Annotated in this window: 51 protein-coding genes (1 of these 51 running past the window's edge); 18 read left to right on the top strand and 33 right to left on the bottom strand. The window is 68.9% G+C overall.

What is annotated here, in order from left to right; translation table 11 throughout:
• The 9 genes from HUA75_RS07370 to HUA75_RS07330 form a co-directional block, all read right to left on the bottom strand.
• Positions 1 to 256 carry the 5' end (the start) of a TadE/TadG family type IV pilus assembly protein gene (locus tag HUA75_RS07370; protein ID WP_141647173.1) on the bottom strand. The gene continues 731 nt to the left of window position 1, outside the view, so the window shows 256 of its 987 coding nt (coding positions 1-256); the start codon lies at positions 254 to 256; its stop codon lies off the left edge, out of view.
• A 95-nt stretch (positions 257 to 351) separates the two neighbouring features.
• A complete protein-coding gene (locus HUA75_RS07365; protein WP_174485949.1) occupies positions 352 to 1827 on the bottom strand; it encodes a zf-HC2 domain-containing protein in 1476 nt (491 codons plus the stop codon).
• Positions 1824 to 2456: an RNA polymerase sigma factor gene (locus HUA75_RS07360; RefSeq protein ID WP_141647175.1), complete on the bottom strand. Its 633-nt coding sequence runs from the start codon at positions 2454 to 2456 to the stop codon at positions 1824 to 1826. Before HUA75_RS07360 ends, HUA75_RS07365 begins: the two co-directional genes overlap by 4 nt.
• An 81-nt stretch (positions 2457 to 2537) precedes the next feature.
• Positions 2538 to 2945 (bottom strand): DUF2085 domain-containing protein, encoded by a 408-nt coding sequence (locus HUA75_RS07355; protein WP_174455851.1) that lies wholly within the window; start codon positions 2943 to 2945, stop codon positions 2538 to 2540.
• The gene (locus tag HUA75_RS07350; RefSeq protein WP_174463440.1) at positions 2914 to 3966 is read right to left on the bottom strand and encodes an ABC transporter ATP-binding protein; all 1053 of its coding nucleotides are present in this window, start codon (positions 3964 to 3966) and stop codon (positions 2914 to 2916) included. Before HUA75_RS07350 ends, HUA75_RS07355 begins: the two co-directional genes overlap by 32 nt.
• Positions 3963 to 4988: an ABC transporter ATP-binding protein gene (locus HUA75_RS07345; RefSeq protein ID WP_174485948.1), complete on the bottom strand. Its 1026-nt coding sequence runs from the start codon at positions 4986 to 4988 to the stop codon at positions 3963 to 3965. The genes HUA75_RS07350 and HUA75_RS07345 overlap by 4 nt, the downstream gene beginning before the upstream one ends.
• On the bottom strand, positions 4985 to 5980 hold the full coding sequence (locus HUA75_RS07340) for a general secretion pathway protein GspE (RefSeq protein ID WP_141643265.1): 996 nt from the start codon (positions 5978 to 5980) through the stop codon (positions 4985 to 4987). Before HUA75_RS07340 ends, HUA75_RS07345 begins: the two co-directional genes overlap by 4 nt.
• Positions 5981 to 5989: 9 nt before the next feature.
• A complete protein-coding gene (locus HUA75_RS07335; protein ID WP_141643264.1) occupies positions 5990 to 6748 on the bottom strand; it encodes a general secretion pathway protein GspE in 759 nt (252 codons plus the stop codon).
• Between the two features lie 60 nt (positions 6749 to 6808).
• Positions 6809 to 7639, bottom strand: coding sequence for a DUF4292 domain-containing protein (locus tag HUA75_RS07330; RefSeq protein ID WP_174455855.1), 831 nt, complete (start codon positions 7637 to 7639; stop codon positions 6809 to 6811).
• Between the two features lie 43 nt (positions 7640 to 7682).
• Between HUA75_RS07330 and HUA75_RS07325 the strand changes: the two genes are divergently transcribed.
• Positions 7683 to 8411, top strand: coding sequence for a MotA/TolQ/ExbB proton channel family protein (locus HUA75_RS07325; protein WP_141643262.1), 729 nt, complete (start codon positions 7683 to 7685; stop codon positions 8409 to 8411).
• A gap of 19 nt (positions 8412 to 8430) precedes the next feature.
• Positions 8431 to 8883 carry a biopolymer transporter ExbD gene (locus HUA75_RS07320; RefSeq protein WP_141643261.1) on the top strand — a complete coding sequence of 151 codons (453 nt, stop codon included), beginning with the start codon at positions 8431 to 8433 and terminating at the stop codon, positions 8881 to 8883.
• 125 nt (positions 8884 to 9008) lie between these two features.
• On the opposite strand, the gene HUA75_RS07315 is transcribed toward HUA75_RS07320, so the two are convergent.
• The 4 genes from HUA75_RS07315 to HUA75_RS07300 form a co-directional block, all read right to left on the bottom strand.
• The gene (locus tag HUA75_RS07315) at positions 9009 to 10853 is read right to left on the bottom strand and encodes an acyl-CoA dehydrogenase (RefSeq protein ID WP_141643260.1); all 1845 of its coding nucleotides are present in this window, start codon (positions 10851 to 10853) and stop codon (positions 9009 to 9011) included.
• Between the two features lie 171 nt (positions 10854 to 11024).
• Positions 11025 to 11699, bottom strand: coding sequence for a MaoC family dehydratase (locus tag HUA75_RS07310; RefSeq protein ID WP_141643259.1), 675 nt, complete (start codon positions 11697 to 11699; stop codon positions 11025 to 11027).
• Positions 11699 to 12148: a MaoC family dehydratase N-terminal domain-containing protein gene (locus HUA75_RS07305; RefSeq protein ID WP_141643258.1), complete on the bottom strand. Its 450-nt coding sequence runs from the start codon at positions 12146 to 12148 to the stop codon at positions 11699 to 11701. The genes HUA75_RS07310 and HUA75_RS07305 overlap by 1 nt, the downstream gene beginning before the upstream one ends.
• A 16-nt stretch (positions 12149 to 12164) precedes the next feature.
• Entirely contained in the window at positions 12165 to 13166 is a 1002-nt protein-coding gene (locus tag HUA75_RS07300; RefSeq protein ID WP_141643257.1) for a dihydrodipicolinate reductase, read from the bottom strand.
• A gap of 238 nt (positions 13167 to 13404) precedes the next feature.
• On the opposite strand from HUA75_RS07300, the gene HUA75_RS07295 reads away from it, so the two are divergent.
• On the top strand, positions 13405 to 14520 hold the full coding sequence (locus HUA75_RS07295) for an HD domain-containing phosphohydrolase (protein WP_141643256.1): 1116 nt from the start codon (positions 13405 to 13407) through the stop codon (positions 14518 to 14520).
• 7 nt (positions 14521 to 14527) lie between these two features.
• On the opposite strand, the gene HUA75_RS07290 is transcribed toward HUA75_RS07295, so the two are convergent.
• Positions 14528 to 16597, bottom strand: a complete 2070-nt coding sequence (locus HUA75_RS07290; RefSeq protein WP_371746071.1) for a peptidylprolyl isomerase — start codon at positions 16595 to 16597, stop codon at positions 14528 to 14530.
• A gap of 440 nt (positions 16598 to 17037) precedes the next feature.
• On the opposite strand from HUA75_RS07290, the gene HUA75_RS07285 reads away from it, so the two are divergent.
• The 4 genes from HUA75_RS07285 to HUA75_RS07270 all read left to right on the top strand — a co-directional run bounded on the left by HUA75_RS07285 (position 17038) and on the right by HUA75_RS07270 (position 22990).
• Positions 17038 to 17679 (top strand): hypothetical protein, encoded by a 642-nt coding sequence (locus HUA75_RS07285; RefSeq protein WP_246137221.1) that lies wholly within the window; start codon positions 17038 to 17040, stop codon positions 17677 to 17679.
• A 68-nt stretch (positions 17680 to 17747) separates the two neighbouring features.
• Positions 17748 to 18683: a MoxR family ATPase gene (locus HUA75_RS07280; RefSeq protein ID WP_141643253.1), complete on the top strand. Its 936-nt coding sequence runs from the start codon at positions 17748 to 17750 to the stop codon at positions 18681 to 18683.
• Positions 18680 to 20026 (top strand): DUF58 domain-containing protein, encoded by a 1347-nt coding sequence (locus HUA75_RS07275; RefSeq protein WP_174485945.1) that lies wholly within the window; start codon positions 18680 to 18682, stop codon positions 20024 to 20026. Before HUA75_RS07280 ends, HUA75_RS07275 begins: the two co-directional genes overlap by 4 nt.
• Positions 20027 to 20227: 201 nt before the next feature.
• Positions 20228 to 22990, top strand: coding sequence for an SNF2-related protein (locus tag HUA75_RS07270; protein ID WP_141643251.1), 2763 nt, complete (start codon positions 20228 to 20230; stop codon positions 22988 to 22990).
• Here the strand turns inward: HUA75_RS07270 and HUA75_RS07265 are convergent.
• The 5 genes from HUA75_RS07265 to HUA75_RS07245 all read right to left on the bottom strand — a co-directional run bounded on the left by HUA75_RS07265 (position 22972) and on the right by HUA75_RS07245 (position 26604).
• Positions 22972 to 23343 carry a Smr/MutS family protein gene (locus HUA75_RS07265; RefSeq protein WP_174485944.1) on the bottom strand — a complete coding sequence of 124 codons (372 nt, stop codon included), beginning with the start codon at positions 23341 to 23343 and terminating at the stop codon, positions 22972 to 22974. The two genes, HUA75_RS07270 and HUA75_RS07265, sit on opposite strands and share 19 nt — an antisense overlap.
• Positions 23264 to 23575, bottom strand: coding sequence for a hypothetical protein (locus HUA75_RS07260; RefSeq protein ID WP_174485943.1), 312 nt, complete (start codon positions 23573 to 23575; stop codon positions 23264 to 23266). The genes HUA75_RS07265 and HUA75_RS07260 overlap by 80 nt, the downstream gene beginning before the upstream one ends.
• A 44-nt stretch (positions 23576 to 23619) precedes the next feature.
• Positions 23620 to 24675: a DUF72 domain-containing protein gene (locus tag HUA75_RS07255; RefSeq protein WP_174485942.1), complete on the bottom strand. Its 1056-nt coding sequence runs from the start codon at positions 24673 to 24675 to the stop codon at positions 23620 to 23622.
• Between the two features lie 127 nt (positions 24676 to 24802).
• The gene (locus HUA75_RS07250; RefSeq protein ID WP_141643247.1) at positions 24803 to 25444 is read right to left on the bottom strand and encodes a response regulator transcription factor; all 642 of its coding nucleotides are present in this window, start codon (positions 25442 to 25444) and stop codon (positions 24803 to 24805) included.
• Positions 25441 to 26604, bottom strand: coding sequence for a sensor histidine kinase (locus HUA75_RS07245; RefSeq protein ID WP_174485941.1), 1164 nt, complete (start codon positions 26602 to 26604; stop codon positions 25441 to 25443). Before HUA75_RS07245 ends, HUA75_RS07250 begins: the two co-directional genes overlap by 4 nt.
• 138 nt (positions 26605 to 26742) lie before the next feature.
• Between HUA75_RS07245 and HUA75_RS07240 the strand changes: the two genes are divergently transcribed.
• Positions 26743 to 27483, top strand: coding sequence for a DUF2306 domain-containing protein (locus tag HUA75_RS07240; protein ID WP_174485940.1), 741 nt, complete (start codon positions 26743 to 26745; stop codon positions 27481 to 27483).
• A gap of 92 nt (positions 27484 to 27575) precedes the next feature.
• Here HUA75_RS07240 and HUA75_RS07235 read toward each other — a convergent pair whose 3' ends face one another.
• The 3 genes from HUA75_RS07235 to HUA75_RS07225 form a co-directional block, all read right to left on the bottom strand.
• A complete protein-coding gene (locus HUA75_RS07235; RefSeq protein WP_254627451.1) occupies positions 27576 to 28724 on the bottom strand; it encodes a right-handed parallel beta-helix repeat-containing protein in 1149 nt (382 codons plus the stop codon).
• Between the two features lie 181 nt (positions 28725 to 28905).
• Positions 28906 to 29829: a diacylglycerol kinase family protein gene (locus HUA75_RS07230; protein ID WP_141643244.1), complete on the bottom strand. Its 924-nt coding sequence runs from the start codon at positions 29827 to 29829 to the stop codon at positions 28906 to 28908.
• A gap of 185 nt (positions 29830 to 30014) precedes the next feature.
• On the bottom strand, positions 30015 to 30902 hold the full coding sequence (locus tag HUA75_RS07225; protein ID WP_174463428.1) for a PhzF family phenazine biosynthesis protein: 888 nt from the start codon (positions 30900 to 30902) through the stop codon (positions 30015 to 30017).
• 134 nt (positions 30903 to 31036) lie between these two features.
• Here HUA75_RS07225 and HUA75_RS07220 point away from each other — a divergent pair, with 134 nt between their 5' ends.
• Positions 31037 to 32440 (top strand): PLP-dependent aminotransferase family protein, encoded by a 1404-nt coding sequence (locus HUA75_RS07220; protein WP_174485939.1) that lies wholly within the window; start codon positions 31037 to 31039, stop codon positions 32438 to 32440.
• Here the strand turns inward: HUA75_RS07220 and aspS are convergent, their stop codons facing one another.
• A complete protein-coding gene (gene aspS, locus HUA75_RS07215; protein ID WP_141643241.1) occupies positions 32441 to 34258 on the bottom strand; it encodes an aspartate--tRNA ligase in 1818 nt (605 codons plus the stop codon).
• Positions 34259 to 34436: 178 nt separating this feature from the next.
• On the opposite strand from aspS, the gene HUA75_RS07210 reads away from it, so the two are divergent.
• From HUA75_RS07210 to HUA75_RS07195, 4 genes are all read left to right on the top strand, one after another.
• The gene (locus tag HUA75_RS07210; RefSeq protein WP_174485938.1) at positions 34437 to 35555 is read left to right on the top strand and encodes a hypothetical protein; all 1119 of its coding nucleotides are present in this window, start codon (positions 34437 to 34439) and stop codon (positions 35553 to 35555) included.
• Between the two features lie 24 nt (positions 35556 to 35579).
• The gene (locus HUA75_RS07205; protein ID WP_174463425.1) at positions 35580 to 36869 is read left to right on the top strand and encodes a hypothetical protein; all 1290 of its coding nucleotides are present in this window, start codon (positions 35580 to 35582) and stop codon (positions 36867 to 36869) included.
• Entirely contained in the window at positions 36869 to 37651 is a 783-nt protein-coding gene (locus HUA75_RS07200) for a hypothetical protein (protein ID WP_141643238.1), read from the top strand. Before HUA75_RS07205 ends, HUA75_RS07200 begins: the two co-directional genes overlap by 1 nt.
• Positions 37652 to 37831: 180 nt before the next feature.
• Positions 37832 to 38077, top strand: a complete 246-nt coding sequence (locus HUA75_RS07195) for a YHS domain-containing protein (RefSeq protein ID WP_141643237.1) — start codon at positions 37832 to 37834, stop codon at positions 38075 to 38077.
• Positions 38078 to 38132: 55 nt separating this feature from the next.
• Here the strand turns inward: HUA75_RS07195 and recJ are convergent, their stop codons facing one another.
• Entirely contained in the window at positions 38133 to 39845 is a 1713-nt protein-coding gene (gene recJ / locus HUA75_RS07190; protein ID WP_141643236.1) for a single-stranded-DNA-specific exonuclease RecJ, read from the bottom strand.
• A 226-nt stretch (positions 39846 to 40071) separates the two neighbouring features.
• On the opposite strand from recJ, the gene HUA75_RS07185 reads away from it, so the two are divergent.
• Positions 40072 to 40671, top strand: coding sequence for an outer membrane beta-barrel protein (locus HUA75_RS07185; protein ID WP_141643235.1), 600 nt, complete (start codon positions 40072 to 40074; stop codon positions 40669 to 40671).
• A gap of 102 nt (positions 40672 to 40773) precedes the next feature.
• On the opposite strand, the gene secF is transcribed toward HUA75_RS07185, so the two are convergent.
• The 6 genes from secF to HUA75_RS07155 all read right to left on the bottom strand — a co-directional run bounded on the left by secF (position 40774) and on the right by HUA75_RS07155 (position 47714).
• Positions 40774 to 41943, bottom strand: coding sequence for a protein translocase subunit SecF (gene secF, locus HUA75_RS07180; RefSeq protein WP_141643234.1), 1170 nt, complete (start codon positions 41941 to 41943; stop codon positions 40774 to 40776).
• Positions 41944 to 41969: 26 nt separating this feature from the next.
• Positions 41970 to 43742 (bottom strand): protein translocase subunit SecD, encoded by a 1773-nt coding sequence (gene secD / locus HUA75_RS07175; protein ID WP_174455870.1) that lies wholly within the window; start codon positions 43740 to 43742, stop codon positions 41970 to 41972.
• Complete coding sequence (yajC, locus tag HUA75_RS07170) at positions 43743 to 44099, bottom strand: preprotein translocase subunit YajC (RefSeq protein ID WP_141643232.1); 357 nt, start codon at positions 44097 to 44099, stop codon at positions 43743 to 43745. It lies immediately after the preceding gene.
• A 142-nt stretch (positions 44100 to 44241) separates the two neighbouring features.
• Complete coding sequence (gene tgt, locus HUA75_RS07165) at positions 44242 to 45450, bottom strand: tRNA guanosine(34) transglycosylase Tgt (RefSeq protein ID WP_141643231.1); 1209 nt, start codon at positions 45448 to 45450, stop codon at positions 44242 to 44244.
• Positions 45451 to 45455: 5 nt separating this feature from the next.
• On the bottom strand, positions 45456 to 46541 hold the full coding sequence (gene queA, locus HUA75_RS07160; protein ID WP_174485937.1) for a tRNA preQ1(34) S-adenosylmethionine ribosyltransferase-isomerase QueA: 1086 nt from the start codon (positions 46539 to 46541) through the stop codon (positions 45456 to 45458).
• Between the two features lie 60 nt (positions 46542 to 46601).
• Positions 46602 to 47714, bottom strand: a complete 1113-nt coding sequence (locus HUA75_RS07155) for a SpoIID/LytB domain-containing protein (protein ID WP_141643229.1) — start codon at positions 47712 to 47714, stop codon at positions 46602 to 46604.
• 72 nt (positions 47715 to 47786) lie between these two features.
• Between HUA75_RS07155 and HUA75_RS07150 the strand changes: the two genes are divergently transcribed.
• The 3 genes from HUA75_RS07150 to HUA75_RS07140 all read left to right on the top strand — a co-directional run bounded on the left by HUA75_RS07150 (position 47787) and on the right by HUA75_RS07140 (position 49809).
• Positions 47787 to 48344, top strand: a complete 558-nt coding sequence (locus HUA75_RS07150; protein ID WP_371746070.1) for a hypothetical protein — start codon at positions 47787 to 47789, stop codon at positions 48342 to 48344.
• A gap of 273 nt (positions 48345 to 48617) precedes the next feature.
• Positions 48618 to 48953, top strand: a complete 336-nt coding sequence (locus tag HUA75_RS07145) for a hypothetical protein (RefSeq protein WP_174465797.1) — start codon at positions 48618 to 48620, stop codon at positions 48951 to 48953.
• A 142-nt stretch (positions 48954 to 49095) separates the two neighbouring features.
• Positions 49096 to 49809 (top strand): hypothetical protein, encoded by a 714-nt coding sequence (locus tag HUA75_RS07140; RefSeq protein WP_174485936.1) that lies wholly within the window; start codon positions 49096 to 49098, stop codon positions 49807 to 49809.
• Between the two features lie 47 nt (positions 49810 to 49856).
• On the opposite strand, the gene HUA75_RS07135 is transcribed toward HUA75_RS07140, so the two are convergent.
• The 3 genes from HUA75_RS07135 to HUA75_RS07125 form a co-directional block, all read right to left on the bottom strand.
• A complete protein-coding gene (locus HUA75_RS07135) occupies positions 49857 to 51083 on the bottom strand; it encodes a KamA family radical SAM protein (protein WP_254627503.1) in 1227 nt (408 codons plus the stop codon).
• A gap of 20 nt (positions 51084 to 51103) precedes the next feature.
• The gene (locus tag HUA75_RS07130; RefSeq protein ID WP_174455875.1) at positions 51104 to 52474 is read right to left on the bottom strand and encodes a KamA family radical SAM protein; all 1371 of its coding nucleotides are present in this window, start codon (positions 52472 to 52474) and stop codon (positions 51104 to 51106) included.
• Between the two features lie 99 nt (positions 52475 to 52573).
• Positions 52574 to 55465 (bottom strand): serine/threonine-protein kinase, encoded by a 2892-nt coding sequence (locus HUA75_RS07125; protein WP_174485935.1) that lies wholly within the window; start codon positions 55463 to 55465, stop codon positions 52574 to 52576.
• A gap of 325 nt (positions 55466 to 55790) precedes the next feature.
• Here HUA75_RS07125 and HUA75_RS46505 point away from each other — a divergent pair, with 325 nt between their 5' ends.
• Positions 55791 to 56423: a zinc-binding dehydrogenase gene (locus tag HUA75_RS46505; protein WP_174485934.1), complete on the top strand. Its 633-nt coding sequence runs from the start codon at positions 55791 to 55793 to the stop codon at positions 56421 to 56423.
• Positions 56424 to 56618 lie beyond the last annotated feature (195 nt).

The following is a 56618-nucleotide window of genomic DNA, read 5'->3' as shown; positions in this document are numbered from 1 at the left end:
GGCCCAACGTGGGCAGCAACGCGACGATGGCCGCGTCATGCATGCGCTCGTTGTTGCCGTTCCACACGATGCCGGCACGCGCCGCTTGATACGCGGCGTACTCGGTCATCAGCTTGGCGTGCTGAATCAACGTGAGCTGGATGATTCCCAGCGTCATGAACACAGCGAGCGGCATGATCATCGCCGCTTCGACCATGGCCTGCCCGGATTGCCGGCCAGCCGCCCCCCGCGGCCGCGAGTCCTGTTCCATTCCCATGGTGCCATTATCTCGATCAGCGCCCCTGAGACGCATCGGTCAAATGGCCAGCTTCAACCGTCCCGCTCTCCCATTTATTGAAAAATCGCGGGTGGTTACGGCGCCGGCTGGGAATCACTCGTCGGTGTTTCAACCGATTCAGCCTCATGGCTCAATCGGCGACGCGCCGCCTGGGCCGCGCTGGAACCAGGAGCTTCCGTCAAAACCTGATTACACGCCGCCAGCCCCTCGCGTCGACGCCCCAGGGCCAGCTCCGCGTCACACAGCCGGTTGAGCAGTCCCGCACGCTCGGTTCCAGATGCCCCGGCGGCCAGGGCGAGTCTCAACAGCCTCGCCTCCTGGCTCCTGTCCCCTGCCCGGTTCGCGGACTGGGCCTGGCGGGAGAGTTCCGCCACGGAGGAACCCGACGCCGAGTCCTCGGCCTCGGAGCGCTCCACCGCCGCGGGGGTGACCGGAGCGGGGCGCGGCATCGGGGCTTCGGGGACGGCATCCGCCTTCCTCGTCGCCTTCATCGGGGACTTCGCACGGGAGGCTGAAGCGCGATCCAGCTCCAACTGCTCTCGCGCATCGGACGGCTGCTGGGCCACGCCTCCACGACTCTCGTTGGCGGAGGATGGCGCGGGGGCGCTGACCACGGTGCCCTGGGCCAGGGGATCGGTGACGGCCTCCAGGGCGGGAGCCCCCGGGCCTTCGTCCCATGCGCCGTCCTTGGCCAGGTCATCCGCACTGAGCTTGTTCGCTTCCTTCTTCGCGGACGAGCCCCCCAGCCGCAGCCCATCCCTGGGAGGGCTGCTGGACGCAACGGCCTGAGCCGGAGCGGCTTCCGCCAGGGCCTCCTCATCGAGGTTCGACACCTCTCGCTGGGACTTCTCGGCGGGGGCGGTCTTCGAGCGGCTCTGCTTGCCCCCGAACGACTCCGCGCCCTTGACCTTCGCCTTCAGCTCATCGGCACGGCCCCGGCCCCCCACGTCGCCTCCGCTCCCCGCCAGCGCCCAGCCTTCCGCGCGCTGAACCTCCGCGCTTCGCGTCTTCGCCGCGTCCTTGGGGGCATACTCGGCATCATCGTCACGCATCTCCGGAGGAGGTGGCGGAGCCTCCGCGGCGGCGGCCGGAGCCGGCGCGGCGGAGGGCTCGGCGCTTCGTGCCGAAGCGGACGGTACGGGTGCGGCCTTCTTGCTCGGCATCACTTCGGCTGCCGCGAGATTGGCCTGGGTCAGCTCCGGGGACTGCGCGGAGAACGTGAGGATTCCCAGCGTGCTCACCGAGGCGAGCCCGACAACGGGAAGCAGCCAGCGGCGCCAGCGCGACGGCTTGGGCGCGGGCCCCGCGCTGGCCCTGCGCGCGGACTGCTGCGCATACGCCAGCAGCGACTCCAGCCCCGCGTCGGGCGCGCTCTCCTCGGAGAGATGGCCCATGGTGACTCGCACGCCACGAATGTCGTCCAGGGCTTGGGTGCAGCGGGCGCATCCCTGAAGGTGCGACTCCACCACCTGGGCATCCGGGGCGGGCAGCTCGCCATAGGCGAAGTCGAGGAGCCGGTCCTCGTGCGCATGGAGGTTCTGCGGCTTCATCCCACCACCGTCCTTCCGTCCTCGGCGAGATCGCCATCCACGCCCAGCTCCGCCAGTCGGCGACGCAAGCCGTCGAGCGCGTAGCGCATCCGGCTCTTCACCGTGTTCTCCGAGACGCCCGTCACGTCGGCGATTTCCTTGAACGGGATGCCGCTGTACTCGCGGAGGATGAACACCTCACGCTGTTCTTCTGGCAGGGAGGCCAGGGCGCGCTCCAGCAGCGGACGCAGCCGGGCGTTGTACGCGCCCCGCTCCGGACTGGCGCCGGAGTCCGGCAGCGCATCCGCCAGCGCGCGGCCTTCCTCGCCGTCCACGCCACTCACCGGAGACTCCAGGGACGCGGCCTGGCGGTAGCTCTCTTTGCGCGCGCTGTCCACACAGAGGTTCCTCGCGATGGTGTAGACCCAGGTCGTGAACCGGGCCTTCGCCTGATATTCGCCGGCGCTGCGTACCACCTTCAGCCATGTCTCCTGCAGCACGTCCTCCGCCCGTGCCCGTTGCCCGACGAAGCGAAGGATGAAGTTGAACACCGGTGTCCGGTGCCTTCGCACCAACGCCTCGAACGCGCGAGCGTCCCCCGCCTGGAAGGCGAGCATCAATCGCTCGTCTGAGGTCTCCGGTCCCAACACTCCCCCATCGCTCGTGGAGCCACGTTCACTCCGGCCCACCCTCAACCCGTGCCCTCTTAACGGGCGACGGGCCACCAGGGTCTAATCCGGACGTGGCTTCCGGTAAGTGGCGAGAATGACAGGGAGCGCGACGGCTGTCACGAGTGCGGCCTGCGCCAGCAGCACCCCCGGCAAGGGGCGCTGGACGTGGACGTACAGCGACCGGCCGAGCGCCATCCCCAGAAGGACGCCCGTCGCCGTCCGCACCGCGTTGGAACCGGAGGCCGGGCGGAAGCGCCCCACCGCCCAGTCCACCAGCGCCGGCAGCGTGAGCAGCAGCACGGCGGGAACATCCCAGGGCCAACCCAGCGGGGCGCGCGCGATGAACAGCCCCACCAGCGTGGCCATCAGCACCGGATAGGTCCCCAGACACCGCGCGCAGACGCGGAGCCCGCCGAGCCGGTACGTGCGGTTGTACTCATCCGGATGATGGTGACTGAGCCAGAACACCGTCGGCACCTCCGGACCGCGGGGCGGTCGAGGACTGGTGGGACTCCCCTTCCGCCAGGAAGCACGCGGCGGAATGCCCGGAGCCCAGCGGATACAGCGGGGGCGACTCGCGTCGACACCGCTCCATCGCGTGAGGGCACCTCGGGTGGAAAGTGCAGCCCGGAGGCGGCGCGAGCGGCGAGGGCGGCTCTCCCGGCACCAGCAGCCGGGTGCGTGCCCGTTCGGGGTCCGGCACCGGCACCGACGCGAGCAGCGCCTGCGTGTACGGATGGCGCGGTCGCCGGTACAGCGAGTCCGAGGGCGCCAGTTCCACGATGCGCCCCAGGTACATCACCGCCACGCGAGTGGAGACGTGCTCGACGATGTTCAGGTCGTGCGCGATGAACACATAGGTGAGGCCGCGCTCGCGCTGCAGGTCCACCAACAGATTCACGATCTGCGCCTGGATGGAGACGTCCAACGCGCTGATGGGCTCGTCGGCCACCACCAGGTCCGGGCGCAGGGCGATGGCCCGAGCGATTCCGAGCCGCTGACGCTGCCCTCCGGAGAACTCGTGCGGGTAGCGCCCCAATGCCTCGCGCGGCAGGCCCATCGCATCCAGCAACGCGGCGACCTCGCGCTCACGCTCCCCTGGCCCTCGGGCGAGACCGTGGATGTCGAACGGCTCGCCCAGGATATCCCGCACCGTCATGCGCGGGTTGAGCGAGGCATACGGGTCCTGGAAGACGAGCTGCATGCGTCGCCGCAGCGGCCGGAGGCGATGCTGGGACAGCCCCGTGAGGTCCTGTCCGTCGAAGTGGATGGAGCCCGCGGTGGGCGTCACCAGGCGCAGCAACGCGCGCCCCAGGGTGCTCTTCCCGCAGCCGCTCTCCCCCACCAACCCCAACGTCTCCCCCCGGAAGACGTCGAACGTCACGCCGTCCACCGCCTTCACCGCGCCGCGCGAGCGACCCAGCCAGCCCCCTCGCACGGGGAAGTGGACCTCGACGTCCTTCGCCTGGAGGAGCGGCTCGGTGCTCATGGCGCGGGCACCGGATGATGGCAGGCCACAAGCTGCCCGCCCCGCTTGAGTTCGAGCACGGGCGTCACGCGAGCGCATGCATCCTGGGCCCGCTCGCACCGCTCGCGGAACGCACAGCCCGACGGCAACCGCCCCAGGGCGGGCACCATGCCGGGGATGGCGCGCAGGCGACGCCGAGGCCCGGATCGTCCCTCCTCCACCTCGCCCCCCAGCGCCGGAAGCGAGCGCAACAGGCCCGCCGTGTAGGGATGGGCGGGCCGGGCGAACAGCTCGCGCACCGGAGCGTGCTCCACCACCTTCCCCGCGTACATCACCACCACCGTGTCGCAGCTCTCCGCGACCACGCCCAAATCATGGGTGATGAGCATCACCGCCATGCCGCGCTCGGCCTGCAGGCGCTTGAGCAGGTCGAGGATCTGCGCCTGGATGGTGACGTCCAACGCGGTGGTGGGCTCGTCCGCGATGAGCAGCGACGGGTCACACGCCAGCGCCATGGCGAGCATCACCCGCTGCCGCATCCCGCCCGACAGTTGATGAGGCCAGGCGTCCACGCGCTCACCCGGCGCGGGGATGCCCACCTGGCGCAGCATCTCCACCGCGCGCTCCCGAGCCTGCGAGCGCGAGGCCCCCAGGTGGAGCCGCACGCCTTCGGAGATCTGCTCCCCCACGGTGAAGACGGGGTTGAGCGAGGTCATCGGCTCCTGGAACACCATGGCCGCATGGCGTCCGCGCACGCGCCGCAGCTCCTCGTCGGAGAGCTTCAGCAAATCCCTGCCCTGGAAGAACACCTCGCCCGCCGCCACTCGCACGGGAGGTCGGGGCGCCAGCCGCAACAGGGACAGCGCGGTGAGGCTCTTGCCACAGCCGCTCTCCCCCACCACGCCCAGGGTTCCGCCGGGAGGCACCGCGAAGGACACACCGTCCACCGCGCGCACCGTCCCCTCGTCCCTCGACAGCTCCACGGCGAGCCCTCGGACGTCCAGGAGGGGCCCGTCCCCCGAGGGCGACGCGCCGGGCGTCACTTCTTCGCCAGCTCCTCCAGGAACTCCACCTCCTGGATGATCTCCTTGCGGATGAGCAGGCGGATGAGGCTGGCCACCATGCGCGCGGGCTTCACCTTCTCCGTGTCCAGCACCGCCTCGTCTCCCCGGGACATGCGCTCCAGGTCGTCGAGGATGGCCAGATCATCGTCGGAAAAGTCAGGCGTCGGCGTGAGCGCCAGCGCGGGCTGCGAACCCTTCGCGGCCCCACCGAACATCACCACCGGCACCCGGGGCTTCTCCTCTTCGTCCGCCTCGAAGATGGGCGGAGGAGGCGGCGGTGGCCGAGCGGCCGGCTTCACGCCCAGCAGATCATCCAGCGCATCTCCTCCGGCCCCCGGCCGCAGGGCTTCCGCGGGCGGGGGGGGCGGCGTCCCGGGCCGACGGGCCGAGGGCGCCGCGGCGGCGGCAGGGGGTCTCGCTGCGGGGGGCTTCGGTGTCTCCGGCATCTCCCACTCCAGTGGCGTCCCCGCGGCGACGGGAGGAGGGCCGGAGCCATCCTCTTCGTACAGCGGCTCCGCCTCGACGATGTCCAGCGGCTCTCCCCGCGCCCGGGCCAGCGCGGCGTCCAGGTCGTCCGACGCGACGACGAAGACCCGCACCTGCTTGCGGAGCTGGAAGCGCAGCTCGTCCACCAACGTCAAATCCCCCGGGTCCTCCACGGCGACGTGGATGCGCTCGCTGCGCCCCTCTACTTCCATGCGAAAGAGCAGCACGCGATGCTCCGCCTGGAAGTCCAGGGACACCAGCGAGGCCACCGCCGGGGGAATCTCCTCGGGCAGCTCCACGAAGGGCAGCCCGTGCTGCACCGCCAGCGCCCGAGCCACATGCAGCGGCGCGCACAGCCCCTGCGCCACCAGCGTCTCGCCCAGCCGCAGGTTCCCCGGAGCGCCTCGACGCCCGAGCGCCACCCGCACCTGCTCCTCCGTCACCACCCCCGCCTCGACGAGCAGCTCACCAATCTTCTTGCGCATAAGGCCGGGCTACCGCTTGACCTTCGCGAGGTACTCGTCGCGGGAGAACACACCCTTCTCGATGAGCAGCTCCACCATGGCCTTGAGGGCCGCGACTTCCTTGCGCTGCACCTCTTCCACGCTGCGCAACAGGTCGGCCGGGCTGCCAGTGCCCGCCGTGCTGCGAGGGGCCTCTGGCACCGGCGGCGCGGGACGCGCGACTGGGGGCGCGGGCTTGGGCGCGGAGATGACCGCGGCGGCGGCCGGATCCAGGTCCTTCAGGTTCTTCACCACCGTGCGGCCCTGGGCGTCCACCACCTTGAAGTTGGTGTCCGCGTCCTCCAGCTCCATGTTCTCTTCGTACATGCGGGCGAAGGCCCGAGCGATGGAGGTGCGCCCCGCCACGTTGGGGATGATGCGGCACTTCGTCACGGCCCGAAGCTCGTCCAGCATCCGCATGTTGAGCGGATCCGACATCGCCACCACGAGCGTCTTGCCCTCGTCCCGCAGCTGCAACGGCAGCACGGAAAAGTCGCGGGCCGTCTGCGGCGGAATCTTGGCCTTCACATGCGGGGGAACCATCTGGACCGCGTCCAGGTTCACCGCCGGCATGCCGAGCTGCTTGGACAGCGCCCGCACCAGGATGTCCTCGGAGACGAGGCTCATCCGGACCAGGATTTCGCCGAGCTTGCCGCCCCACTTCGCCTGTTCGGCGAGCGCGGCCTTGAGCTGGCTCTCCTGGAGCACATTCGCCTTGATCAGCAGTTCTCCGAGCTTGATCTGTGCCATGTCGTGGGCGCCACTCTACCCGACTCCAGCCGCTGCGCTTCTTCTTCCGTGCCTGCCCGGTCAGGAACCCGGCACCGGGGGCGCCGGCGACTCGGGGGCACCAGCCGGAAGCTCCCGCCCCGAGTCATCCACCTCCACGACCTTGGCCCCCTCCGGGGGTGTCAGCTCGTAGAGCGTGAGGTCCGGCCGGCCGTTGAGTTTGATCTGCTGGTAGCGAAGCTGGAGCTTCGTCCCCGCCTGCTTCGCGATGAGCTCCACCTTGCCCGGGAAGATGAGGTTTCCCCGCTCGAGGAAGTCGTCGAAGGCCAGGTCATAGCCGGGGACGCCATGCACCTGGCTCTTCACCACGCGCAGATACTTTGGGTGAACCTGGAGCACCTGGCGGGCCGTCCCCCGGTGGAGGGTGAGCACGTAGACGCCCTCCTTCGTGTCCAGCTCCAGCGTCATGCGCTCCGGAGGGATGAGGGGCACCTGGCCCAGCATGATGGCCACCAGTTCCTCGCCCGGCAGGACCACGGGCAGGAAGCGCGACACATTCTGCGGGCTCGCCGGCCCCTGGTAGTACGTGTGCGTCTCCGTCTGGTACAGGCCGAAGCGCGTCCCGTCCGCGACGAGGGAGGCGAGGGGCCGGTTGAAGAAATCGAACGTCTCCAGGTGCAGGAGGGCCGGGCGGGTGACGGAAAGGAACATCCCGATGGTGCCGCTCTGCTGGGGAGACTCGACACGCAGCTTCGCGTCTCCCTCGAGGGAGACGACGTTGTCCTGGTTCTGCCGGACACGCTGATAGACGACCTCGGCGTCGGTGAGTTGCCCCTCCGGCCCGAACTCGATGCGCTTGGGGCAGGCCGAACAGAGCACTGCCAGGAAGATTGCGGCGGCTGCGCGGTTCATATCTCCTAGTCTGGGCCATGGCGCCCTGCCGGGTCACCCACCAATGAGCCTGAACGACATCCTGCATTACCTCCGCCTCGGCGGAGTCACCCTGGCCCTGCTGCTGCTGGCCTCCGTCGGCGCGCTCGTCGTGGCCGTCGAGCGCATCATCGCCCTCTGGGGGGTGAGCGAGCGCTCCCGCCTCCTGGGCGAGGCGGTCAGCAAGCACCTGCTTCGTGGCGACGTGCCAGCGGCCCGCACCGCCGCCGAGCGCTCCGACTCCGTCGCCGCCGACATCTTCCTCGCGGGGTTCGACCGGTGGGAGCGCACCCGCGGCTCAGGCGGCGCGGGCGTGGAGGCCGCCGTGGAGCGCGAGCGCGCCCAGGTGGGCCTCAAGCTGCGCCGCAACCTCTGGATTCTGGCCACCATCGGCTCGATTACACCCTTCGTGGGCCTGTTCGGCACCGTGGCCGGCATCATGCGCTCGTTCAAGGACCTGGGCCTGGACGTGGAGGCCGGCGGCACCGGCGGCACCGGCGCGGTGATGACGGGCATCTCCGAGGCCCTGGTCGCCACGGCGGTGGGCATCCTCGTCGCCGTGCAGGCCATGGTCTTCTACAACTACTTCCAGGCCCGCCTGTCGCGCGTGCTGGTGGAGCTGCGGCTGATGGGCGACGAGTTCGCGGAGCTGCTCAAGGAGCGCGCCTCGGGCCTTCCTCCCGAGCCCGCGCCCCGCGTCGATTCACAGCAGCCCCCCACCTCTCCGGCGCGCGTCGACACGCAGCCCGCCTAGTCCCAGGGAACCGAGCGCCATGGCCATGGGCAAGACACCGGGGTCCGGTGACGAAGGCGAAGAAGGTGTCTTCGCCGAAATCAACATCACCCCGCTCACCGACATCTTCCTCGTGCTGCTCATCATCTTCATGGTGACCAGCTCCGTCATCGTCCAGCAGGGGCCCGGAGGAGGCGCCAAGTCGGGCCTCAAGGTGAACCTGCCCAAGGGCGGCGCCGCGGACGTCACCGCGCGCACCACGGACATGTCCGTCGCGGTGCTCGCCGACGGCCGCTTCGTACTCGCCGGAAACGTCGTCAGCCAGGACGAACTCCAGAAGGCCTTCGACGCCGCCAAGGTGAAGGACCCGGACACCGTCGTCATCGTCCAGGCCGATGAGGGCGTCCCGCACGGCACCGTCGTCCAGGTGATGGAGCTGGCGAAGAAGGCGGGCCTGGGTCAGCTCGCCATCGGCGTGCGCGAGGGCGAGTAGCACCCTTCCCGTCACACGGCCGCCGCTGAAACACGAAGGCCACCTCGGGAGCGAATCCCCAGGTGGCCTCGGTGTTTCTGGAGGGCGCCCCTCTGTCAGGGCGCCCCGTCAGACGATGTCGCGACTCAGACGGACGCGAACGCGGCGTCGGTGATCTCCATCGGGGAGGTGTCCTCGAGGGCGATGAGGCGCGCGGCCTGCTCCACGTTGGGCAGCACATTGCGCGCGTAGTACAGGGCGCTGTACTTCTTGCCCTCGTAGAACGCGCGGTCCGGGTGGTCCGCCGACAGCGCGCCCTGCGCCTTGTCCGCGATGAGCGCCGCGTCCAGGAGCAGCCAGCCCACGGCGACCTCGGACATCATGTTGAGGAAGCGGTTGGCGGACAGCGGAATCAGCGGGAACTTGCCGCCGTCCTGCGACCAGCTGAACACCGTCATCGCGCTGGACATGAGGGCCTCCTGGGCGCTCGCCAGCAGCTTCACGGCCTCGCCGTAGACGGCGTGCTCGCGGTGCGCTTCCACGAAGGCGCCCACGTCACCCATGAACTGCTGGAAGTGCATGCCACCGGCCTGCCCCAGCTTGCGGCCCACCAGGTCCATGGCCTGGATGTGGTTGGTGCCCTCGTAGATGGAGAAGATCTTCGAGTCACGCGTGTACTGCTCCACCGGGTAGTCCTGGATGTAGCCGGCGCCGCCGTACACCTGGATGGCCTGCGCGCAGAGACGGAAGGACTGGTCGGAGCCGTAGGACTTCACCAGCGGGGTGAGCAGCTCCACCTGGCCCTTGTGGTAGGTGGCCGCCTCGTCGTCCTTGCCGGCCAGCTGCCGCGCCTTGTCCAGGTGCATGGCCAGCTTGATGATGAGCGCGCGGATGCCCTCCACGTGGGACTTGATGTCCAGCAGCATGCGGCGGACGTCCGGGTGCTCGATGATGGCGGCGCGCGGCGCGGTGGGGTCCTTCCACTTGGTGAAGTGGGAGCCCTGCTTGCGGTCCTTCGCGTAGTCCACCGCGTTGTAGTAGGCGGCCGACGCCAGCGCGACGCCCTGGATGCCGACGGCGATGCGCGCGCCGTTCATCATCTTGAACATCTGGCTCATGCCGACGTGCTCGACGGTGCCGACGAGTTCGCCCAGACAGCCGTCGCTCTCACCGAAGTTCAGCACACAGGTCGCCGAGCCGTTGATGCCCATCTTGTGCTCGATGGAGCCCACGGACACGTCGTTGGCCTGGCCAGAGCTGCCGTCCTTGTTGATGCGCAGCTTGGGGACGATGAACAGCGACAGGCCCTTGGTGCCCGGCGACGCGCCGTCGATGCGCGCCAGCACCAGGTGGATGACGTTCTGGGCCATGTCGTGGTCGCCGCCGGAGATGAAGATCTTCGTCCCGCGGATGTTGTACGTGCCGTCGGCGTTGCGCCGGGCGGTGGACTTCGCCGCGCCCACGTCGGAGCCGGCGTGCGGCTCGGTGAGGCACATGGTGCCACCCCACGTGCCGTTGAGCATGCGCTCCACGAACAGGTGCTGCTGCTCCTTCGTCCCGCACTCGGCGATGACTTCCGCCGCGCCGAACGACAGGCCCGGGTACATGTTGAAGGCCGTGTTGGCGCCCGATAGCAGCTCCTCCACCGTCACCTGCAGCATCATCGGCGCGCCCTGGCCACCGTGCTCCGGGCTCACCGCCACCGTCTTGAAGCCCTGCTCGTAGAGTTTCTTCCACGCGTCCTTGAAGCCCGTGGGCGTGAGCACCGAGCCGTTCTCCACCCGACAGCCCTCACGGTCTCCCACGGAGTTGAGGGGCCCGAGCACCTCGCGCGCGAAGCGGTACGTCTCGGACAACACCGCCTTGGCCTCATCCGGACCCCAGGCGTCGTACGGGGCCTGACCGGCCACCTGGCCGAAGCCGAACTGCTCGAACAAAGCGAAGAAAATCTCTCGAAGGTCGGTCTTGTAGGTGTTGATGCCGGCGGACATGGCCACTCCTGCGTGACGGCTCGCTGCCCGCCTTCGGATGGGAAGGCCTCGGGTCAGCGGCGCGAATGAGACACAGGAAGTGTGGCGGCGACTGATTTTTGAGTCAACCCTGAATGACACCCTGCGTTGAGGGGCAGCCCAGGCCGCCCCTCACCGCAGGCCATGAAACCGCTACTTCTTCGCCTTCTTGGGCGAGGGAAGCGTCGCCGTCTTGGCAGCGGGCTTCTCCCGGGGGACGGTCTTCTTGGACGAGGCGCCGGTGCGGCGCTCGTCCGACTCGTCGGCCTCCTCGTCGACGGCCGAGGCCTCGCTCGAGCCTCCGCCCGTGGACGTGGTGGGGGTGGCGGCCAGGCTCTCCCGGGGCACTTCGATGACGATGGGGGACTGGCCGGAGCGCTGCCGGTTCTCGTCCTCCAGGGAGTAGAAGAGCTGAATCTGCGCGCCGCCCTTCATCACCAGCTCACCGCGCTGGTTCTCCGCCCACAGGTCGATGTCCACGAAGTAACGGCCCGCGGTGCCGTGGCGGTTGCTCACCCGGCCCTTGCAGACGACGGTGTCACCCGGCCACACCATCTTGATGAAGCGCACGTTGTAGCGCCGCATCTGCCCGCCCCGGGCCCAGTCGCTGATGAGCTGGCCGAGCATGCCCATCACCAGCATGCCGGGGGCATACACGCTCGGCATGCCCACGCTCTTGGCGTAGAGCTCGTCGACGTGCACGGGGTTGTAGTCGCCAGAGGCGCCGGCGTACCGGGACAACTGGACACGGTCCACCGGGGCCTTGGCCAGCGCCGGCAGCTCGTCTCCGACGCGGATGGACTCGAAGTAGAGCTTGCGCGCGGGCATCACGGGGTCTCCTTGGAGGCGCGGACGACCAACGTCCGGCGGGCTCGGAACACCAGGTTGCCTTCCTCGTCGCGGCCTTCATCCTCGATGACCGCGATGTCCATCTTGCCGGACATGCCCTGTCGCTCGGAGACGTCCGCGACGCGGGTGGAGACGTAGATGCGGTCTCCGGCGAAGATGGGCCGCTCGTAGTCAAAGCCCTGTTCGGCGTGCAGCAGGCTCTTGATGCCCACGCCGAGCAGCTCCCTCAAGTCCGCGGCCGAATGGAAGGACGCGGGAAACGTGGGAGGCGCGATGATGGTGGGATATCCGGAGGCCCGAGCGTACTCCTCGTCGTAGTAGATCGGGTTGTAGTCTCCGATGGCCTCCGCGAAGCGGCGGATGGCACCCTTCTCCACTTCGTTGAGCGTCGGCGGCGAGGCACGGCCGATCGCATTCTTGTCCAGCATTATCCCTCTCCTGACTCTAACGTCCGGCCGGAAGCTCGAGCACCGTGAGGAGCCCTGCTTCGGCGGCCGTCAAGCGTGGCGCGGCATTCACCAGCGCATTCGCGGTGGCCCGGTCGCCTGCCACTCCCCCCGGGATTTCCAACACCAAACGAGGATCCGCATCGATTTCAATGCGGTCCTTCGGGTCGTCAGCCCCCACGGCGATGGTCAGCTCCAGTCGAACCCGCTCCTGCCCGTCCTCCAACCCGACCACCGACTGGAACATGCCCGCCACCCGTCCCTTCTTCACGGCGAACGCACCGCCCGAGATGTCTTCCTCGGCGAACACGGGGGCTACCTCTTCTTCGTAGTCATCACAATCCAACCCCAGGCCCAGTGCCGCGAGTGCCGCCGACTCCACCAGCCCCACGTGGCCGAGCTGCTCACCATCCACCAACTCGAAGAACTCTTCCTCGGTCAGACCGGCGCCGACCTTGCGCTGCAGGGCCTCCCGGCGGGTGCGAGCGTCCACCACCCGCGTCACCGTCGCGCGCCGCACCGGGCCGCACACCTGCCCCGCCGTGGCCACCAGTCTGTCCAGAACGAAACCCGGGTTGACGCCCGCGCCGACGATGGAGACCTCGGCGCGCTGAGCGGCGCGGTCCAGCTTGTCCGCCAGCTCCGGGTACTTCAGGTACGGGAAGGCGAGCTCCTCACAGGTGCTCGCGATGGGCAGGCCCAGCTTCAGCGCCGCCAGCAATTGGTCCATCACCGCCGGCAGTCGGGAGCCCGTGGCATGCAGCAGCACCGCGCCCTTGCGGCGGCCCACGGCCTTCTCCAGCGAGTCCATCACCTTGACGCGCGGCGCGGGCCCGCCCAGCACGTCTCCCAACGGACGACCGACCAGGGAGGAGTGGGTATCCACGGCCCCAATCAATTCCACTTCCGGGCAGGACAGGGCAGCTCTGGCAATCTCCTGCCCGATGAATCCCAGCCCCATCACCACCACCGGCACCGGCCCTGCTGGGGCTCTAGCCATCGGAGATTGCTCCAGGATTCCAAGGGGTTAGCGTTGAAACGCAGCCTTGCCGCGCACCATAAATCACACCTTGGCGAGCAGGCAAGCATGACTTGGTTCTACCACTCTTGCACAAAGGAAGAACCTCCAAGGATTTCCGGGGCTTGCAGGCGCAAAACCTGCGGGGGGGCCCTGTTTGGGTGCAAGGCAAGGCGTGTATAACGAAAGACAGGCCCGCGACCTCCCGGAGACCTCCAACATGGACCGCATCCTCGTGGTGGATGACGACGTGCTCATCCTCGCCGCGCTCTCCCGGATCCTCCAGACGGAAGGCTATGACGTCGTCACCTACAGCGACCCGGCCCTGGCCGCGCGCGAGGTGGGCTTCAGCGTCGTGCTGACGGACTTCATGATGCCGTACCTCAACGGCATCGAGCTGCTGGGCGTGCTCCGGGAGAAGAACCCGAAGGCCGTGCGCCTGATGCTGACGGCGGCGGCGGACTTCCGCACCGCGTCCGAGGCCGTCAATCGGGGCGAGGTGTTCCGGCTGCTCGGCAAGCCCTGGTCGCTCAGCGAGCTGACGAGCAGCGTGCGGCAGGCCGTGGAGCACTACCGGCTGGTGGAGGCCAACGAGCGGCTGACGCGCGAGGTGGCGGACAAGAACGCGGAGCTGGTCGCCATCAACCAGGACCTGGAGCGTCGGGTGGTGGAGCGCACCACGGGCCTCCTGGATGGTCTCATCAGCGCGCTGGACTACCGCGACACGGAGACGCAGTGGCACTCGCGTCGCGTGGCGCTCTACTCGCGCCGGCTGGCGGAGGAGGTGGGGCTGGCGGGGGCCGCGCTGGACGTGGTGGAGCAGGGAGCGCTGCTGCACGACATCGGCAAGATTGGCGTGCGCGACTCCATCCTGCTCAAGCCCGGGCCGCTGACGCCGGACGAATGGGTGGAGATGCGCAAGCACCCGGAGTTCGGCTACCGGATGATGGGCAAGATGCCCTACCTGCACGAGGCGGCGCTCATCGTCCTCCAGCACCAGGAGCGCTGGGACGGCAAGGGCTACCCGCAGCAGCTCGCCGGCGAGGACATCTGCATCGGCGCGCGCATCTTCTGCATCGCCGACACCGTGGACGCGATTACGTCGGACCGCCCCTATCGCAAGGGCCGGCCCATGAGCGTGGCCCGGGACGAGATTCGCCGCTGCTCGGGCACGCAGTTCGACCCGAACCTCGCGGACGCCTTCCTGCGCATTCCGGAGACGGAGTGGCAGCGCATCCGCAACCAGGTGGAGGCGCTGGAGGAGGAAGAGAGCCAGCGCTGGCGAAGCCACCCGCTGGGCCCCCAGGCACCGCTGACGCGCGCCAGCGGCGCCTGAAGTCACCTCACGGGGTCAGCGTCACCGCGCTGACCTCGCGGATGACGTCGCCCTCCAGCAGCGCATCCACCACGTCCAGACCCGACACCACCTCACCGAAGGCCGTGTAGCGGCCATCCAGGTGCGGCTGCGGCGCGTGCGTGAAGAAGAACTGGCTGCCTCCGGTGTCCTTGCCAGACAGCGCCATGCCGAGCACCCCGCGCAGATACGGCCGCCGGGTCATCTCGCAGCGGATGGAGTCGCCCGGGCCGCCCTCCCCGTCCCCACGCGGGTCTCCGCCCTGCGCGACGAAGTCCGGCACCACGCGGTGGAAGGTGATGCCGTTGAAGTAGCCCTTGCGCGCCAGGGCAAACAGGTTGCCTGAGGTGAGCGGCGCCTCGTCGGCGTCGAGCCGCACGGTGATGTCGCCCTTGTCCGTGCGCAACACGAGCGCGGCGTCCCTGGGCGCGGGCTCCGGGCGGAAGGAGTAGGGAGGAAGCTCCACGCGCTCGGAGCGCACGGGCTGGCCGGTGAGCTGGGTGAGGGCCTCTGCGGCCACTCGGCGCACGTTGGCGTGCGGCAGCGTCAACCACTGCTTCATGCGCGCCTCGGTGCCCGGAATCTGGAGCGCGACGAGCGCACCGCCCACGGGGTCCGCGAGGTCCGGCTCGGAGGGCACGCGGTCGGCCAGCGCTTCCAGGTCCGGATGGGCCCCTGGAGCCTTCAGCTTGCCCAGCGTCGCTGCCGCCGCGCCGGCCACCACCAGGTCCTCGCTCCGCAGAAGCGAGCCCACCGCCGTCGCCGTCCGGAGCACCGGGCGCTCCGCGAGGACCTCCATCGCCGTGAGCCGCACGCGCGCCGACGGGTGGCGCAGGTAGCCCACCGCGAAGTCGGCGGGCGTCTTCTTCGGGGAGAGCGCGGCCTCACGCAGGCCCAGGGCCAGTCGGCGCTCGTCGGACACCTGGCCGAAGCCACAGTTCATCGTGTCCGCCACCATGCCGCGCTGACGGTCCAACGCCGCCGCCAGCCGGCAGTCGAGCCAGCCCAGGTCCGCGCGAGCCACCTCCGACGCCGCGCCTCGCTCCGCGTCCGCCAGCGCCAGCCGGAGCGACACGAGCAACGGCGCGCCGAACTCCGGCAGCCCCTGCTGCGCCAGGGCCAGCAGCGGATGTCCATCCGCGGAACGCGCCAGCGTCTCCACGCGCGGCGCCGCGCCCGTGGGCATCGGCGTCTCCATGCCCCGCGCCACGCGCTTCGCCCGGGGCGTCAGGGCCTCCAGTGCCTCCAGCGGCGCGCACGGCCCACCACACGTGGCCGCGAGCTTCGCGAGCGAACGCGCCGCCTCCGAGGCCACGCGAGGCACTGTGTCGTCCAGCAACCGGCCCAGCACCACCGCGTCCTCCGGGCCGCCCACATCGCCGAAGGCCTTCACACACAGGCCACGCACGTCCGCGTCCGCATCCGACAGACACGCGCGCAGCGTCGGCAGGCTCTCCGCGCGCTTCGCCGTGGCCAGGAGATACGCGCCGCCATACCGGGCCGCCACCGGCCGCCCTGCCGCCATCAACGCCTGCGCGGAAGCCAGGGGCACGTCCTTCACCACCACGGCACCTCCACGTCGCGCCGCCACGCCCAGCGACAGCGCCGCCCGCCCGGCCGTCTCGACGTCGTCGCCCTGGAGCCGCTGGACGAGGCGCGCCAGCGTGTCCGTCGTCGCCAGACGCCCCAGCGAGTCGAGCTGGGCGGCACGCACCGCTGCGTCGCGCTCCTCCTCCTCGGCCACCAGCAACGGCGTCGCCAGGCTCGCCCGCTCGGCCTCCGTGAGCGGCTCCCAGGAGAGCGCCAGCTCGCCCACCGCGAAGGCGGCCTCACCTCGCACCAGGGCTTCGGAGTCCTTCAGTCCGGCGACCACGGCGCCCAACGTGGCCACATCCTGGATGCGGGCCAACGCGCGCAGGGCCCGCGCCCGCACGCGAGGATCCGGAGCGCCCGTGACGAGCGCCACCAGCTGTCCGTCGCCCAGTGAGCGCCGGTCTTCCCAGTCCCGGATTCGAGCCATCACCTCCGCGTCGGGCGGGTCCACATCAGGGCCCGGCACGGAGCGGACACACCCGGAGACGAGGACGAGGAGGACCAGACAGACGCTTGGGAGTCGGACGGGGCTCGGGCGGCTCATGCGCTGGGGCCTAGGCCAATTCCCCGCGAAAATCCAGGGGTTAGGCCGCATGCCGTTTGACACACCCGGCCCCGGGCTCCGAAGATGGGTGTTCGCATCTCTCAGCAGGAGCGCTGGTCCTGAACTGCCCTGGCTGCGGCTCGAAGGTAGCCGCGAACGCATCCATCTGTTCTGTTTGCGATTACATCATCGACACCTCGTTCCTCTCCGCGGAGCCGCCTTCCGACAACGACGAGGAATCCACGGGCGCGAGCGAAGACCCTCGCCCCGCCCCGAAGGCCGCGCCCGCCAGGCCCCGACCGGCCAAGTCCGGTGCCAGGCCCCCGGCGCCGGCCAGCGGGGACGCCACCAACGTCAAGAGCGTGCAGGACATCGCTCGCGGTGCACCTCAGCGTCCCAGCCGTCCCGCGCCCGCGAAGAGCGCCGCGCCGAACACGGCTCCGCGCCGCGCCGCGCCTGCACCCGCACCGGCCTCGTCTGGAGCGGACCCGTGGGCGAGAGGGGGCCGGGACGACGACGAGAACAACGGCAGCGCCATCGTCGACCCCGACGAACTGATGCAGGACGCCAGGGATTTGATGGGCGCGATGGGCGCCGGCGACAAGATCGCCTTCTATGGCGCCGGACTGGTCGTCCTCTCGTGCTTCACGCCGTGGAAGGAGACGGCGGCGGACGGTGACGCCCTGGGGCTGATGAGCACGGGCTTCGGCGCGTTCCTGCTCGCGCTGATGGTGATGGTGGCCATCGGCGTCCGGGTGCGCAGCGCGTTCCCCAACCTCAACCCCGTGGTGCCGTGGATGGCGCAGCTGTTCACCACGTTCCTGTGCCTCATCTGGTGCATCGTCTTCATCAAGGTGTCCTCGGACACGACGCTCGTGCCCACGCCCATCGGCAACGCGGAGATGATGAACTCGTCGCCCAGCTTCGGCGTCTTCATTGGCCTCTTGGGCTCGGTGGCCGCGCTCATCGGCGCGTTCCTCGGACTCAAGAGCAAGAACGACTGACGACACGGCGCGCGCGCCACGAAAGTGGTGCCGCGCGACTCGACGGCGGTCTACCGTTCCCCGCCACCATGTCCGACGCCACTCCCCTCGCCCGACTCACCGCCGCGCTCGCCGGCACCATCTTCGGCCAGCCCCGCGTGCTCGCCGACCTGGTGACCGCCTTCCTGGCGCGAGGCCACGTCCTGCTGGAGGGCGTGCCCGGCGTGGCGAAGACGCTCACCGCGCGCAGCATGGCCGGAGCGCTGGGGCTGCTCTTCACCCGCATCCAGTTCACGCCCGACCTGATGCCGGCGGACATCCTCGGCACCAACATCTTCCAGCCGCAGGACAACGCCTTCCGCCTGGTGAAGGGCCCCATCTTCACGGAGGTGCTCGTCGCGGACGAAATCAACCGCACCCCGCCCAAGGCCCAGGCCGCGCTGCTGGAGGCCATGGAGGAACGCCAGGTCACCATCGACGGCGTCACCCACCCACTGCCGCCCCACTTCTTCGTCGTCGCCACGCAGAACCCGCTGGAACTGGAGGGCACCTATCCATTGCCCGAGGCCCAGCTCGACCGCTTCCTGATGCGCATTCGCGTGGGCTATCCGGACTCCGACTCCGAGACGACCATGCTGCGCGCCTTCCACCAGCGCGAGGGACGGCCGCCCTCCGTGGACCGCGTGCTGGACGCGCCCACGCTCGCGGAACTGCAGGCCCGCGCGGCCCGCGTCACCTGCGACGAGTCCATCCTCCAATACGTGGTCGCCGTGGTGCGGGACACGCGTGCGAATCCCCGCGTGCGCCTGGGCGCGAGCCCCCGAGCCGCACAGGCGCTCCTCGCCGCGTCCAAGGCCCGCGCGGCGCTGATGGGCAATGACTTCGTCACCCCCGACGACGTGAAGGGCGCGGCGGGCAGCGTGCTCAACCACCGCCTGCTCCTCAAGGCCGAGGCCGAGGTGGAAGGCGTCACCGCGGACGACGTGTTGAAGCAGACACTCGAGCGGGTCCGGGTCCCTCGGTGAGCCTGGGCCGTCCCGTCCCCACCGGCCTCGCTGTCGCACTGCTCGCGGTGGGGCTCGTCCCGGCCGCGCTGACGGTGGCCAGCCCCGTGTTCGGCTGGCTGGCACTGGCCCTGGACGTGGCAGTGCTCGCGCTGTGCACCGTGGACTTCCTCCGCGCGCCCCGCGGCGACGACGTGAAGGTGTCACGCGAGGTGGAGCCCATCCTCTCCTCGGGAACTCGCAACGCCGTGCACCTCGACTTCGAGCGACTCGACGCGGGCACTACACCGCTGCGCCTGGAAGTCCGCGACGAGCCTCCCGACGTCGTCGCCAGCACCGGCCACCGCCAGTCCCTCCAGGTGCCAGCCCGGAGTGCCACGCCACACGCGCGCTCACGGCTGACGTACTTCGTCACCCCTCCTTCCCGAGGGGATGCGCGCTTCGGAGACCTCCACCTGCGGCTGCTCGGTCCGCTGGGGCTGTGCGCCCGACAGGTGCGGCTGCCCGCGACGCGGACGGTGAAAATCTATCCGGACCTCACCGCGCTCTCGAGCGAGGCCCTCGCCCTGGCCCGCTCCTCGGACGCGCCCTCGGAACGGACCCTGCGCCGCCGCTCGGCCGAGGGGCGCGAGTTCGAATCCCTGCGCGAGTACCGCCCCGGCGACGACTACCGGCACATCGACTGGAAGGCGTCCGCGCGCCACGCCAACACCCTGGTGCGCACGTGGCAGCCGGAGCGGCACCAGCCCATGCTGCTCTTGCTCGACTGCGGGCGGCACATGGCGGGCAAGGTGCACGGCCGTCGCAAGCTGGACCACGCGGTGGACGCGGCGCTCCGACTGGCGCGGGTGGGCCTGGACGCGGGCGACGTGGTGGGCGTCATGGCCTTCGCCAGCGACGTGCTCACCTTCCTCCCACCGCGCAAGGGTCACGAACACCTGCGCCTCATCACCGAGTCGCTCTACCGCGCCGAGGCCGCGCTGGAAGAGAGCGACTACGGGCGCGCCTACGACTTCGCGTTCGCCCGGCAGACGCGGCGCACCCTCGTCGTCCTCTTCACGGACCTGGTGGACCCGGACGCATCCGCGGGGCTGCTCACCCGCACGCTGGCCTTGCGCCCCCGACACCTCCCCGTCGTCGCCTCGCTGCTGGACGAGGACATGCGCGACGCGGCCACCGACGTGCCCGTGGAAGCCCAGGACGCGTACTCGCGACAGGCCGCCACGCGGCTGGAGTCGGAGTTCCGCCGCACCGCCAGCACCCTGCGCGACGCGGGGGCCCTGGTGGTCCGCGCACCGGCCCAGGGTTTCGGTGCGGCCGCGCTCAACGTGTACCTGGACGTCAAGTCTCGCGGGCTGTTGTAGGCCTCGCGAAGATGTCCAGCGGAAAGTTCGCGCGACACTCATTAATCGAGTACGCGCGCGTCGCTCGCGAAGAAGCATGCCAATCGCGCGGAGGCCTAGAATTCGGCCTCGGAGACGACCCCCTTTACAGCGGAGCCTCCGTCAACAAAATGGCCCGTCTCTCTCGCCCGCTGTGTCGGTGGGCGCCCCGAAACAACACGGATGGAGACAGTCTTGGCGGAGGTCGCAAGGGGTTTGAGGTTGGAGGTGGAGGCAGACGCGGCGGCCATCGCCGCCCGCGCGGAGGCCACGGAGCCGCCCGCCCGGACGACGCTGACCCCCTTCCACGAGCGCCTGCTGGCGGAAGAGTTGCTGGCGCGCAGTGGTGATACGCAACAGCGGTTGGCGGGAGCCCTGTCCGAGGCGAAGGTCGACCTCAACCCGCATCAGGTCGAAGGCGCCATGTTCGCGCTCGACTCGCTGTCGCGCGGCGGCTGCATGCTGGGCGACGAGGTGGGCCTGGGGAAGACCATTGAAGCGGGGCTCGTCATCGCCCAGCTCATGGCCGAGGGGAAGACGCGCATCCTCATCCTCGCGCCGGCCACGCTGCGCGCGCAGTGGAACAGCGAGCTGCGAGAGAAGTTCGACCTGGACAGCGTGCTCGTGGACGGCCGCACCGTGCGCGCCACCGGCAACTGCTTCGACCAGCCCTTCCCCGTCATCTGCTCGCACCCGTTCGCGGCCAACAAGGCGCACCTGACGTCGGAAATCGCGTGGGACCTCGTCGTCATCGACGAAGCCCACCGCCTGCGCAACGCGCACCGCGCCAACAACAAGATGGGCCAGGCGCTCAAGGCGTCCCTGGGCGGCAAGCCCAAGCTGCTGCTCACCGCCACCCCGCTCCAGAACGACTTGATGGAGCTGTTCGGCCTGATGTCGCTGCTGGACGAGCAGATTCTGGGCCCCGAGCACGCCTTCCGCAGCCGCTACCGCGTGGACGAGGGCGGCGGCATGTCCGAGGCCGCCGCGGGCGAGCTGAAGGAGCGGCTGGCCCCCGTGGTGCAACGCACGCTGCGCCGGCAGGTGCGCGAGTACGTGCGCTACACCAACCGCCGCTCCATCGTGGAGGATTTCACGCCCTCGCCCGAGGAGCATGACCTCTACGAGAAGGTCAGCGAGTACCTCCAGCGCTCGGAGGCCGCGGCGATTGAACCCGGCAAGAAGACGCTGCTGACGCTGTGCTACCGCAAGCTCCTGGCGTCCTCCACGTACGCCATCGCCCCGACGCTGCGGCGGCTGTCGGACAACCTGGAGAAGCGACTCGCGGCGGCGAAGCTGGGCCAGCAGGCGCTCGCGATGTTCGAGCCCGAGGAGGCCAAGCAGTTCGTCGAGGAGGGCGAGGAGTGGTCCGACGACCCGGCCAAGGCGCCCAACGTGCGCGCCCTGGAGCAGGAGGTCTGGGAGCTTCGGCAGTACGCGGACTTGGCGGACTCCATCAAGGTCAACGCCAAGGGCGAGGCCCTCAAGCGGGGCCTGGACCGCACCTTCACGGTGATGCGCGCGCACGGCTGGCCAGAGAAGGCGCTCATCTTCACCGAGTCCAAGCGCACGCAGCAGTACCTCTTCAACCTCCTGTCGGAGCACGGGTACCGGGGGAAGATTTCGCTGCTGTCCGGTGACGCCGGCACGCCGGAGGACCGGCGCGCGCTGGTGGACGACTTCCGCAACAAGACGCAGATCCTCATCTGCACCGAGGCCGGCGCCGAGGGCCTCAACCTCCAGTTCTGCAACCTGGTGGTGAACTACGATTTGCCCTGGAACCCGCAGCGCGTGGAGCAGCGAATCGGCCGCTGCCACCGGTATGGCCAGCAGCGCGACGTGCTGGTCATCAACTTCCTCAACCGGATGAACGCGGCGGACGCTCGACTGTTCGAGTTGCTGGAGAAGAAGCTCAACCTCTTCGACGGCGTCTTCGGCGCGTCGGACGAAATCCTGGGCGCGCTGGAGAGCGGCGTGGACTTCGAGCGCCGCGTGCTCGACATCTACCAGGGCTGCCGCAAGGTGGAGGACATCAACGCGGCCTTCGACAAGCTGCGCTCGGAGATGGAGGGGCGCATCAGCCAGCGCATGACGGAGATGCGCTCGGTGGTGCTGGAGCGCTTCGACGGCGATGTCCGCCGACGCCTGCGCGGCCAGGGTGAGCAGACAAAGGAAGCCCTCGCGAAGCGACAGCAGGAGGCGCGCGCCCTCACCAGCTCGGTGCTTGGCAGCCGCACCTCGGGACGGCTGGAGATCGCCAAGGCCGCCTACGCCGTCAAGGAGCGCAAGCAGGACGCCGTCAGCTACCTCCAGCTCGACGCCGCGGGCCTGCCCTCACGCCTGGCGCGACTGGCTGGCAGCGAGGGCTGGTGGTTCGCGTACAAGTTCGAGACGACGGGACTGAAGCCCGAGGAGAAGCTCGTCCACCTGGTGCTGGTGAAGGACCGCGAGGGCAACTTCCGCGCCCTGCCCCTCCAGGACGGCGCGCACTTCGTGAAGCTGGCGGCGAAGGAAGAAAAGCGCCGGCAGCCCGCGCCCGTGTCCGTGCAACTCATGCAGGAGCAGTCGCTGGTGACGGCGAAGGACGAAATCGTCCGCGCCGCCGAGCGCCGCAATGCCTTGGAGCTGGACAAGGCCAAGGAGCGCGCGGACCGCTACGTCGAGGACTGCCTGATGGAGTCCCGTGAGGGCGTCGAGGCGGCCCGGCAGCAGTGGATCGACGCACGCAAGCAGGTGGCGTCCGTGGAAGACATCGCGGAGCGCGCGAAGGCGCGGGCGAACTCGGACCGGATGGAGCGCGAGTACCGTCGCAAGCTGTCCTCGCTGCGCAACGAGGAGGAGAAGCGCTACGCCGCCAAGGACCGGCAGCTCGCGGAGCTCGCCAACAAGGCCAAGGTGAACGAGAAGCGCTCGCTCATCGCCTCCGCCTACTTCTGGCTGTCCTGAGGCGGGAGCGGCTTGAGCCGCACCCACGTCGCACCCCAGCCTCCGTCGAACTCGGAGGCGGGGCGGAAGGACTCCACCTCCTCCAGCTTGGGCAGCAGCGCGTGCACCGTGCGCCGCAGCGCGCCCGTGCCCTTGCCGTGGATGACGCGCACATCGAGCAACCCCTTCTGGCGACACGCCCAGAGGTACTCGATGACGAGGGGCTTCACTTCACGAGGCTGGAAGAAGTGCAGGTCGAGGTTGCCGTCGATGGGCAACTCGAAGACCTCATCGTCAGCGGGCGGGGGTTCCGGCCCCTCCGGCGGGAGCGATGGCTCGCCTGCTGGGAGAGGGTGGAGACGTCGCGGGCTCATTCGTCCATTCCCCCGACTCGCGCTTCTTGCGCTCTGACTCCTGACGCCGCCGCTCTCGGGCCTGCCGGTACTGCTCCGACACCGAGTCCAGCTCCTGCTTCAGCGCGGAGAGGTGCTTGCCCACATCGTCCGCCGCCGCCGTGTCGCGCGCGTCCGCACGCTCCTCGCGCGCACCCGCGCCTCCGGCTGTCGTCATTTGAACCACCAGTGCGGCGACCAGGACGGACTTCATGCCCCCTCAAGTAAGCAAGTGTTGTGCACGGTGGCAAGTCTCGTTCATGACGCGACGCTCCGCTGGCTCCCCTCCATCGTCCTGCTCGTGACGATACGTTCCGCCAGTTTGATGGCGGACAGAGGCGCGCTTCCCTCGGCTTTGTTGTTGATGGTGACGAAGACGGGGCGCTCGCGGCGCTGGGCGGCCAGGCACGCTCGCGCCAGCAAGTCCCGGGTGGGCACGTCCTCGTCCACCAACCGGTTGAACGGCGCATAGCGAGCACGTGCCTCCTCGTAGCCGAGGTTCGGCGGCAGCATCCACCGCACCACGAGGGCACGCGCCTCCAGCGCCCGGGTGCGCCTGGCCTGGATGCCCATGGAGGGCATGTGGGCCCACACCGCGAGGACGGGACAGGCGCCCACGTCCGCCAGCGCCTGCGCGAAGCCCTCCGTCAGCAGCTCCTCGTTGCGCACCTCCACCGCGTACAGCGGGCCCTTGGGGAGCGCGGAGAGGAACGCGTGCAGTCGCTCCACGAAGCGCGCGGGGCCGCCCAGCACCTGTGGGTCCTGCGGAGGGAACTGGAAGACGAGCGGGCCGCCCTTGTCGCCCAGGCCCTCCACGAAGGGCCGCACCACGGCCTCCTCCGCGTAGGCGGCGTGAAGGAAGCGCTCGTTGAGCTGGCCTCGATGCGCGCCGTAGCGCTCGTGCATGGGAAAGCGCGCCAGCGTGCAGACCTCGTGTGCCTTCACCAAGAAGCGGAAGTCCGCGGGCACCTGCTCCGCGTACTCGGCGAAGGCCTCGGCGTTGATGGGGCCGTAGAACGTCCGGTCGATGCCCACGGTGCGCAGCACGGGGTGGCGCGAGTACGCGGACAGTCCCTCGCGCGCGAGCTGCGACGCGGCGGCCTCGTGGTCATAGACGAGGCCGGACCAGCCGGGGAACGTCCACGACGAGGTGCCCAGGTAGATGCCCGTGGGCAGTTCGCGGCCGAGGGACGCGACGGACTCCTCCACGGGCGCGGGCGCTACCGGCTGGGTCCTGCTCCGGCTCCGGGTGGGCGCCTCCACGGGCGCGCCCGTGAAGAGGTCGAGCTGGGAGGGTCCACGCTGCTGGGCCATCGGGCATCTCCTGCGTCCTGCGGACACCGGAACACGGTGCCGCGCGTCCGGCAGGGATAACGCCGGGCGCCACATGATTCAGGAGGTTGCCTCAGAACCCGGGGCCTACCCAAGAGGGATGTCCGAACTACAGGCAGCCAAGCTCCATGCCCCGGAGCACCGCTCGAGTCCTGTCCCGGACACCGAGCTTCGACAGGATGCTGGAGGTCTGGTTCTTCACCGTGCCCTCCGCCGTCCCGAGCGCCTGGGCAATCTCCCGGTTGCTCAGTCCCCGGGCGATGAGCCGCAGCACCTCGACTTCCCGCCGCGTGAGCCCCTCGGGAAGCTCCGCGTGCGCGAAGTCCCGGGACAGCTCCAGGAGCCCCCGGGTCACGCGCTCGGCGACACCGGGGGGCAGCAGCGTCTCGCCCGCGTGGACGCGACGGATGGCGTCGGACAGCTCCTCCAGCGACACGTCCTTGAGGAGGAAGCCCTGCACGCCCGCGCGCAACGCCTCGACGATGGCGGCGTCCTCGTCGAAGGTGGTGAGCAGCACCACGCGCCGATGCACGGGCCCGCGCCGCAGCTCCCGCAGTGCTTCCAGGCCCGTCATGCGCGGCATGCGCACGTCCATCAGGACGACATCGGGATTCAGCTCCGCCACCTTGCGCAGCGCCTCCTCGCCATCCACCGCCTCGCCCACGACGCGCAGGTCGGGCGTGAGGTCCAGCAGGCCGCGGAGCCCCTGTCGCACCAGCGCATGGTCATCCACCAGGACGAGTCGAATCACGCGTCGGCCCTCCTCTCGGCCGGAAGCCACGCATCCAACTCCCAGCCCTTCCCTTCTTCCGCGCGCCAGTCCACGCGGCCTCCCAGGCGGGTGAAGCGCTCGCGCATGCCGGTGAGGCCCGCGCCAGGCATCGGCGACCGCGCGCCCCGGCCGTCATCTCGGGTCATGACCCGCACGCCGCCTTCCTCGGTCGGGACGATGCGAATCCAGAGCTGCGTCGCGTGGGCGTGGCGCAGCGTGTTCGTGAGGACCTCCTGGACGCAGCGGATGAGCGAGTGCGTCGCCTCGGCCGAATCGAGGGCCAGCGTCTCGGGGACCTCGAGGTGGACCGCGAGCCCGGGCATGTCGTGCGCGAGCTGACGCAGCGTCGCAAGCAACGGCGCGGGGGTGTCACGCAACGCCGACACCGTCTCGCGCACCTCGGACAGCAGCATGCGGGCGGCCTCGCGTGCGCGACGCAGGTGCTCGGCGGAGGGCGTGTCCTTCGCGGTGTGCGCGGCGGCTTCCAGGTTGAGGGACAGGGCGGTGAGGTGATGGCCCAGGGAGTCGTGCAGCTCACGGGCGATGCGCAGCCGCTCCCCTTCCCGCTCGCTGGCGGCGAGCAGCACCTGGGTGGACTGGAGCTCCGCGTGGAGGTGGGCCAGTTCGCCTCGCGCTTCAGCCTCGCGAACCATGACGACGGCCGAGCCCAGCGTGAAGCCCTGGAAGCCGATGAAGATGAGGGCCTGTAGCAGCGCGCGCGACAGCGGGTAGATGGAGACGAAGACGAGCAGCAGGGCCACCGACTGCGCGAGGACCCAGAGCATCGCGCGCCGCTGGGGCAGCAGCTCGGGCGCCTGGGCCGCGACGATGGCGAGCAGCGCACCGTCCACTCCCGTGCGACTGGTGGCCACGATGACGAGCGCGCTGACGGCCTGTACGCCCATCAGCGGAATCCCGCGCCGGTCCTCGACCTCGGCCCGCGCATTCCACCAATAGGCCAGGCCGAACGCGAGAAAGGCCACCAACCACGCCAGCTCGCGCGGAGTGGAGAGCAGCGAGGGCTCGCGCAGCACGTCCTCCACATGAGGGGAGCCGACGACAGCCCACGTGAGCAACCCCGCCACGCGCAGCAATCTTCGGATGGATGCGGGCTTTCGTGCGGCGTGCGTCAAGGCCATGGGAGCGGAGCATAGGACCCGCCTCGGCGGCGGGACATATGCCGGAAGTCATGGCGCCCTCGTGTGACTTCCAGCCGATGTGGGCCTTGGAGCGCTTGCGTACCTTGGCCTCCGTCTCGCAGCACGTCGGAGGCCTGCATGTCTTTCTATTATCTCGCTCGCGCGATTCACATCATGGCGGGTGTCGTCGGCTTCACCTCGCTGTGGCTGCCCCTGGTGGCGCGCAAGGGAAGCTCGCTCCACCGGCGCGTGGGCTGGGTCTATGTGGTCGCGATGGGCGTCGTGGCCATCACCGGGTTGATCATCTCCAGTTGGAGATTCCTGCAGGGACCGGAGCATCAGGCCCATGCGTTGTTCTTCATGTTCCTGAGCGTGATGAGCGGAAGCTCCGCATCCATGGGCGTGCGTGTGCTGCGCACGAAGTCTCGCACGACGGCGCATCGTCACCCCTTCGACCTGGGCCTCTCCGCGCTGACGCTGGGCCTGGGCCTGTTCACCGGAGCGTGGGGCCTCGTGAATGACGTACCGCTCCTGTGGGGCTTCGCGCCCGTGGGAATCCTCCAGGGCGCGGCATCGCTGCGGTACTGGCTCCGCCCGCCCCAGGAGCGGATGCACTGGTGGTTCCAGCACATGGGCGCCATGGTGGGCTCGGGCATCGCCACGTTGACGGCCGTGCTGGTCGTCAATGCGAGGCACCTGGGTATCGAGGGCATGCAGCTCGCCGTGTTCCTCGGCCCCACGCTGGTGGGCGTTCCGGGACTCAAGCTGTGGGAGCGCTACTACCAGGGGAAGTTCGCGGCCAAGAGCAAGAGCCCGCGTCCCGACCGCGCCCCGCCTCCTGCCCATGCACAGCACTCGCGCGCGGCTTCCGAGTCCTGACCGTTGCCCCTGAGGCCACTCGTTCGAGACATGCACCGCGACACCAGGGAGGCCGCCTCGGCCACGAGGACCGAGGCGAGCCCCAGGGGCGACTACTGGCCCGCGGTGACGGTGACGCCCGTGCCCACGTTCCGCGCAGTGGTGACGCCCGTCACCATGTTCCCGGTGGACGTGACGGTCAGCGCGGTGCCCCCGCCCTTCTCGTAGTTCAGTCCGGTGCTGCGCGTGCTACCGATGCCCCGGATGGCGTTGCCCGTCACGGAGACGAAGCCCGTGCCGTAGTTGACCTGGCTGATGGAAAGGTAGTGGTAGCGCGAGGCGGTGTTGGGCTCGCCTCCGAAGTTGAAGATCTTGTTGTCGGAGATGACCGACGCCGCGTCACCCTGCACGGTGGCCCCGATGCCCGCCCAGGTGCCGGCCGTGGTGCCCTCTCCGAAGCCCTCGATGTAGTTGTCGGAGATGGTGGTGCCGAACAGCCGCTGCGCGACGATGGCCGTCTGGCCCACGCCGTAGAGGTGATTGCCGCGCACCTTCCAGCCCGCGGAGTTCTCCAGGCGGATGGCGCTGACACCCGAGTCGGCGATCCAGTTGTCGATGAGGTCCCAGTCCGTCACGGAGTTGCCCGAGTCCTGGACGTGCACGCCGTGGACACCCGAGTCGCTGATGAAGTTGTGGACGATGCGCCCGTTCACTTGCGTGTTGACGATGGGCGTCCCCGCGCTGTTGGTGTTCGTGAGGCGGATGCCCGAGCCGCGCATGTTGTTGATGCGGGTGTTCTCCACGGTGGAGTTCCACGACATCAGCACGATGCCGTCCGTGGCACGGCCGGTGTTGTTGGTCGGGTTCCCCTCCAGCGTGAGGTTCTTCACGCTGACCGGGTCGCCCGTGAAGGTCGCCACATCCAGCCATGTGTCGCTGGCCAGCAGCGCCGCGAGGTTGGCGCCGTTCGCCTGACGGATGACGGTGCCCGAGGGCTCGCCTCCCCGATACGCGCGCTGGCCGCGCAGACGCACCGTCGAGTTGATGAGGCAGGGCCCGGAGATGACCAACTCGTCCCCCACCGCGCTGGCGGCGACGGCGGCGTTCAGCGTCTCGTCATCGGTGACGGTGTTGTTGCAGGCGACAGGCACTTGCGCCGCGAGTGCGGGGAGCGGGAGCAGCAGGAGCGCCGCGAGCGAGGGCAACAGCCGCGACGACAGGGAACCACGAGCCAGGGGTGTGGACAGGGTGGGTTTGTGCATGCTCGCCGGATAAACCCAGCCACGCGGCGGCGCACGCTCCAGTCGAGGGATGCGCGCGAGAATCGACACGCCTCACCATCGCGAGACACAGCGCCCGCACAAACTTCCACTTCACCGGCACGGTTTGGGCGCGACTTTCACGGGCCTGAAAAGCAGCAGGACCGCTGGAGCCGCGGACCCGCTACACCTTGATGCGGATGGCGGCGGGCAGGAGCGTGAAGGTCGCGGGCAGTCGACCCGGCGTTTCTCCGTCGACGTCCAGGTAGACCTCCTGGCCATCCACGGACTCCGCGTGAACCGTCTGGCAGCGCAGGCGACGCGTGCCTTTCCAGGTGACGTGCGAGCCGTTGTAGACGCCCTTGGACTTGAGGAGGAAGTCGCTCAGGCCGTAACCGGACCAGATGGTGATGTCGAACAGCCCATCGTGCGTAACGGCTTCGGGGGCGACGAACATGCCGCTGCCGAAGTAGCGGCCGTTGGCCACCGCCACGGCGGTGACGTCGAGCGTCTCCGGGGGCCCACCATCGGTCGACAGCTGGACCTTGCGCTCGGTGTACTTCACGAGGCCCTTCAGCGTGCCCCAGACGAAGCTGAAGTTGCCGCCGAGCGCCTTGCTGCCGCTATTCACCTCGCGAGCCACCACCGCGCTCACGCCGAGCGAGGCGATGTTGGCGAAGTAGCGCGTCGCGGGGTTGCCGTCGTTGTCGATGAAGTCGAGGCGGCCCACGTCGAAGGGCTCGGTCGTGTCCGAGCGGAGCCGCTCCAGGGAGGACTCCAGGTCCAGCCCCCAGCCGAAGGTGCGGCGGAAGTCGCCACCGGTGCCTCGCGGGATGAGGCCGAGGGCGGCGTTGGGGTTGATGGCCTTGCCGTCGCGGAAGAAGCCGTTGGTGACTTCGTTCAGCGTGCCGTCGCCGCCGACCGCGACGATGCACTCGTAGCCCTGGTCAATCGCCTCGCGGGCGATGCGCGCGGCATCCATCCCGCCCTGGGTGAAACCGTGCCCGAACTCGCCAAGCACCTTTCCCACCTGCGCGGCAATCTCCACCCAGCGCTTCCCGGTCTGGCCATTGGCGCTGCGCGGATTGACCACGAGGAACGTCTTCATCGGCACCTACCCCTCCCTGTAACGCCCCTGTTTACGCGGTTGTGGCTCGGTACTCCACTCCGCGACGCACCTCCCGGGTCGTCCAGGTCTCCCGCCACCCCGCGCACCGCTGACGCACCGCACAGTGGGGCCCCGTTCCGGGTGGCGGGTCCATGGAAGGCGCCACCCGGGGACCGTAGGCCGGTCTACACGTGCAGCGTGCCGTCGAGGACCGTTACCGCCACTCCGCCGATGCGCGCCCGCTCGGGCTGCCCGGCGCGGCCGGTGACCTCCACCTCGATGCGCCCAGGCTTGCCAATGGCATCCCCCTGCTCGATGCGAGCGCGGACCGTGCCACCCTCCGCCGGCAGCGGCAGCACGCCGTGCATCGCCAGGTACATGCCGAGCGGCCCGGCCGCCGAGCCCGTCACGGGGTCTTCCGCCACGCCCATGCCGGGCACGAAGTATCGCGAGTGTGCCACGCTGCCCGCCTCCAGCGTCTCGCGCGTGAAGAAGTACACGCCGCTCACTCCATGGGGCCGCAGCAGCGCATCCAACGCACCCGAGCGAGGCGCCAGCTCCCACACGTCCTCTCTTCGTCGGAACGGCACCATCACCCGGTGCGCATTGCGCCGCACGGGCAGCGAGCCATCCACCATGTCCACCGTCCCGCCCACGAGCGCGAGCACCTGCGCCAGCGGAACCGGCGCCTCCAGCCACGGATGCCGAGGGGTGACAATCCACGCCCGACTCCCTCGCGTGCCCATTGCCTCCAGTTCCACGTCGAGCACACCCGCCGCGCACTCCAACTTGAGCGCTCCCGAGCGAGGCACCAGCCCCCGCTCCGCCATCAGGTGGAACGACGCCACCGTGGCGTGGCCGCAGAAATCAATCTCAACCGTGGGAGTGAAGTAGCGCAGCCGCACGCCCTGCGCCGTGGGGCCGGAGATGACGAACGCCGTCTCCGATGCTCCCACCGCGGTCGCGATGCGCTGCATGGCCTCCACACTCAGTCCCGCGGCGTCCAGCACCACTCCCGCGCGATTGCCAGCCCCAGCGGTCTGCGTGAAGGCATCGACGATGGTCACCTGCATGGCGTGCGTCTCCCATCCACGGAACCGGGCCAGGGCCCGAACCGTCTTTCGAGTGTACCGATACAATCCAGCTCAAGAATCGACACAATCGATGCATTGCGCGGAGGCGCCCGTCAACTGTATGCATTGTCACCATGACAATCTGGACGCCCAACCTCCGGGGCCGAGAGGGGCCGCTGTATCGAATCCTCGCGGATGCGCTCGGAGCGGACATCGAGGAAGGGCGCCTCGCCGCCGGAACCCGCCTGCCCACGCACCGTGAGCTGGCGGAGAAGGTGGGTGTCACGGTGGGCACGGTGACGCGTGCCTACGCGGAGGCCGAGCGTCGGGGCCTCATCGGCGGCGAAGTCGGTCGAGGCACCTTCGTGCGCCACCGGGATGCCCCTCGACAGCTCCCGCCCCCCGCCCAGGACTCGGGCGACGACTCGCTCGTGGACCTGGGCCTCAACTGGCCAGCCACGCCCCCCGGAGACCCGGCCGGCTCCGCGCTGAAGAAGTCGCTGGACGCCGTGCAACGCTCGCCTCGCCTCGCGGAGCTGCTCGACTACCAACCCCCCGCGGGAAACCCGGCGCACCGCGAGGCCGGCGCCGAGTGGATGTCCCGCTTCGGCCTGGAAGTCGAACCCTCGCGAGTCATGGTGTGCTCCGGCGGGCAGCACGCGATGGAAGTGGCCCTCAGCACCCTCACGCGCCCCGGTGACACGGTGCTCTGCGAGGCCCTCACCTACCCCGGCCTCAAGGTGCTCGCGAACCGGCTCCACCTGCGACTGCACGGCGTGGCCATGGATGAACACGGCCTCATCCCAGACGCGCTGGAGACCGCGTGCCGCACCGGCGCGAAGGTCCTCTTCTGCCTGCCCAATCTCCAGAACCCCACCGGCGCCGTCATGCCCGAGGAGCGCCGTCGCCGCATCGCCACGGTGGCCCGACGACACGGCCTCACGGTGGTGGAAGACGACGCCTACGGCCTGCTGCTCGACAAGCGCCCCCCACCGCTCTGCACGCTCCTGCCGGAGTCCGGATGGTTCATCGCGGGCGTCTCCAAGCTGCTCGCCCCGGGGCTGCGCATCGGCTACCTCGCGGCGCCAGCGGGACCGAGCACCGAGCGACTGGCGGAGGAAGCAGCCCTCGCCGCTCGGATGACACCCGCGCTCACGGCCGACATCACCGCGCGATGGGTGCGTGATGGCACCGCCGACGAGCTGGTGGTGCGCCGCCGCCGAGAAGCGCACGAGCGACTGGAGCTGGCGAAGGACGTGCTCGGGGACCTGCTACCGCGTCCAGGAAAGGCCACCACGTACCACCTCTGGCTGAAGCTTCCCTCGATTTGGCGCGCGGAGGCGTTCACCTCCCAGGCCCGGCGGCGCGGCGTGCTCGTCATGCCCGCCGAGCTGTTCACCGTGGGCCCGGCCACCGCTCCAGCGGCGGTGCGCGTGTGCCTGGGAACCCCACGCACCCGCGCCTCGCTGGAGAAGGGCCTGCATCGACTGAGAGAGACACTGGAGGGGGGGCCGGAGCCCCTCGCCTCCATCGTCTGACTACTTCTGCGGAGGCGGCACCGGACGGACATGCAGCTCGCGCAGCTGCTTGTCGTCCACGTCGCCGGGGGCGCCCGTCATCAGGTCCGTGCCCGTCTTCGTCTTGGGGAACGGAATCACGTCGCGCAGGGACTCGGCGCCCGTCAGCAGGAAGGCGAGCCGGTCCATGCCCAGGGCGATGCCACCGTGCGGAGGCGCGCCGAACTTGAGCGCGTCCAGCAGGAAGCCGAACTTCGTCTGCGCCTCCTCCTCGCCGATGCCCAGCGCCTTGAAGACCTCCGCCTGGACCTTCGGGTCATGCAGACGGATGGAGCCGCCACCAATCTCGAAGCCGTTGAGCACCACGTCGTAGCGGTGGCACTTCACCCGGCCCGGGTCGCTGAGCAGGAACGGCACGTCCTCGTCGTGCGGACGCGTGAAGGCGTGGTGCGCCGCCACCCAGGTGTTGGAGTCCTCGTCGTGCTCGAACAGCGGCGGGTTCACCACCCACAGGAACTTCCACTGGCCACCGCTGCCGTACTCCGGAATCAGCCCGAGCTTCTTGGCGACGTGCACGCGCAGGTTCGCCATCACCGTGTGGACCAGCGACTCCTTGCCGAACTGGAACAGGATGAGGTCGCCCGTCTTCGCGCCCACGGCCTGGTTGATGGCCGCGCGCAGCGCCGGGGTAATCGTCTTGGACAGCGGGGACTGCGTCCACTCGCCGCCCTCGGCCACCTTCGCGCGCGCCAGGCCCTTCGCACCGGCCTGCTTGGCGAACTCCTCCAGCTTGTCGCTCTCCGCGCGGCTCATCGCCTTCTCCGCGGGGACGACCATCGCCTTGACGATGCCCTTGTTCTGCACCGCCTCGAACATCATCGGCACGCCGCCCGCGTCACCGTGCTCGCGAATCAGGTCCGTGAGCACCGTGTGCTCCAACCCGAAGCGCAGGTCCGGCTTGTCGTTGCCGTACTTCGCCATGGACTCGTAGAAGTCCATCCGCGCGAAGGGCGTGGGCACGTCGATGCCGAGCACCTCGCCCCACAGCTTCTTGATGAGCCCCTCGATGATGGTGAAGATGTCGTCCTGGCTGACGAAGCTCATCTCCACGTCGATCTGCGTGAACTCAGGCTGCCGATCCACGCGCAGGTCCTCGTCACGGAAGCACTTCACGATCTGGAAGTACCGGTCGAAGCCCGCGACCATGAAGAGCTGCTTGTAGAGCTGAGGGCTCTCCGCCAGCGCGTAGAACTTGCCCGCGTTCATGCGGCTGGGGACCAGGAAGTTGCGCGCGCCACCGGGCGTGTACTTGCCCATGAACGGCGTCTCCAGATCCAGGAAGCCGTGGTCCACCATGTACGCGCGCGTCAGCGAGTGCATCTTCGAGCGCGTCATCAGCGACTTCTGGAGCGGCGCCCGGCGCAGGTCCAGATAGCGATGCGCCAGCCGCTTCTCCTCCGAGGTGTCAATCGAGTCCTCGATGGGGAACGGGGTTGGCTCGGAGCGATTGAAGATGGTGAGATCGGTCGCCTTGATTTCGATCTCCCCGGTCTTCATCTTCGGGTTCACGTTCTTGCCACGCGACACGACCTTGCCGCGCACGCCGATGCAGAACTCCAACCGAAGGCTGCCCGCCAGCCCATGCGCTTCGGCGTGGTCCGGCTCGAACACCACCTGCGTCAACCCGTCCCTGTCCCGCAAGTCGATGAAGACCGCGCCGCCGTGGTCTCGACGATTGTGCACCCAGCCGAAGAGGACGACCTCCTCGCCAACATTGGTCGCGGTGAGCTGACCGCACGTGTGGGTACGCTTGACCTCGGAGATGAACGGGACCGCCATGGAGACCGCCTGCGTGGTTCGTAGAAGGAAAAGGCGCGGCACCATAGGGACCGTGGAAACGGTGCGTCAAGGAGTCCGCGCCGTGCTGACTGCTCTCAAACGGTCGACTCCTGGAGGGCTTCCTGACGTCCGCCCCACCCGAGTGCAACTTCCCGCCGCCTTCCGTGTTGGCCTTCTCATGAAGGGGGAGCCCAGCACGCGCAAGCCCAGGCCCTCGGGCCCTCTTCGCCACGCCTGCGTCCTGCTCGGACTGCTCGCCCCCCTGCTCACCGCCCGCGCGGAGTCCGGTGACACCACCGTCAGCGTGGAGACCACCGTCGGCAAGGACTTCCGCGCCTGGAGCCTCCTGGGCGACGTGGAGCTGCGCGACGGGGCCACGTTCCTCACGCTCGGCTACACGGGCGCCCGCCCGGAAGCGGGCACCGCCCTCACCCACCAGCTCAGCCTGGGCGCCGACCAGGTGCTGGGCGAGCACTGGCTCCTGTCCGCCATCGTCAGCACGGGCCTGCCCAAGTCCACCCGCGTCGAGCTCATCCCCGAGCGACCCGCGCGCCGCCTTCCCGCCGTCGACGCCAGCACCGGCTACGCCAGCCAGGGCGCGCTCCTGTCGGTGGCCTACGACTCGGCGGGCCTCTCCGACGTGGAGTCGGGCGCCGACGCGAGCCTCGCCCTCACCCGCCACCCGCTGAGCCGGGCGCTGCTCGTCACCCACGTCCAGGGCAACACCACGCGCTACACCCGCGAGGACACCCTGTGGGCCGCGCGGCCGGGGCTGGGCCTCCGGCTTCTCCTGGGAACGCGCTGGGAGCTGGGCGCGCGCGGCAGCCTCTCCCTCTACAGCGAGGACCCGCTCTCCGCCGGCCAGTTCACCGAGGAGGAACAGGCGGCGATGGCGCGCCGCGTGGAGAACGCCGTCGAGACGCGCCGGGCCCTGCGCCGCTACCAGGCCCGCGTCAACAGGGACCTGGGCACCGTCCTGGCCCGACGCATGGCGGACGTCAACGCCACCGCGGGCATCCCCACCGCGCCCGCGCGCTTCGACGTCAGGCCCTCCGTCACCTGGAAGCCCGGACGGGACGTGCGGGGGCAGCTCTCCTACGCCTTCACCCGCTACGTCTCGGGCGAGGGGTGGTCCCACCTGCTGGCCACCCGGTGGACGGTGCGACTGGGGACGCCACTGAGGGTGTGGGCCAGCGTGGCGCTCCAGCAGGACCACCTGGAGGCGGCGGCGGACCCGGCCCCCCCCTCCCCGGTCCATTCCGGCCTGGTGACGCTCGGGGGGGAATACACGTTCTGAGCGGACCGGAGTAAAACGGCCCCCATGCTCCGAACAGTCATCGCCACCACCGCCGTGCTGGGCCTGGCCGCCGGCTGTGCGCCCGACACGAGCGCCCCGGTCAAGATTCGCGCCCTGGTGCTCTCCAGCAATGGGCAGTACGTCCCCGAGGAGGTCGAACTCAAGACGGTCGCCGACGTCGTCGGTCTCAGCGGCAGCGTCGCCGACCTGCACGGCGGCGCGCGCATCGTCTACGACTCCAACGACCAGGACCTCGCCACCGCCACCACGCCCGAGGCCTTCGCCAACGCCCTGCTCAAGGGCGAAGGCCGCGACGTCACCGCCAGCTACATCTCCCAGGATGACGTCCTCTGGCCGGCGGACTTCCACACCTGGAACATGGTGACGACGTATTACAACCTCGAGCGCGCCTTCGATTACTTCCACGACGTCACCAACATCCCGACGGCCGACTTCAAGAAGCCCGTCAAGACGTACTACTTCCCCGACTTCACCATCACCGACGTCAGCCGCGACTCGCTGAAGGACAACGCCCTGTATTTCTCGGCGATGGAGTCCTTCCTCGTGCTGCCCTTCGATGAGCTCCAGCGCGCGCCCCTGGCCATCAACGCGGGCGTCATCACCCACGAGTACTCGCACCGCATCTTCAACCTGAAGGTGTACGCCGGGCAGGCCTTCCCCGCGGCCCTCACCGCGTGGGCCAGCACCGGCGGCCCCAGCCCCGGCGCCAACATCCTCAAGGCGTTCGACGAGGGGCTCGCGGACCTGCACGCGTACGGCGCCACCTGCCGCTCCAAGAACGGCTGCGACACCCGCTTCCTCTCCACGTCCTTCGAGGGCCCCGAGTACGGCTCCATCCCGGCTGACCGGGACCTGGCGAAGACGGACCGCTGCATGGACGCGTCCCTGCGCGACAGCATCCGGAACAACAGCCTGAGCGAGTTCAGCGGCAAGGAGTACCGGGTGGGCACGCTGCTCGCCAGCGCGCTGTACCAGGCCGGCGAGGCCACCGGGCAGCGCGACATCCTGCTGCGCTCCATCGTCACCGGCTACAGCGACACCTCGACGGCGACGCCCGGCCTGCTCCAGCTCACCCAGCAGTACACCTCCGACCAGACGAACTTCACGCTGGCCGTGGCGTCGAGCGCCATCATCAGCCACATCACGGACCTGCGGCTGAAGGAAGCCGTCTGCAACGAGCTGATGGACCACCTGCAGATTCCCCGCGATCTGCTCGTGGGCACCACGAATCCCAACCTCTGCCCGGCCAGCGCCGCTGGCGGTACCACCTGCCCCCGACTGAGCGCCGACTGATGAGGACCGCCACCGTGAAGAACTGGCTCACCCGCTGCCTCGTCGGCGGCCTGCTCGTAGCGCCCCCCGCCTTCGCGCAGGATGACGACGACCCGTACGCCTATCCCGAGGACGAGCCGGGCCCCAGCCAGGAGCAGATTGAAGAGGAGGAGGCCGCCGAGCGCCGCCGTCGCAACGTGGACCAGGCCGACGAGTTCCGGAACGCGTCAGAGCAGGAGGGCGAGGAAGGCGACTTCAAGGAGCTCGCCGGCCTGGACGACCCCAACCTGGGCGTGGGCGTGGAGCTCCTCGCCGGCGCGCTCCTCCTGGAGAGCCCCCGGGGCCGCTTCGCCGACACCGTGCTGGGCCTGGGCGTGCGCACCACGTGGGAGTTCGGCCGCACGTTCGACCTCGAGCCCTTTCGCGAGAACCTCTGGGCGGACCTGCGCTGGACGTACGGCAACAGCAGCGACGGCACCGACTTCATTCGCGGCAGCACCAGCCAGCACTACTTCACCATCGCCCCGGCCTACGAGTTCAAGTTCGGCAAGTCCGACTTCGGCTTCTTCGGCCAGGTGGGTGGCGGCGTCGCCTACCAGACGACCTCCATCACCGTGGACGCCAACGAGACGAAGGTGAATGGCCTCAAGCCCCTCCTCCAGTACGGCGTGGGCCTCCGGGGCCGTCCCCGACTGTCCAGCAGCAGCAACTTCCGGCTGTCCTTCCGCCTGGAGGCCATGGGCTACCGCCGGGGCTACATGAACGACTTCTTCCTGGGTGGCAGCGTCGGCGCCACCTTCTGAAGAACACTTCCCGACCGCTCCTTCCCCGCAAGGAGCGTGAACGGGTGGAAGTTTTTCCGCCTCCGGCCCTTCGTGCGGCCCCCCGCTCCTCGGCATTCCGGGGAGTTGGGGGTTGGCATATGCCCTGCTTGTAGCCACCGTCGGGAATGGGCGTGGGGCCCCAGGGCGGGGAGGCGAGGCATGAAGGGCGTGCAGGGGCAGGGACAGGGCCAAGGCCAGGGGAAGCATTGGGACCCGGTGTGCGGCAAGCAGCTGGAGACACCGGATGGCCAGCCATCCTCGGAGTACAAGAAGCGCCGTTACTTCTTCTGCTCGGAACGGTGCCGCCATGCCTTCGAGCGACAAGCCGAGCGCTTCCGTCTCAACGAGCTGGCCCGCGTCGGCGCGCTGATGACGCCGGGCCGGGTGCGCTGGGGACTGGCGTAGGACTTCCGGGGCCCGCGGGTGAAACACCGCGGGCCCTCACTCACTGACGAACAGATTACGCGGCGACGCGCACGTCCTTGAGGCGCAGCGACAGCTTTCGCTGACCTCGGAAGGTGTCGAAGCCCGCCTGGAAGGCCAGGTCCACCGGCCCATCCACCATCCTCACGCGGTCCGCCATGCCGAAGCCGATGGCGTCCAGCTCCGGTGCGTCCGCCAGCGCCAGCTTGAGGTGACCGCTGCCACCCGCCGCCTTGGCCGGCAGCACGCGTGAGCGGGCCACCTGGTGGCGAAGCACCAGCACCGGCTCGGGATTGCCCTGGCCGAAGGGGCCGAGGCGCTGGAGGGCCTCCACGGCCGTCGCATCCAGCTCCCGGGCGCTCACCACCGCGTCCACGCGGCAGCGGGGAATGAGGTCCTCGGGGGTGAGGCGCTGCCAGGCGATCTTCTCGAACGCCTCGCGCAGCGCGGGCAGCTTGTCCGCGTCGATGGTGAGGCCGGCGGCGTGCTTGTGACCGCCGAACTTCGTGAGCAGTTCCGAGCACCCGCTGAGCGCGTCGTAGAGGTGGAAGGCCTCGATGCTGCGCGCCGAGCCCTTCCCCACCCCGTCCTTCACGCCCACCATGACGGTGGGCCGGTGGTAGCGCTCCACCACGCGCGAGGCGACGATGCCGATGACGCCCGGGTGCCAGCCCTCGTCGTAGAGCACGAAGCCGCGCGCATCCTTGCGCTCCTCGGCCTGGGCCAGCGCCTGCGTGAGGATGCCGCTCTCGATTCCCTGCCGCTCCGCGTTGGCCCGGTCCAACACCGAGGCCAGTGAGCGCGCCGACTCCAAGGACTCCGAACAGAGCAGCTGGAGTCCCAGGGACGCGTCATGCAGCCGTCCCGCGGCGTTGATGCGAGGCCCCAGGCGGAAGCCCACCTGGCCCGCGGTGATGGTCGTGTCCGGGTCCATGCCCGCGGCTTCCTTCAGCGCGCGCACCCCCGGACGGCGGGCGGCCGTGAGCTCCTGGAGGCCGTGCGTCACCAGGATGCGGTTGGCGCCGGTGAGCGGCACCACATCCGCGACGGTGGCCATCGCCACCAGGTCCATCATGGCGCGGAGGTTGGGCTCCTTGCGGGTGGCGAAGTAGCCATCGTCGCGAAGCCGCTTGCGCAGGCCCATGCAGAGGTTGAAGGCCACGCCCGCGGCGCACAGGGCCTTGGTGGGGTACTCGCAGCCGGGCTGATGCGGGTTGAGCACCGCGACGGCGGGAGGCAGCGTGGGAGGAACCGTGTGGTGGTCCACCACGATGACGTCCAGCCCCAGCTCCTTCGCGCGGGTGATTTCCGCCACGGAGGTGATGCCGCAATCCAGTGTCACCAGCACCCGCGTGCCATCCGCGGCGATGCGCTCCACCGCGGACATGTTGAGGCCGTAGCCCTCGTCCAGCCGGTGGGGGATGTACGTGGCCGGCGGCACGCCCAGCTCCTTCAGGAACAGGAACATCAGCGACGTGGAGCACACCCCATCCACGTCATAGTCGCCGTACAGCGTCACCTTCTCGCGCCGGTGCAGTGCACGCACCAGCCGCTCCACGCCCGCCACCATGCCCTTCATCCGGAAGGGGTCTGGCAGGTCCGCCAGACGGTCCGACAGGAACGCGGAGGCGGACTCAGGCGTCCGGTAACCGCGGTGCAGCAGCACCCTCGCCGCGAGCGGATGGAGCGACAGCTCCCCAGCGAGCGACCCCACCTCCTCCTCGACCACGTCTGGAAGCAACCACCGCACTCGCAGCTCCCCTCCTCGGCCACCGGGACTCCTCCGTGGCCGGGACGAAATCTTGACAGTCCGACAGTACCTCAGACGTCTGACGAGGAAAGTCCAACCTTGGGCACGACATTTCCCTTCCTGCTCAGGCGTTCAGGCGTGCGCTTGCCCTGTCGTCTGCCGGTGGGGAGCGCGTCGGTCACCCGGTGCACAGCTTGATTGCACACCACCTGACAGGGAGGACCGCATGGCTGCAAAGGGTATCCAGGTCGGCGCGCTGGCGCTCGCGCTGCTCGCCACAGGCACGGCTTCGGCGCAAGAACGCAAGCCGGGCAAGCGAGGCGACGTCAACGTGTTCCTCAAGGGCGGCCTGGGCGATTACACGGGCAACCTGGGAGATCTCACGAACACCGGTCCGGCATGGGGCCTCACACTCAACGTGCAGCCCACCACGTTCATCGGGTTCGAGCTCGGCTACGAGGGTTCGCAGAACGGCATCGACGACATCCGACTCCTGGATGACGGCCCCTCCATCGTCCGGCAGGGCGGCAGCGCGCTGGTGAAGGTCTCCCCGCCCTTCCTCACGGCGGTGCGGCCCTTCGTAGGCGCGGGCTTCGGCCTCTCGTATGTGGACGTGCGCGGCATCGGCGGCGGCCTCTACGACTCCGACACCATGGAAGAAGTGCCGCTGGCCGCGGGCGTGGAGTTCAACAGCGGAGCGCTGACCGCGGGCGTCCGCGCCACCTGGCGCGTGCTGCTCGACAACGGCTTCGCGAATGACGCGCTGGACGAGGACACCGACGGTGGCCTGCTCGACGCCTCGGTGACGCTGGGCGCGCGCTTCTGACACGCACACCCGCCTGAAAAACAACGAGGGCCCTGCCTCCACGTGGGAGACCAGGGCCCTCATCGCGTCCGGCTCCCGCGAGCGGGAGTCAGGCGGGGTACGTCACGCCGCCTTCGGCTCCTGCTTCATGCCGTCGCCGTGACGGCCTTCCTTCGCCGCCGCGCGCTCGTCCAGCCAGATGGTGAGCGGGCTGGCGATGTACACGGAGGAGTAGGTGCCGACGAGGATGCCCACGAGCATCGCCATGGCGAAGTCGAAGATTTCGCCCACGCCGAAGATGAGCAGACCGATGAGCGACAACGCCGTCGTGCCGGACGTGAGGATGGTGCGGCCGAGCGTGTCGTTGATGGCGATGTTGATGACCTCCGCCAGCGGCTTGCCCTTGTACTTGGCCATGTCCTCGCGGATGCGGTCGTAGATGACGATGGTGTCGTTCACCGAGTAGCCGACGATGGTCAGCAGCGCGGCGATGGCCGTGAGGTTGAACTCGCGGCGGCTCACCAGGTAGTAGCCCGCCACCATGATGACGTCGTGGAGCATGGCGAGCAGCGCGCCCGGGCCGAACTTGAAGTCGAACCGGAACGCCACGTAGATGAGGATGGCCACCATCGAGTACAGCAGCGCCATGACGCCGCGGTTGCGCAGCTGCTTGCCCACCTGCGGGCCCACGTAGTCCACGCGGCGCTGCTCGAAGTCCGGCTTCTCCAGGCCCGCCTTGAGCGCGGAGTTCACCTTGTCCGCCATGCCGCTGGCGACGACCTGGTAGTCGACGCCGGTGCCGCCCTGGGACTCGCCCAGGACACGGACCTCCTGCACGCCGGTGCCAGACCCCTCCACCGCGCTCTTGATGAGCTCCGCAGTCAGCGGGGTGGCCGAGCGGAAGTTGATGATGCCGTTGGCGAGGTCCGAGTAGACGTTGCGGACCGTGCCCAGGGCCTCGATGGCCGTCTTGGCCTTCGCGGCGTTCTCTTCGTTGAGCTGGGTGACGCCGCCCATGCGAAGCAGGAAGGCGTTCTCCGAGGCTCCGCCGATGTTCTGCACGCTCACGTCGTGCAGGCCGCCCTTCTGGGCGCGCTCACGCACTTCCGCCGCGCTGATGGAGTGGTCGAACTTCAGCTCCACCACCGTGCCGCCGGCGAAGTCCACGCCGTAGTTGAACCCCACCGTGGCGATGCCCACCAGGATGGCGAGGTTGACGAGGGTGGAGATGAAGATGGCCGGCTTGCGCTTGCCGATGAAGTCGATGTTCGTCTTGTTCTTGAGGATCTGCATGGCAGTTTACCGGGCTCCCGCCGGTCTCAGACCGACACCGACTGCGCGTTACGGCCGTGGACGAAGTAGGTCATGATGACGCGAGTCACCACGATGGACGTGAACAGCGAGGCCAACAGCCCCACGATGAGCGTGGTGGCGAAGCCCCGAATCGGTCCGGTGCCCGTGAAGAACAGGATGAAGCCGGCGATGAGCGCCGTCACGTGCGCATCGAAGATGGTCCAGAAGGCGCGGTCATAGCCCTGGTCCACGGCCGCCTTGGCCGTCTTGCCGTGACTCAACTCCTCACGGATGCGCTCGTTGATGAGCACGTTGGCATCCACCGCGACGCCCAACGTCAGCACGAACCCCGCGATGCCCGGCAAGGTCAGCGTCGCGTTGAAGAACGCCAGGCCCGCCAGGATGAGCAGACCATTCAAGAGCAGCGCGACGTCCGCGATGAGCCCCGCCTTGCGGTAGTACAGACCCATGAAGAGGAGCACGAGGCCCAGGCCGACCAGCACCGCGAGGCCGCCCTTCTTGATGAGCTCGTCACCCAGGCTCGCGCCCACCTGACGAATCTCACCCACCGTCACCGGCGCGGGCAGCGCGCCCGCCTTGAGCACCAGCGCCAGCGTCTGCGCCTCGCCCAGCCACTCGTCGTGGGAGCGAGCCCCCATGCGACCCATGGTGATGCGGGCACGGCCTCCGCCGATCTTCTCGTTGATGTTCGGCGCCGTGTGGACGTTGTCGTCCAGCACGATGGCCATGCGACGGCCCACGCCCGCCTCGGTCAGCTTCTCGAACTCGCGCGCGCCCGCCGGGTCGAAGGCGATGTTCACCTCCGGCTCGTTCATCTGGTTCACCGACGCGTCGGCGCCCGCCAGGCTCTCGCCCGTCAGCGGCACGACCTTGTCCAGCAGGTACGTCCGGTAGGACGAGCACTCGTTCTTCTTCAGCGGGTTCGCGATGCACTCGGTGACGACCTGGCGGTTCTCCGGAACCTTGCCCTCGGTGTACTTCAGGAGCGCGTCACGCGAGGCGCTCTGCAGCTGCGGGAAGCCACCCTCTTCCGACACGGTGATGTCGCTGCCGGCCGGAGGCGGGTTGGACTGGAACAGCTGCGCGAAGAACTGCGGGTTGGTGTCGTCCACCATCCGGAACTCGAGCTGCGCGGTGGTGCCGACCAGCTCCTTGGCCTGCTCCGGGTTGCTGCGGCCGGGCAGCGAAATCTGGATGGAGTCGGTGCCGAGCTTGCGCACGTCGACTTCGGCGACGCCCCACTTGTCGATGCGGCGGCGGATGACGAGCATCGCCTGGTCGACCGCTTCCTCACGGAAGCGATTCACCTGGGATTCGTCGGGCGACAGCACCAGCGTCGCGCCATCGCGGTTGACCCGCTTGAAGTCCCCGAAGGTCGCCAGGACGTCCTTCTCGATGGCGTCCATGGTCGCCGGGTCCTTCGCGGTCAAGGTGAGCTGGAGCTTCTCTGGATCCGTCTCCGCCGTGACCTCGCCGAGCTTCTTGTCGGCGACGTACGTGGCGATCTGCTGGCCCCGGCGCTCGGTCCGCTTCTGGAGCGCCGTCTTGGTGTCCACGCGCATGACCATGTGGATGCCGCCCTGAAGGTCCAGGCCCAGATTGAGCCGGTACTTCGCGGGAGGCGCCCAGGCGGGAAGCCGCGCTTGCAGCGCCGCCAGGTCATTGCGCTGGGCACGGTCCATGACCACCAGCGAGTAGTACGACGGAATCAGGAACCAGATGGTCCCCAGCGTCACCGCGACAATCAGTCCAAACTTCCACCACCAGCCGCGGTCCATTTACTTCTCCTCCTTCTTCTTCTCTTCGGCGGGCGCCGCCTGCGCGGGCCCCTCAGCCACCGTGCCCTTGGCACTGATGGACGTCTTCAGGATGCGGATGCGCACGCCACTGGCGACTTCCACCGTCACGGTCCGCTCTTCGACGAGGTGGATCTTCCCGAGCATGCCGCCCGAGGTGACCACTTCATCGCCCTTCTTGAGCGAAGTGAGCAGCGTGCGGTGCTCCTTCATCTGCTTTTGCTGAGGGCGGATCATGACGAAGTACATGATCGCCACCAGTCCCACGAGCAGAGCCAGGGTGTTCAGCGGGTTGGTCCCGCCCCCGGCCTGCGCCAGCATCAAAAAGCTCTCAGCCACAGACTGCCTCGTCGGTTGAGGAAGGCTTGGGATGGGGGACCCCCCACACTACCCGAAGGACCCATCCTGAAAGGGGGCCCTCTTAGCAAGGGGTCCCCATGTGAGCAAGTGAACGCGGGAACTCGGGATTCCATCCGGTCGCTCAGCGACCACGGGTCCGTTCGGCCTCCTGGGCCCGAGCCCTCTCCCGGAACTCCCGCGCGAAAGCGGCATATCGGTCCTCGGCGATGGCCTTGCGCACATCCGCCATCAGCCCGAGGAAGTAGTGGAGGTTGTGCAGGGTGTTGAGGCGCATCGCGAGGATTTCGCCCGCGGCGAAGAGGTGCCGCAGGTACGCCCTGCTGAAGTTGCGGCAGGTGTAGCAGGAGCACGCCGGGTCGACCGGCCTGGGGTCCCTGGCGAATGCCGCATTGCGGATGGTGAGCTTGCCCTCCGAGGTGAAGAGCAGGCCGTTGCGCGCACAACGGGTCGGCAGCACGCAATCGAACATGTCCACCCCGTGCTCCACGCAGGTGACCAGGTCCACGGGGGTGCCCACACCCATGAGGTAACGCGGCTTGTCGCGAGGCAGGAGCGGCGCCGCGTAGGCCACGCCCGCGTGCATCGCCTCGGGGGCCTCGCCCACGGAGTACCCCCCCAGCGCGTACCCAGGAAGGTCCACCGCGCACACCTCCTCCGCGTGGCGCTTGCGCAGGTCCTCGTGGAGGCCGCCCTGGACGATGCCGAAGAGGGACGAGCGTCCTTCCCGGTTCCACGCCTTCACGCAGCGGTGCAGCCACCGCGTGGTGCGTGCGAGGGAATTTTCCAGGTACGGGCGGTCCTCGGTGGAGGGAGGGCACTCGTCGAAGGCCATGATGACGTCGGCGCCGAGCGTCTCCTGGATTTCGATGGAGCGCTCGGGGGTGAGGAAGTGACGCGCGCCGTCGAGGTGGGACTGGAAGGCAGCGCCCTCCTCGGTGATTTTGCGCTTCTCCGACAGGCTGAAGACCTGGAAGCCGCCGCTGTCGGTGAGCATGGGCCGGTTCCAGGAGACGAACTGGTGCAGGCCGCCCATCTCCCGCATCAGCGCTTCGCCGGGGCGCAGCATGAGGTGGTAGGTGTTGCCGAGGATGATTTGCGCGTCGAGCGCGAGCAGGTCATCCGGCCCCACGCCCTTGACGCTGCCCACGGTGCCCACAGGCATGAAGATGGGCGTCTCGATGGGGCCGTGCGGGGTGTTCAGCCGCCCACGGCGGGCCTTCGTTCCAGAGGCGTCCTCGTGGAGCAAATCGAAGCGCACCAGGCCCGGTGCCACCCGCGTGTCGCCCTTCTCGCGCGCCGTCTCCCGTACTCCCGCGTCCTGCTCACTCATGGCACTCACTCCGACACCAGCATGGCGTCGCCGTAGCTGAAGAATCGATAACCCTCGCGCACCGCCTCCGCGTATGCAGCCAGCGTGCGTTCGCGCCCCAAGAGCGCGCTGACGAGCACCACCAGCGTGGAGCGCGGCAGGTGGAAATTCGTGAGGAGCGCGTCCACCTGGCGGAAGGTGAAGCCCGGGCGGATGAAGAGCGTCGTCTCGCCCGGCCCTTCGCGCAGCAGGCCCGTGGTCGGGTCCGTCGCGGACTCCAGCGTGCGCACCACGGTGGTGCCCACGGCGACGACGCGCCGGCCCTCCGCTCGCGCCGCGTTCACCTCGCGCGCGGTGGCCTCGGGGACGGTGAAGCGCTCCGGGTGCATGTGGTGCTTGTCGAGTTCCTCTTCGCGCACCGGCAAGAAGGTCCCCGGCCCCACGTCCAGTGTCACCAGCGCGCGGCGCACGCCCTTGGCCGCCAGCGCGTCCAGGGTGTCCTGCGTGAAGTGCAGGCCGGCGGTGGGCGCGGCCACGGCGCCGGAGGCGCGCGCGTACACCGTCTGGTAGCGCTCGGCGTCCGCGGCATCGGGCTCGCGGGTGATGTAGGGCGGCAGCGGCAGGCGACCGGCGGCGTCGAGCAACGACGCCAGCGAGGCCCCCGGGCGCGCGTGGAAGCGCACGCGGTACTCCCCTCCCCCGAGCACCTCCAGCACCTCCGCCTCCAGGCCGCCGGCGAACGTGAGGCGCTGGGGGGGCTTGAGGCCCTTGGAGGCCTGGCCCAGACAGAGCCAGTCGAGCGACTCGGGAGCGCCATCGAGCGCGGCCGACGTCAGCGTGGAGGCGGCGGGCCGCACCACGAGCAGCTCCACGCGTCCGCCGGTGCCTGCCTTCTGGCCCAGCAGGCGCGCGGGGATGACGCGGGCGTCGTTGAGGACGAGCAGGTCACCGGGGCGCAGGAGCTCCAGCACGTCGGAGAACTGGCGGTGGCTCACGTCGCCGGTGGAGCGGCGGACGAGCATCAGTCGCGAGGCGTCGCGCTGGGCGAGCGGCGCCTGGGCGATCTGGGACTCGGGGAGTTCGAAGACGTAGTCTGAGAGGCGGGACGACACGGGGTTGGCGCTTGTAGCAGCCCCCGCGCCGCCGCGGAAAGCGCGCCGACGAAGGGGACGTCAGTAGAGCTGCTGGAGCTCGGCCCCGGGGTAGTAGTGGGTGAGGATTTCCAGGTACCCCCTGCCCTTGTCGGCGAGCGCCTTGGCGCCCCACTGGCAGAGCCCGGCCCCGTGGCCATAGCCGCGACCGGAGAACACATAGCCGTGGTCGGTTCGCTCCACCTCGAAGTCGAGACTCTTGAGGCGCGTGTAGCCGAGCCTGCGGCGGAGCTCCACGCCGTCCACCGTGCTGCCATCGCCCATGGTGATGCGGGTGACACGGCGGGTGGGCGTGCGCGCGGACACCTTCATGCCCTGGGCGGGGCGCTTGAGGGCGGCCTTGATTTCGGTGTCCGACATGGAGGCGGACCAGCGGCTCGCGGGCAGCCGTCCGCACGGACAGTCGACAGGCTGGAGGTAGGGCAAGTCACGGTGGAGGGCGTCCTGTCCGGACTCGGTGCGACCGCCACAGGAGGCGTGGAAGTAGGCCTCGATGGGGGCGAGCTCGTAGGTGAGCACCTGCCCTCGGGTGGCGTCGACGGCGGCGCGGGTGCGGGGGTCCTCGCGGTTGACGCCGCCATACACCTGATGGAGCACGCTGCTGCCGAGATGAAACGCGTTGCTATAGCTCTCCAGTTTCTTCTGGAGGGCATAGGTGCGCGCGGCGATGGCCTGGGCCTTGAGGGCCTCGGGCGGGAAGGAGACCGGCATCTCGCTGCCGAGCACCGCCGCGAGGTAGTCCTCGAGGGAGATGACGTTGATGAGCTGGAGCCCGTCGCGAAATGGACGCACGACGACATCACCGCGCACCTGGGCGCTGCCGGCCTTGAGCGGCTGTTCACCCGGAGCGCTCCCCGCGTCGTCAGAGGGGCTCAGACCCGCGCGGAAGCGGACGGAGTCTCCGATGACGGGTGCCCCGTTGACCTCGAGCCGGCCTGCCTTCCGACGGACGGTGGCGACATCGGAGGGGATGGGCACGAAGGTGGCCTCCTCGCTGTCCACGCCGAAGCCAAGTCCGCGCCCGCTGATGCGCACCTCCACTCCCGTGTCCTCGATGGCGATGCGCAGGGTCTCCACCGCGAGTGAACGCGGGGGAGCGAGCAGGAGCAGGAGCAGTGCAACAGGTCGCAACATGGCCTGGGAGTGTAGGAGCGTGGCCACGTGCCTCAAGAAAACGGCCAGAGGATGGGAGAGGATGGCGCGGCCGTGACACCTTTCGAGCCGCCCATTTCCCGTCTGCCCCCCTCGTCCTTCGTCCAGGCCCTCAGAGGGCTGGAGCCCCGTCCCGCCGCCCTGCTGAGTCGCCGGCTCGTCTCAGGGGCCTCCCTGGAGGCCTGCGCGAGCTTCTACGGGGTGTCGGAGCAGGCCCTCTCGGTGCGCTTGCTGCGAGCCGCCGTGTTGCTGGCGATGAGGCTGGGCACGGCAGCGAGGGAGCCGACGGAGGGCGAGGAGGAAGCAGCCTGGGCGCGGATGCTCGCGGCGGCGTTGGAGCGGGAGGATGCACCGGTGCCCGTGGGACTGGTGCCGGTGGTAGAGGTCTGCCGTCGGGTGCGAACCGTGAGTGCCGAGGTGGCCGCGGGCCTGGAAGCCGCGACGCGGGAAGACCAGGCCTCGCCAGTTCGGCAGCGCGAGGACTGGATGCGGAGGCTGGCTGTCGCGGCCCTCCTGGCCCTGACTGCATACCTGTACCTGTCGCGTCCGGAAGAGCCGCCCCGCCGCCCGCGCCCCCCGCCCCAACAACAGTTGGCGCCTGACGCCGGGTGACGACGGGCGCCGCCGCGTGCAGCAAGTCCCGAGGATGACCAGCGACCATCCACGCCGGACGCGGGGTGTTCCGCGATGGCTGCGGCCAGCAAGTGTCGCGCGTCACCAGTGACAGGCCACGCCAGCCCCGGGGTGTTGCGCGATGGGCGCGGCCGCGTCGAGCAAGTGTCGCGCGTCACCCACAACGGTGAGTCCACTGTGTCCCGACAAACGTCCGACACTCGCGGATGCCCTTGCTGGACGAAGTGCTGTCTGCGCGAATATGGGAGGCCCATGCGAGTCCCCTTCGTCGGCCTCCCGCTGCTCGTGGTCACCTGCCTCCTCGTGGGTTGCTCGAAGAACGTGGACACACGCGTCGCCGGTGATGACGACGCTGCCATCGATGGTGCATCCGCGAGGCTCGAAGAACTGAGGGCACGCGCGGCCCAGGATGACCTGTCGTGCCAGGACCGCTGTGAGGTGGCCAACCAGACCTGCGGCGTGGCCGAGGAGCAGTGCTCCCTGGTGGACCGGAACCCGGACCGGGATGATCTCCCTCCGCGCTGCGCACAGGGCCGCGAGCAGTGCTCCAGCGCGAGGGACAGCTGCGCGAGTTGCCAGAACGGCTGACCGGGCCGACGACGGGCTCGCGGGGGGAATCACCGGATTCAGCGACAGTCCTCGCCGGGGGAAGTGGACGGAACGCGACCGATGCGCACCGACGGCGGACCGTGCTTAGATACGCGGGTTTCCACTGTCGAGGAGCCGCGTCATGTCCCGTCCCATTTCCATGCTCATGGCAGCCCTGTTGGTCCTTCCGGGCATCGCCGGAGCGGACGAAGGGGGCGAGCTGACCCCCGAGAAGGTGGCTCACATCCGCCGAGACGAAGCGGCGGCGATGAAGAAGGTCGACGACGAGTTCGGCAATCGCAAGTCCTCGGAGATGAGCAACGAGGAGCGCGGACAAGCCATCCAGAAGCAGTCCGCGGCCACCTCGTCGGTGTTGGAGAAGCACGGCGTCACCGCGAAGGAGTACGACCGCTTCACCGCGAAGATGGGCCCCGAGGGCAACGAGCGGGCGAAGGCCGAGGGGCAGCGGCTGGAAGAGCAAGCCAAGTCGGCGAAGCAGGCCGCGGCGAAGCCCGCCGAGGAGAAGGAAGTCACCATTCAGCAAGGCTTCAGCAACGACAACCCCGTCGAGCTGGAGTCCACCGAGGGCGACAATCCCGTCGTCGAGATTGGCATTCCCGTCGAGGACGAAGAGGGAGCCGAAGGTGGCGCGGGGGCCGAGGGTGGCGAGGGCGCGAACGCGGAGGGCGCGGTGGCAGCCCAGGCCGCTGCCGCGAATGAGGATCAGGTGCCCGTGGAGATCATGGGCGGTGGGGACGACAAGCCTTCGAAGAAGGCCGCGCGCCGCGCCAGCTCACAGACGCCCAAGGTGAAGAAGAAGGCGGCGAAGAAGAGAAGGAGCTCGAACGACGACTGACGAAGTCGTCAGCTCCCGGAAGCACGCTTGCCGGGAGCCGCTGACGCTCAGCCCTTCCGCAGGTAGCCGTACTCCTGGGCGCGGGCACGCCAGGTCTCGTCATACGGGCACGAGCAGTCGGTCTCTTCCGGCTCCGGGTAGGCGTAACGCTCGCCCTTGTAGTTGCGGAACACGGTCTCTCGTTCGCCCCGCTCGACGACGTAGTCCGGCTGGAGCGTCACCTTGCCGCCGCCGCCGGGCAAATCCACCGCGAGGTGCGGCACGGCAAGTCCGGTGGTGTGGCCACGAAGCTGCTGGATGATCTCCAGGCCCTTGGTGATGGGCGTGCGCAGGTGCTCACAGCCTTCGGCCACGTCCATCTGGTGCAGGTAGTACGGCCGCACGCGGCTGCGCAGCAGCAGGTGGGACAGCTCCTTGATGATGCGAGCGTCCGAGTTGAGCTGCCGCATCAGCACAGCCTGGTTCTCCACGGGCACGCCGTGGTCCACCAGTCGCTCGCACGCCTCGCGCGCCTCGGGAGTCACTTCCTTCGGGTGATTGAAGTGCGTGACGACGAAGACGGGCGCATGGCGTCGCAGCGTGCTCGCCAGCGCATCGGTGACGCGCATGGGCAGAACCACTGGCACACGCGTGCCAATGCGAATCATCTCCACGTGGGGAATCTCGCTCAACGGCGCGAGCAGCTCTTCCAGGCGCTGCTCGCTGAGCAGGAATGGATCCCCGCCGGAGATGAGGACGTCACGCACCTCGGGGTGGCGCCGGATGTAGTCGATGCCACGGCGCATCTGGTCCTTGGACAGCTCCGCCACGCCGCCCTGGGTGATGCGCCTTCGCGTGCAGTGCCGGCAGTAGACCGAGCACGTATCCAGCGCCAGGAACAGCACCCGGTCTGGATACTTGTGGACGATGCACTCCTCTGGCCGCGTCTTGTCCTCACCGAGCGGATCCTCCAGCTCGCCGGGGCGTACGCGAGCCTCGGCCCGCACGGGAATGGACTGCATGCGGACCGGGCAGAACGGATGCTCCGGGTCGATGAGCGACAGGTAGTACGGGCTGATGCCAATGCGGAACAGCGAGGACGTCTCCTGGACGCCCGCGCGTTCATCGGCGGTCAATGGGATGAAGCGCTCGAGCTGCTCCAGCCCGCGCACCGCGTGGCGCTGATGCCAGCGCCAGTCGCCCCACTCCGCATCCGTGGCCTGGGGAAACAGGCGACGGCGCCCCGCGTCACTGAGCGAGGAGCGCTCGGTGAGGGAGTCCGCCGCCCCATTCATCGCAACCGCGGAGGTGTCCATCACGCCGCCCGGGTCTGCTCCCGCCACCACGCCTGGCCCTCTTCGGGCAGGGAGTCGATGGGGTCGAAGTACTCGTACTTCCGGTCGAGCGCCTCGGGGTCATTCGCCTCGATGCCCGTCCGGTAGTTCTTGGTCCAGAAGGAGATGCCGCGCGTGCGGTCATACTCGGCGATTTGATGGACCCAGCGTTTGCCCACGAAGGGCACGTCACAGACGATGCGCGGCGTCGCGAAGCCGGGCATGTAGCCCATGATGTCGTGCTGGAGCCGCTGCGCCTGATCCACGGAGAGCCGCCAGTGCTCGCTGTTGGGGATCATGTCGCACATGTAGAAGTAGTACGGCAGGATCTTCGCGTGGTCGAGCAGCGTGAAGCACAGCTCGAGCAGCGATTGCGCGCTGTCGTTGATGCCTCGCAGCAGCACGCCCTGGTTGCGGACATCACGGAAGCCCATGTCCAGCAGCTTGCGCACGGCCTTGCCCACCAGCGGCGTGAGCTGCGCGGCGTTGTTGACGTGCGTGTGCATCGCCAGGTCCACGCCCCGCTCCACGGCCTTCTTCGCCAGCCGGTCCAATCCCTGGAGGACCGAGTCCTGGAGGAAGTGCTGGGGAATGGCCATCAGCCCCTTGCTGGCCAGCCGGATGTCTCGGATGTTCGGAATGTCCATCAGCGAGCTGACGAACGGCTCCAACTGCTGGATGGGCAGGTTCGCGATGTCGCCGCCGGAGACCACCACGTCGCGCACGGTGGGCGTGCGGCGCAGGTACTCGAGCATCTGCTCGTAGCGGTCCTTCGGTCCGATGGAGAACTTGTGCTTGCTGACCTGGGGGACGTCGTTGCCCACCAGGTCCATGCGCGTACAGTGCCCGCAGTACTGGGGACACGTTGGCAGCATCTCCGCGAGCACCTTCGTCGGATAGCGGTGCGTCAGACCTTCGACGACCCACATGTCCTGCTCGTGAAGGCTGTCACGGCTGGCCTTCGGGTGATTGGGCCAGTCCGTGAGGCGGTCCGCGAAGGCGGGCAGCATGTAGCGCCGCACCGGATCCTTCCACAGGTCCTGGTAGTCCATCGTGTTGAGCATCTGCGGCGGGACGAGGATGGACATCGTCGCGCGCTCGCGCTGATCCCGCTCGAGGCTCTCCGCCAGGTCGTCCGGAAGGAGCGCACCCAGGGTGGCCCTGAGCTCCTTCAGGTTCTTGACGGTGTGCTTGCGCTGCCAGACGGAGCTTTCCCACTCCGCTTGGGTGACGTCCTTGTAGCCGGGGATGCGCCGCCAGTCGGGTTCCACGAACTCACGGCGGAGCGGATAAGAAAACGGCTGTTGCGCGGGACCGGCCTCGGCCTTGCCCCGGATGGGCGTCGATTGCATGGCGCATCACCTCAGCATGTAGCGTCGCGGGCCGGGCGTCATACCGCGCCCAGCACCACTTCATTCAACAAATCGTCGACGACGCCCGATGCCCGCTCCCTACTCAATGGCGAAGTTGACCAGCTTTTCGATCTTGTTCTCGGAGATCGAGACAACGACGGGCTTGGTCGTCTTGCCATTGAGCTTGAAGGAGATCTTCCTCTTGCCCACTGGGAGCACGAGGGGGCTTCCGAGCGTCACCGGCGTCTGACGGCCGGTCTTCTTGCCATCGACGAGGATTTCGGCGCCCGCGGGCTTCGTGCTGCAAGCCAGCATTCCCGTGGCCTTCGGCTTCGGCGGGGTCGGAGGCGCGGGAGCAGGCTTCACCGTCTCGACGCGCTTCTCCTCCTTGGTGAGGTCGAAGGAAATGGTCAGCTCACCGCCATCACCCTCGGCCAGGAACTCTCCGGAGTAGGTCTTGTATCCCGCCAGCTTCGCGGTGAACTGGTAGGTCTTCCCCACTTCCAGGTTGGCGAGCCGCGCGGCCGGGGTGCGTCCGACCTTCTTTCCATTCACGGAGATTTCCGCGCCGCTCTCACCCTCGAAGACAGCAGCGAGCTTCTTGGGTGCAGGCGGCGGAGGCTCCACGGGCTTGTTCTCCACAACAGGGTTCGCGGGAGGAGGCTTCTGCGTGGGAGGCGGAGTGGGCGTCTCCGTGCCTGGGGCGGGAGCGGTGTCGGGAGGCTGAGCGTCGACGACGGCGGTCGGAGGATCCGGGTTCTGGGGGGGCGTTGGAGTCCCCGTCTGCCCCGGGTCCACGATGGTGCCCGAAGGCCGCTCCTGGCCTCCCGGGTTGGCCACGGGCTCCGAGGGCCTCGCGGGTGGCTCCTCCGGCGGAGCCTGCGCCACGACCTCCGGGACCAGGTTGAAGGACACGGCCAGGGGTGGGCCTTCGACCACCGTCACGAACTTCTTCTCGGGCTTGTGCCCGGGAGCACTGGCCACGACCTCGTAGTCGCCGGCCGGAAGGGCCAGCATCATGTTGGGCTCGACCCTCTGCCCATTCACTTCGACGACGGCGCCGGCCTGCGGCACGGTGAAGGTGACCTGCTCCCCTGAAGGGCCGCCGAACAACACTACCAACAGGAGCAGCACCACCACGGCGATGCCGGCCGCGGAGCCAAAGAGCACCGGCTTGGGAAGGTTCGCCAGCGACTGCAGGGGCGAACCCTTCGCGGCGGGCCTGGACTTGGTCTTGGGCTTGGGCTTCGCGACAGGAACGGGCTTGGCCGTGGCCTTGGCGCCCTTCTTCGGCGCGGGCGCGGGCGTCTGCGTCCCGGTGACTTCCTCGCGCTCCTGGGTGTCGTCGGGATAACCCCCGCCGTCCTCGGAGCCGTAGCCGTCGTGTGTGTCGTAGCCCCCATCATCCTGGGGTGCGTCGTAGCCCCCGGCATCCTGGTGCTGGGGTGACGAGCCACGCTGCGGAACGCGATTGCTCCGCCCGTTCGCCGAGACGGTGATGTTGCCGGTGGTCTCTTCGGGCGGCTCCGCCGAGGCCTTCGAGCGCGTGGGGGGCGCGGTCGGCGCCGGGCCGATCATCGTCGCACCCGCGTAGGCCTCACCGTCCTCGCTGGCGATGACGACCTGGGACTTGGGTCCGCTCTTGCCCTTGCGCACCGAGGGCTCCGGCTCCCGCGACGGGTAGGCCGAGGCGGTGCCACTGCCCTGGAGGGTCGGAATCTCCGAACGCCCCGTGATGCTGTCGTCCACCAGCACGCTGCTCTCGGCGACGCGCGTCTCCGGGGACATGAAGGTCTGGGTCGAGTCGACGATCTGCGTCTTGTCGGCGCCACCGCCGTCCATCTCCTCCAGCTCTTCGGCCGTGGGGGGCGGAATGTAATTCGGGGCGGGATGAGCCGGTGCCGTGGGCGCGCGGCCCGCGGGAGAACCCGTCACCACCACCGCGGGCGGCGGGCGCCTCGTGCTCTGGCGCGGCGGCGAGGGAGGAACGGTGACGCCCGAGGTTTCGATCTGATCCGGGCGCTCGATTCCCGCGTAGCGCTCCATCTTCTCCGCCTCGCGGAGCATGTCCTCGGCGAAGGCCTCCTTCATGTAGGAGGAGAGGTGCTTCGACGAGTAGATGGCATCCCCAGCGAGGAGGAAGCGCATCAGGTCCTCGGCGAGATCCGAACCCCACTGGTAGCGGTCCTCGGTCTCACGCGCGAGCGCCTTGAGGACGACCTTCTCGAGTCCCGGCGGGATGTTCGGATTGAACTCGCGAGGAAGCGGAACGTCCGCGTTGCGCACCTTCTCCAGCGTGGAGAAGTCCGACTCACCGACGAAGAGCTTCTCACCGGTGAGCATCTCGTACAGCAGCACGCCGACGGCGAAGATGTCGCTGCGCCGGTCGATGGGCATGCCCCGGACCTGCTCCGGGCTCATGTAGCCGAACTTGCCCTTGAGGATGCCGGCCTGCGTCTTCTGCGAGCGGTTGGCCGCCTTGGCGATGCCGAAGTCGATGACCTTGACCTCGCCCTCATAGGAGATGAGGACGTTCTGAGGCGACACGTCACGGTGGATGATGTGCAGGTCCTGCCCGCGTGCGTCCTTCTTCCGGTGAGCGTAGTCCAGGCCGTCACAGAGCTTGGAGGCGATGAACACCGCCTGCGCGGTGGGCATGATCTCCTTACGCCGCCGGTATCGCTCCAGCATGGTCCGCACGTCGCGGCCCGCGACGTACTCCATGGCGATGAAGTACGTGTCGTCGTGCTTCCCGAGCTCGTGGATGTGCACGACGTTGGCGTGGTTCAGCTGAACGCTGATCCGCGCCTCATCGATGAACATCGTGATGAATTCCTCGTCCTCCGCCATCGTGGGGAGGATCTTCTTGATGGCGAGGATGCGCTCGAAGCCCTCGACGCCGAAGGCCTTCGCGATGAACACCTCGGCCATTCCGCCGACGTTGATGCGCTCGAGGAGCAGGTACTTCCCAAAAAGGGTCGGCTTCTTCATCTCGTGGAGCGGTCCGGGGCCGGGGAGCACCGCGGCAGGCGGAGCGCAGACCGGGCGGAGGACTGGACTCTAGTCGCAGCCTTCATAGCGAGTCAAACACGCATACACCCCTGAAACCTCAAGGAATTCGGGAGCTTGAACGCTTCTGAGCCCCATGGAAGCAGGAGCGGGAAGGAGGCGGCGCGTCACATGCCGGACGACCCATGCCCCAAGCCGCGAGGTGAAGCCCTACATCGCCCCCTGTCGTTCACGGTGTTCAGCGACAACCGGAGCGCCTGCGGCGTCGCTGGAGCAGACCACCATCCCGCAAGGCCACCTGTGATCCGTGGGTAGAACCCAGCGACGCAGTCCGGCGCAGGTGGAACAGGAGGGTTCGTACCGGCCCGTGCGGAGCCAGCATGTGGGCAGCGGTTTGAAGCCACGCGCCGGATTTGAGACCGCGCCAGTGAGAGTCGAGCCCGCGCACGCGTGCGGCAGGCATCATCGAGCCAGCCACTGGCGCCCTCCCAGGCACCTGGCGTTGCGTACGGAAGCGCCGCCAAGCCCCAACGCCAGTGGATATAGCTGCGTACCGCAATGCCAGCCGCCCCCCAGCTCCGGTAGAGCTGGAGTGGAGGTGGTGCTGGACTCCGTGGGTGCCAGCACGTGGGCAAGCAGCCTGGAGTCGCTGGCGGCCTTCGGGCACCTGGTGGCGTACGGGAGCGCGAGCGGGCCCCCAGCGGCGGTGGAGGTGGAGACGCTGTACGCGAAGTCGCTGAAGGTGAGCGCGTACTGGCTGCGCACGCCACACCCGGCCGCGCTGCAGCGGAGGGCTCGCGAGGCGCTGGGAAGCGCACTGGCGGGAGGGCAGCTGCGCGTGAAGCTGGGGCTGGTGGTGGGGTTGGAAGAAGCCGCGCACGCCCACCAGCGACTGGAGTCGCGCGCGACGGTGGGCAAGGTGGTGCTGCGAGTGCCCTGAGGCCGCGCAAGGCCGTCAGCGCTCGAGGGTGGCTTCAAGCCCAAGCCCGCGGACGCCCTGGCGGCCGGAGCGGGCACGGGGCCTCTTCACGGCGTCGGAAACTCCAGACGCACAAAAGCGAAAAGCCCCCGTCGCACGAGGCGACGAGGGCTTCTCTCAAAAAGAATCCGGCAGCGACCTACTCTCCCACGCGGT

Source organism: Myxococcus sp. CA040A, from assembly GCF_013336725.1.
Taxonomy (GTDB): Bacteria; Myxococcota; Myxococcia; order Myxococcales; family Myxococcaceae; genus Myxococcus; species Myxococcus llanfairpwllgwyngyllgogerychwyrndrobwllllantysiliogogogochensis.
Note: the sequence above shows the minus strand (reverse complement) of the source record. Positions and strands in the feature narration are given on the sequence as shown.

Coding starts and splice junctions, on each gene's coding strand:
- HUA75_RS07230 (WP_141643244.1), bottom strand. CDS start 29,829: ATGAAGACGTTCCTCGTGGTCAATCCGCGCAGCGCCAATGGCCAGACC.
- HUA75_RS07200 (WP_141643238.1), top strand. CDS start 36,869: ATGAGGACCGCCACCGTGAAGAACTGGCTCACCCGCTGCCTCGTCGGC.
- HUA75_RS07195 (WP_141643237.1), top strand. CDS start 37,832: ATGAAGGGCGTGCAGGGGCAGGGACAGGGCCAAGGCCAGGGGAAGCAT.
- HUA75_RS07260 (WP_174485943.1), bottom strand. CDS start 23,575: ATGAAGTCCGTCCTGGTCGCCGCACTGGTGGTTCAAATGACGACAGCC.
- HUA75_RS07135 (WP_254627503.1), bottom strand. CDS start 51,083: ATGAATGGGGCGGCGGACTCCCTCACCGAGCGCTCCTCGCTCAGTGAC.
- aspS (WP_141643241.1), bottom strand. CDS start 34,258: ATGGCGGTCCCGTTCATCTCCGAGGTCAAGCGTACCCACACGTGCGGT.
- HUA75_RS07280 (WP_141643253.1), top strand. CDS start 17,748: ATGTCCGACGCCACTCCCCTCGCCCGACTCACCGCCGCGCTCGCCGGC.
- HUA75_RS07130 (WP_174455875.1), bottom strand. CDS start 52,474: ATGCAATCGACGCCCATCCGGGGCAAGGCCGAGGCCGGTCCCGCGCAA.
- HUA75_RS07325 (WP_141643262.1), top strand. CDS start 7,683: ATGAGCCTGAACGACATCCTGCATTACCTCCGCCTCGGCGGAGTCACC.
- HUA75_RS07320 (WP_141643261.1), top strand. CDS start 8,431: ATGGCCATGGGCAAGACACCGGGGTCCGGTGACGAAGGCGAAGAAGGT.
- HUA75_RS07300 (WP_141643257.1), bottom strand. CDS start 13,166: ATGGCTAGAGCCCCAGCAGGGCCGGTGCCGGTGGTGGTGATGGGGCTG.
- HUA75_RS07340 (WP_141643265.1), bottom strand. CDS start 5,980: ATGCGCAAGAAGATTGGTGAGCTGCTCGTCGAGGCGGGGGTGGTGACG.
- HUA75_RS07145 (WP_174465797.1), top strand. CDS start 48,618: ATGCGAGTCCCCTTCGTCGGCCTCCCGCTGCTCGTGGTCACCTGCCTC.
- HUA75_RS07210 (WP_174485938.1), top strand. CDS start 34,437: ATGAAGGGGGAGCCCAGCACGCGCAAGCCCAGGCCCTCGGGCCCTCTT.
- HUA75_RS07305 (WP_141643258.1), bottom strand. CDS start 12,148: ATGCTGGACAAGAATGCGATCGGCCGTGCCTCGCCGCCGACGCTCAAC.
- HUA75_RS07295 (WP_141643256.1), top strand. CDS start 13,405: ATGGACCGCATCCTCGTGGTGGATGACGACGTGCTCATCCTCGCCGCG.
- HUA75_RS07365 (WP_174485949.1), bottom strand. CDS start 1,827: ATGAAGCCGCAGAACCTCCATGCGCACGAGGACCGGCTCCTCGACTTC.
- HUA75_RS07155 (WP_141643229.1), bottom strand. CDS start 47,714: ATGTTGCGACCTGTTGCACTGCTCCTGCTCCTGCTCGCTCCCCCGCGT.
- HUA75_RS07265 (WP_174485944.1), bottom strand. CDS start 23,343: ATGAGCCCGCGACGTCTCCACCCTCTCCCAGCAGGCGAGCCATCGCTC.
- tgt (WP_141643231.1), bottom strand. CDS start 45,450: ATGAGTGAGCAGGACGCGGGAGTACGGGAGACGGCGCGCGAGAAGGGC.
- HUA75_RS07205 (WP_174463425.1), top strand. CDS start 35,580: ATGCTCCGAACAGTCATCGCCACCACCGCCGTGCTGGGCCTGGCCGCC.
- HUA75_RS07240 (WP_174485940.1), top strand. CDS start 26,743: ATGTCTTTCTATTATCTCGCTCGCGCGATTCACATCATGGCGGGTGTC.
- HUA75_RS07225 (WP_174463428.1), bottom strand. CDS start 30,902: ATGCAGGTGACCATCGTCGATGCCTTCACGCAGACCGCTGGGGCTGGC.
- HUA75_RS07255 (WP_174485942.1), bottom strand. CDS start 24,675: ATGGCCCAGCAGCGTGGACCCTCCCAGCTCGACCTCTTCACGGGCGCG.
- HUA75_RS07270 (WP_141643251.1), top strand. CDS start 20,228: ATGGAGACAGTCTTGGCGGAGGTCGCAAGGGGTTTGAGGTTGGAGGTG.
- secF (WP_141643234.1), bottom strand. CDS start 41,943: ATGCAGATCCTCAAGAACAAGACGAACATCGACTTCATCGGCAAGCGC.
- HUA75_RS07335 (WP_141643264.1), bottom strand. CDS start 6,748: ATGGCACAGATCAAGCTCGGAGAACTGCTGATCAAGGCGAATGTGCTC.
- HUA75_RS07350 (WP_174463440.1), bottom strand. CDS start 3,966: ATGAGCACCGAGCCGCTCCTCCAGGCGAAGGACGTCGAGGTCCACTTC.
- HUA75_RS07125 (WP_174485935.1), bottom strand. CDS start 55,465: ATGAAGAAGCCGACCCTTTTTGGGAAGTACCTGCTCCTCGAGCGCATC.
- HUA75_RS07235 (WP_254627451.1), bottom strand. CDS start 28,724: ATGCACAAACCCACCCTGTCCACACCCCTGGCTCGTGGTTCCCTGTCG.
- HUA75_RS07310 (WP_141643259.1), bottom strand. CDS start 11,699: ATGCCCGCGCGCAAGCTCTACTTCGAGTCCATCCGCGTCGGAGACGAG.
- HUA75_RS07185 (WP_141643235.1), top strand. CDS start 40,072: ATGGCTGCAAAGGGTATCCAGGTCGGCGCGCTGGCGCTCGCGCTGCTC.
- HUA75_RS07330 (WP_174455855.1), bottom strand. CDS start 7,639: ATGAACCGCGCAGCCGCCGCAATCTTCCTGGCAGTGCTCTGTTCGGCC.
- HUA75_RS07220 (WP_174485939.1), top strand. CDS start 31,037: ATGACAATCTGGACGCCCAACCTCCGGGGCCGAGAGGGGCCGCTGTAT.
- secD (WP_174455870.1), bottom strand. CDS start 43,742: ATGGACCGCGGCTGGTGGTGGAAGTTTGGACTGATTGTCGCGGTGACG.
- HUA75_RS07315 (WP_141643260.1), bottom strand. CDS start 10,853: ATGTCCGCCGGCATCAACACCTACAAGACCGACCTTCGAGAGATTTTC.
- HUA75_RS07140 (WP_174485936.1), top strand. CDS start 49,096: ATGTCCCGTCCCATTTCCATGCTCATGGCAGCCCTGTTGGTCCTTCCG.
- HUA75_RS07245 (WP_174485941.1), bottom strand. CDS start 26,604: ATGGCCTTGACGCACGCCGCACGAAAGCCCGCATCCATCCGAAGATTG.